Origin of the sequence: Nonomuraea antri (assembly GCF_013283785.1) — a bacterium.
GTDB lineage: Bacteria > Actinomycetota > Actinomycetes > Streptosporangiales > Streptosporangiaceae > Nonomuraea > Nonomuraea antri.
In genome coordinates, this window is sequence record NZ_JABCPZ010000028.1 from 1 (window position 1) to 57671 (window position 57671).

A 57671-nucleotide genomic window follows, 5' to 3' on the forward strand; every position below is an offset into this window, starting at 1 on the left:
GGTGGGCGGGCAGGCGGAGCTCGTCCAGCGGATGGCCGACGCCGCGTTCGCCGAGATCGAGCTGCCGGAGCCGCCGCCTGGCTGGCGTTCGCACCTGCGCCAGGCAGCGGTGCTGCAGTGGCGGGCCTATCACCGCCATCCCTGGCTGGCCCGGCTGGTCTCGGTCACCCGTCCGGTCGTGTCGCCCGGCATGGTCAGGTACGCCGTGTGGACGATGCGCGCGCTCGACGGCCTGCCCATCGACGCCGACACCCGCATCCACGTGTACGCCGCGGTGGTCAACCACGTCCGGGGCACGGCGATGAACATCGAGGGGGAGATCGCCGCCGAGCAGGACACCGGCAAGACCAGCGGGCAGTGGCTGAGGTCGCGCCTGCCGGTGGACGGGCCGCTGGTGACGCGGGTGACGGATCCGGCCGTGCGCCTCGATCTGGAGTCGTTGTTCGCCTTCGGGCTCGAACGCCTCCTGGACGGCCTGACCCCGCTCCTGTCGCCCCGCCGCCAGGCCGGGGCCGCGAACCCCGAGCCGACGGCCTGACTCACATGTGGGTGCGGGCCGACCACAGCTCGGGGAAGACCACCCGCTGCATGCTGCGTTCCAGCCAGGCCAGGCCGTTGGAGCCGCCGCTGCCCGGCTTGGCGCCCATCGCCCGGCGTACCGCCGCGACGTGCTGCTGACGCCAGTCGCCGAACAGCTCGCTCACCTCGGTCAGCGCCTCGCCGAGCAGCCGCAGCAGGTTGCCCGGGCCGCTGTCGCGGTACGCCTCGACCCAGGCCCGCTCCACCGCCGGGTGCGGCGCGTGCTCGACGGCGACGTCGCGGTCCAGCAGCTCGCCGGGGATGTCCAGGCCGTGCCTGGCCAGCAGGGCGATGGCGTCGTCCCAGAGGCTCGGCGACTCGAAGGTGCGCAGCAGGTCGCGGTGGATCGTCCGCTGCCGTTTGAAGGGGCGCAGCAGGGCCGGGTTCTTCAGTCCGAGCAGGAACTCCACGTGCCGGTACATCGCCGACTGCAGCCCGGACGCCTCGCCGAGCGCGTCGCGGAAGCGGTTGAAGTCGGCCGGCGTCATCCAGCGCAGCCCGCGCCAGCTCGCGTTCAGCCCCTCCAGGTGCAGCGCGGTGCGGCGCAGCGGGGCCAGCGCGGCCCACACGTCGTCGGCGCGCAGCGCCTCCTGCGCGTGCCGCAGCTCGAAGGCGATGAGCTTGAAGTACAGCTCCATCACCTGGGTGATCATCAGGAACGACATCTCGCCCGCGTCGCGGCTCAGCGGCCGCTGCAGCCCGTGCAGCACGTCCGTGCGCACGTAGGCGTCGTAGGGCGTGCGGGTCTCGAAGTCCAGCGTCGGGAGGCCGCCCGTGGTCATGGCCCGCTCGGCCCGCTCCTCCGCCGTGCTCGGCCGCACTTCGCACAACTGTGTGACGTCCACGTGTCCATCCCTTCTCCTCGCCGCACCTCCATGATGGCTGCGCGGGACGCGAGGGAGGAATGCCGAACGAACGGCGAAACCGGGATATCGGCGTATTTTAGAGGCGAAATCCCGGCTAGGACTTAACGCACGAAAGGCCGCCAAGGTGGACGAGACGGACTGGGAACTGCTACGCGAACTCCAGGACAACGCCCGGCTCTCGCTCAAGGAGCTGTCACGCCGGATCCACCTGTCCCCGCCCGCCGTGGCCGAACGGGTACGCAAGCTGGAGGAGTCGGGCGTGATCACCGGCTACCACGCACAGGTCGACCCGATGCGGGCCGGCTGGCCGGTCGCCGCCTTCATCCGCATGTCCTGCTACGGCCCGCGCTGCGTGCTGCGCGACCCCGAGGTGGCCACCTGGCCCGAGATCCGCGAGATCCACCGGGTCACCGGCGAGGTGTGCAGCATTCTCAGGATCGTGGCGGTGTCCATGGTGGCCTTCGAGGACCTGATCGACCGGCTGGCCGGCTACGGGGCGCCGTCGAGCACGATGATCCTGTCGACCCCGCTGGCCGATCACCCGCTCACCGCTCCGTAGCCGGTCACGTGAAGGACGTCAGGCGCGCGACTCCAGCGCCGATTTGAGCGCGCCCAGGAACAGGGTGGCGTCCCTGCCGTTGATCAGCCGGTGGTCGTAGGCCAGCCCGATGTAGGCCCGCGTGCCGTCGTGCGGCGCGGTCACCGCGAGCGCGCACGCCGTGCCGGGGAACACCAGCGGCACGGCCAGCACCACGTCGCCCTCGGTGTGCAGGGTGATGACGAAGTTGGCCCCGGCCAGCTCCCGCGAGGTGAACTCGCCCTCGGCCGCCGACAGCCGGTGGCGCATGAGCGTGCTCGCGATGTCCTTGAGCGTGCGGGCGCCCGCGTCGTGCAGCACCGGGACGAACAGGCCCGCGCCCAGGTCCAGGGTGACGCCGAGGTCCGGGGTGGGGGCGAGCACGGCGTGGTCGCCGTCGATGGCGGCGAAGAACAGCGGGAAGTCGCCGTGCAGGCCCGCCACCGCCTCGACGAACACCTCGGCCAGCCCCACCGGACGCCGGATCAGCGCGGTCTGCTCCTCCGCGTAACGCAGCGCGGGCCCGAGGTCCATGTGGACGACGGTGTAGGCGGCCGGGATGGTCTGGCGCGACAGCTCGACCGCCCGGGCCACGCCGCGCTGGACCTTGGACAGCGGCTGCCTGTTCGTCCCGCTGACCAGGCGTTCGACGTCGGAGCGGCGTACGACGGGCACGCCGAGCGCCTTGACCCGATCGAGGGGGATGCCCAGCTCGTCGATGAGCGCCTGCGCCGGCGCGGTGATCAGGGGGCCGGCCCCGACCCCCGAGGCGGGGCCGGCGTCCAGGTCGGGACCGGCACTCGAGTCGATGCCGGTGCCCGAGGCGGGAGCGGCACCCGATCCGGTACCGGTTCCCGTGGCGGGAGCGGGCTCCTGTGCGGCTGATCCCGGCGCGGTCACGGTGGCGATGACCTGGTCGGGTTTGCACCAGTCGCCGGCCGCGACCGCGTACCGCAGCACGCCGGTGGCGTCCGCGGGCAGTTCCTCGGTCGCCTTCGACGTCTCCACCAGCACCACGGCATCGTCCTCGTGCACCTGCGCCCCGTCCGGGACCAGCCATTCCACCAGCAGGTACTCGGCGTCGTTGTTGTTCAGCTTGGGCACGCGCAGCTCAGCCACGGAGGGTCTCCCTGATCACCCGATGAATCGTGGTCTCGTTCACCAGCACCTCACGCTCCAGGTGCCCGGCCGTGGGGATGACGGACGGCTCGGAGTGGATCAGCGTCACCGGCCGGGCCAGCCGCTCCCAGTGGTTCTGGTGCAGCCGGTGCGCGACCTCCGCGCCCCAGGTCCCGCCCGCCGTGCTCTCCTCCGCCACGAAGACGTGCGGCGGCACCTCGCCACCGGACACCCCGAGGAACGGGTCGTCGAACGGGTACAGCCGGGACGGCACCAGCAGCGTGCAGACGATCTCCTCCTCCAGCAGGAGCGAGCGCATCGCCGCCAGCACCCGGTGCGCCATCCCGCCCGGCGCGATCACCACGCAGTCGGGACGCGCGTCCAGCGACACCCGCGCCACGCCGCCGGTCACCTCCACCGTGAACGGCTCGGGCACCGCGTACATGGGCCTGGTGTACAGGACCTTGTCCTCGAACAGCACGGACGGCTCCGCGCGGGCGAAGATCTCCATCAGCACTTCGGTGTTGTCGTGGAACGGCGACACCTCGTGCACCGACAGCCCGGGCACGCCCACGAAGTGCTTCTGCAGGCTCTGGCTGTGCGTGGGCCCGTAGCCGCGCCCGCCGCCGGTGGGGCAGCGCACCAGCACCGGCATCGGCACCGGCGTGCCGTACATGGTGCCGGACTTGGCGATGAAGTTCACCAGCGGGTCGAAGGCCAGCGTGACGAAGTCGGCGAACATGATCTCCACGATCGCCCGGTCGCCGGACAGCGCCAGCCCGGCCGCGATGCCGGTGATGGCGTTCTCGCTGATCGGCGTGGACAGGACGCGGTCGGGGAAGCGGGTGGACAGCCCCCGGGTGATCTTGAACGCGCCGCCGTAGGGGTCGGTCACGTCCTCGCCCAGCAGGTACAGCCGGGGGTCCGCGGCGAACAGGGAGTGCAGGGCCGCGTTCAGGTTCTCCGCGACTCTCATGCCGGTTCCCTGGCGATCACCTCGGCGGCCACGGACTCCACCAGCGCCCTGGCCCTGACCTGCAGCCGGTCGAACCTGGCCGGGTCGGCCGCGCGGCACCGCTCGGCCCAGTCCCGCTCGCGGGCCAGGCGCAGCGCCGCCTCCGAGCGGGTGTCGTCGCCCTTGCTGTGCGGGCCGAGCCGCCTGGTCATGAACTCCACCACCAGCGGCGAGCCGCCGCGCACCCCGGCGACCGGGCCGTCGAGCAGGTCGCGGATCTCGGGCACGTCGTCGCCGTCCACGAGGACGTGCCCGATCCCGAACGCCGCCGCCCGCCCGGCGATGCTGCCCGCCAGGTGCGCGGTCGTGGGCGTGGACTGGGCGATGCCGTTGTTCTCCACGACCACGAGCAGCGGCAGCCGCCACAGCGCGGCGATGTTCAGCGCCTCGTACACCGCGCCTTCGCCGAAGGTGCCGTCACCGATGTACACGCAGGCCAGGCGGCCGGGTTCGGCGCGCTTGAGATGCAGCGCGACCCCGGCGGCGACCGGCAGGCTCTCGCCCTGGACCCCGGTGGACAGGTAGCGGTCCCTGCGGATGTGCTGGCTGCCGCCCACGCCGCCGCACACCGCGCCGCGCCTGCCCATGATCTCGGCGAGCAGCCCGTCGAGGTCGTGGAAGCGGGCCAGGTAGTGTCCGTGGCCGCGATGGTTGCTGAAGACGTGGTCGGCCGGGTCGAGCAGCCCCTCGATCGCCACCGGCACGTACTCCTGGCCCAGGCAGGTGTGCGTGGTGCCGTGCAGCAGGCCCTTGCCGTACAGGTCGAGGAGGGTGTGCTCGAAGGCGCGGATGGTGAGCATCCAGAGCAGGTCCTCTTCGCCGAGTCTGGCGCCCGGACGTTCGAGCAGCTCGGTCATCGCCTGATCACCCCGAGCACGCCGGCGATGGTGGGGTTGTCGAAGAAGTCGTCCAGGTCGATCTCCACGCCCAGGCGCTTGCGCATGCGGGCGATGATCTGGGTGATGGTCAGCGAGTGTCCGCCCAGGTCGAAGATGTCGTCGTGGGCCTCGATCGGCGCCAGTTGCAGGACCTCTTCCCAGATGGCGCGGATGTCGGCGAGCAGCGGGTCGTCGTCCGCGGCGACGTCCTGAGCCGGGGCGGCGACGTCCGCGTTCGCCGTCTCGGCCGGTGCGTCGAGCGCGCGGGTCAGCTCGCCCAGCGGCCGGTCGGGCGCGGCGGCGACGGCGGCCAGCAGGGCGGTCAGGTCCTGGGCGAAACGCGCCGGATCGGGCAGCTCGTCGCCGTGACGCAGGCTGGCCCGCAGCCCACCGGGGCCGTCGAGGAGCTGGAGCTGCAGCGCGCCGCGCACCGCGTGGTTGAACGCCAGCAGGTCGGCGTCCGGGCTCTCCTCGCCGCCGCGCCGGTAGCTGATCGACACCGGCGCGAGCGCGGCGTGCGGCCTGATCCCGGGGACGGCGCGCGCCAGCGGCACCTCGCGGTGCGCGTACAACCGCCTGAGCTCGGTACGCAGCCGCGCGGCGAACCCGCTGAACGGCTCGCCCGGGTCGGGCGTGGAGAAGACGGGCAGCTCGTTGACGAACGCCCCCACCCGCCCGTTCTCCTCGGGCGTGCGGGTCGACAGGTCGAGCGCGGTGACCGCCTCGGCGTTGCCGTAGCCGCGCAGCAGCGCGTGCACCGCGGCGATCAGCACCTCGAACGTGGTGAGCCCGGGCAGCTCGGGCGCCCGCAGCCCGAACTCGTGCACCCGGCCGGCGCCCGCCCGGCGCGAGCGCAGCGTGCCGCCGGGCACGACGGTGCCGCCGGGCTCGTGCCAGCGGGCCGCCCAGAACCGCCTGGCCTCCTCGGCCGCCAGGCTCACGCGTTCGCGCTGGGCGGCGGCGTGGTCCAGCGGCGGCAGCGGCTCCAGCGGCCGCCCGTCGAGCACCGCGGCCAGGTCGGCGAGCAGCACGTCCTTGGAGTGGCCGTCGAAGACCAGGTGGTGTGCCACGATCAGCAGGGTGCGGCCGTCGAACGCGAACCGGATCAGCGGGCCACGCTCCAGGTCGAAGGGCCGCACGGTCTCCTCGCGCACCCAGTCGCCGTCGCCCGTCACCGGTTCCAGCTCGGGGCTGCGGCCGGCGGGCACCAGGTGGAGCACGCCCTCGCGGTCCTGGAGCGCGCGGGACAGCAGCGGGTGCCGCTCGACGACGGTGGCCACCGCCTTGGCCAGGTCGTCACCGGCGGGCGCCGGGTCGAAACGGATCACGATCGGCATGTGGTACGCCGAGCCGCTGCCCAGTTGCTCGTTGATCCAAATCCCGTGTTGTGTGTAGGAGACCTCGGTCATGAGACAGCCTCTCGCAGTGCGCTTTTGTCGACCTTGCCGCCGAGATTGCGGGGCAGGGCGTCGAGGGTGACGAGCCTGACGGGAAGTTCGTAGGGCGCCAGCCGGTCCTTCAGGAACATCCGCAGTTCCTCGTGCGCGACCGGGCCCACGACCGCCACGTTGACCGCGGTGCCGAGCGTCGGGTGCGGCATGCCGAAGGCGGCGGCCTCCACCACGCCCGGGCAGGCGTAGACGGCTTCCTCCACCCGCAGCGTGGACACCTTGTGCGCACCGGACTTCAGCACGTCGCTCTCCCTGTCGACCAGGTAGAGGTAGCCCTCGTCGTCCAGGCGGCCGAGGTCGCCCATGCGCACCCAGCCGTCGCGGAAGACCTGCCGGGTGGCGTCCGGGTCGCCGTAGTAGGCGCGGGTGGCGGCCGGTGAGCGCATCCACACCTCGCCGCTCTCGCCTGGCGGCAGCGGGCGGCCGTCCGCGGTCGCGATCCTGACCGCGCCGCCCGAGGCGGGACGGCCGACGCTGGTGGGCCGGTCGGGGTCGTAGAGCATGACGGTCTGGGCCGGCGCGGCCTCGGTGGAGGTGTAGTAGTTGGCGATGGTCGCGTTCGGGAAGACATCCGACAGGTCGGCGGCGATCCTGGCGGGCAGCGGCGCGGCGGCCGAGCCGAGCAGCAGCACGCTGGACAGGTCGTGGCGTTCGTGGACCCGCGCGGCGAGCAGCTCGACGGCCATCGCGGGCACCAGGAAGACCGTGCCCGCCCGGTAGCGCTCGATGAGCGCGGCGAAGCGCGCCGGGGTGAAGCGCGGCGGCGCGACCAGCGCCGGCCTGGCGTCCAGCGCGTTGATCAGCATGACCTGCCCGGCGTTGGTGCCGATCGGGAAGGCGTGGGCCAGGTGCCGCGAGTGTGCGAACGGCCGCCGCTTGCCGCCGCAGCCGTGGGCCAGGTTGGCGTGCGTGGCCGCGACGCCCTTGGGCCGGCCGGTGGTGCCCGAGGTGTAGAGGATCTGGGCGAGTTCGGCGGGCGCGCACGCCGGATCATGGGAGGTATCGCCGTCCAGGTCGCTCAGGGCGGCCGTCGGGACCGGGACCTCGGGGGCGGTGGCGCCGTCGGCGTGGATCACCGCGACCGCGCCGCAGTGCTCCAGCTTGCCGCGCAGGTCAGCGGCGGGGAGCCCGTCGGACAGCGGGACGGCCACCGCGCCGGCGGCCAGCACGCCGCAGAACGCCGCGGCGTATCCGGGCCAGTCGCCGGTGCCGAACACCAGGCCGACCCGGTCTCCCCGGCCGATGCCCTGGTCGGCCAGCGCGTTCGCCACCCTGTTCGACTCCGAGAGCCAGCGGGAGAACGTCAGCGGCTCGCCTCCTGGCGCCTCGATCGCGACCTCGGACGGCTCGATCGCGGCCCGGGCGGCGAGGAGGTGCGGGAGGGTTGATCGCACGATCGGAGCCCCCAAATAGATCCGATGTATTTACAGAAGTCGTCAACCCTTTGTCAGGGTCTAACAGTAAAGATTGTTAACTGTTTCCGACTTGCGCAAGTCTTACATGATCACCAGGGTCTCGCAACCCCTGCCGTACCGGCACTTGCGTCCCATGACAAGGAGATGTAAGACTGTCGGCCCACCCTAATTGAAAAGATTCTTTCCAGTAAGGTTCTCGTTTCCCTTTTGGGCGAGTTAGCCGGTTGATGCCCATTTTCCGGGCGATACATCCAATGTCTTGTGTCCTGGAGGTATGCCATGACCGAGCAGGCCAGGCACCGGCTCGCCGAGCTGGTCGCCATCGCCTCCGATGGCGCGGTGACGGCCGACGAGGTATTGGGCGCGAACGTGCCGCTGTCCGCTCTGGGGGTGACCTCCATCGCCCAGATGCGACTCATCGACGCGGTGGAGATCGAGTACGACGTGCTGATCGACCTCACCGGGGATGACGCGGCCCTGCTGGACGACCTGGACAAGCTCGCCGAGTACGTCACCCGATGACTGCTGAGCACGCGGTCGCGGGCCGTACCCGCGCTCTGTCGTCCGGGCAGGAGCGGCTGTGGTTCCTGAACCAGCTCGACCCGGGCAACTCCTCGTACAACATGTTCGTCACCGAGCGCCTGCGCGGGCCGCTCGACGCCGACGCGCTCGAAAGCGCGCTCATCGCGGTCGCGGCCAGGCACGAGGTGCTGCGCACCCGCTACACCAACGAGGACGGCACGCCCGCCGCGATCGTCGACCCGCGCCCGCGCGTCACCCTCACCAGGATCGACGTGGCCGGCGCCGACCCGGAGGAACATGCCGCCCGCCTGGTGACCGAGTGGACCGGGCGGCCGTTCGACCTGGTGGAGGACCAGCCGCTGCGGGCCTGCCTGATCAAGCTCGGCCCGCGCGACCACGTGCTCGTCGTGGTGCTGCACCACATCGCCGCCGACGGCTGGTCGCTGGGCATCCTGCTGCGCGAGCTCACGCACCACTACAACGGCCGCGCCGACTCCACCCCGCTCGCCCTCCAGTACGCCGACTACGCGCGCGGGCAGCGCGAGGAGGACGTCCCGCCGCCCGCCGACCTGGTCAGCGGGCTCAGGGGCGCGCCGGCCCTGGAACTGCCCACCGACCGGCCGCGCCCGCTGGTCAGGACCACGGCCGGCGACCGCGTGGTCACCACGCTCTCCCCCGAGCTCAGCGAACGCGTCGGCCTGCTGGCCAGGCGGGAACGTTGCACGCTGTTCATGACCCTGCTGGCCGCCTTCCAGGCCCAGCTGTCGCACTACACCGGCCAGCAGGACGTCTGCGTCGGCACCCCGGTCTCCACCAGGACCACCGAGGACCTGGAACCACTGATCGGGTTCTTTCTCAACACGCTGGTCGTGCGGACCGACCTGTCGGGCGACCCCACGTTCCGCGAGCTCATGCAGCGGGTGCGGGCCACCGCGATGAAGTCGTTCATGGCCGCGGACGTGCCCTTCGACCGGCTGGTCGAGGCCCTCGACCTGCGCCGCGACCTGAGCCGCACGCCGCTGTTCCAGGCCGAGTTCGTGATGGGCACGCAGACGGCCGGCGCGCTCGCGCTCGACGGCGTGACCGCCGAGCCCTACGACCCCGGCACCGCGTGCGCCAAGTTCGACCTGGCGCTGGAGGCCGTGCCCGGCGCCGGCGGGCTGCGGCTCATCCTCGTCTACAGCAGCGACCTGTTCGACCGCGCCACCGCCGAGCGCTTCTGCGGCCACTTCGCCAACGTGCTGCGCCAGGTGGCCGGCGACCCCGACGTCCGGCTCTCCGAGCTGGAGCTCCTCGGCCCCGGAGAGCACGCCCTGCTGGAGTCGTGGAGCCGGGCCGAGCCGGTGCCGCCCCTGGCGCACACGCTGCACGAGATGGTGGCCGAGACCGCCGCCGCGCGCCCGTCGGAACCCGCCGTGGTCCAGGGCGATCGCACGCTCACCTACGCCGAGCTCGACGGCCGGGCCAACCGGCTGGCCGCGCGGCTCAAGGACGCCGGCGTGAACCGGCAGGACCGGGTGGCCATCTGCCTGGAGCAGTCTCCCGACCTGGCCGTGGCCGTGCTCGGCGTGCTCAAGGCGGGCGCAGCCTACGTGCCCGTCGATCCCGAGCAGCCCGCGGACCGGCTGGCGTACCTGCTGGCCGACTCTGGCGCGGTGGCGCTGGTGTCGGACTCGCGCATCGGCGGCTTCCAGGGCCCGCTCATCGGCGTCCCGCAGGAGAGCGCCGGGCCGATCGGCCCGCTGGCCGGGCTGAACGACCTGGCGTACGTGATCTACACCTCCGGGTCGACCGGCCGGCCCAAGGGCGTGGCCGTCCAGCACCGGCAGGTGCTCAACTACCTGTCCGACGTGCGCGAACGCTTCCGGGTCGTGGACGGCGCCAGGTTCGGGCTGCTGCAGTCGCTGTCGTTCGACTTCGGGATCACGGTCTTCTACCTGGCCCTCATGACCGGCGGCACGCTGGAGCTGTACCCGTCGCGGATCTCCGGGGCCGAGTTCGCCGACCACGGGCTGGACTATCTCAAGATGACCCCGTCCCACTTCGGCGCGCTGGCCGCCGAGGTCGGACCGGAGCGGCTGCTGCCCCGCCGTACGATGATCTTCGGCGGCGAGGGGTCGAGCTGGCAGCAGACCAGGGAACTGGCCGCGCTGGGCCGGTGCGAGGTCGTCAACCACTACGGGCCGACCGAGACCACGGTCGGCGTCACCACCTACACCGTCGGCCCGGACGACGAGATCCGCGGCCCGGTCACGCCGATCGGCCGCCCGCTCGGCCACGCCCGCGTGTACGTGCTCGACGCCGCCCTGCGCCCGGTGCCCATCGGCGTGCCCGGCGAGCTGTGCGTGGGCGGCGACCGGCTGGCCCGCGAATACCTCGGCCGGCCGGACCTGACGGCGGAGAAGTTCGTCACCGTCCGAGGCGAACGTCTCTACCGCACCGGCGACCTGGCCCGCTGGCTGCCCACCGGCGACCTGGAGTTCCTCGGCCGCCGCGACCTGCAGGTGAAGATCCGCGGTTACCGGGTGGAGCTGGGCGAGATCGACGAGGCGCTGCGCAAGCTGCCCGGCGTGGCGCACGCGGTGGCCGACGCCCGTGGCGAACCGGGCGCGCTGGAGCTGGTCGCCTACCTGGTGGCCGAGGGCGGGCCGATCCCGGTCGGCGAGCTGCGCCGCGAGCTGGGGACCGCGCTGCCCGAGTACATGGTGCCGACCCGGTACGTCTGGCTGGACCGGCTGCCGCTGAAGTCGCACGGCAAGGTCGACCGGGCCGCGCTGCCCGAGCCGGAGGCCGCGCGGCCGGAACAGGGCGTGGCCTACGAGCCGCCGTCCGGTCCGGTGGAGGAGGTGATCGCGGCGGCCGTGGCCGAGGTGCTCGGGCTGCCGCGGGTCGGCGCGCTCGACGACTTCTTCGACCTGGGCGGGCACTCACTGCTGGCCACCCGCGTCATCGCCAGGCTGCGCCGCGACCTGCCCGAGGAGTGCGCGCCGGTCAGCGTGATGGACCTGTTCCAGCACCCCACCCCGCGCGCGCTGGCCGCCGTCGCCGGTGACCCGAGGGCGGAGCGCGGGCTTTTGTACCTGCTCACGCCGCCCGGGCACGCCACGCGCACGCTCGTCTGCGTCCCGTACGGCGGCGGCAGCGCGGTGGTCTACCAGCCGCTGGCCGACGCGCTGCCGGACGGCACGGCGCTGTACTCGGTCGCCGTGCCCGGACACGACCTGGGCCTGGCCGAGGAGCCGCGGCCGCTGGCGCAGGTGGCGGCCGAATGCGCGGCCGAGATCATGGAGAAGGTGGGCGGGCCGCTCTCGCTGTACGGGCACTGCGGCGTCGGCGGCGCGCTGACCGTGGCGATCGCCCGGCTGCTCGAAGCGGCCGGCCGCGAGGTCGAGACCGTGTACCTGGGCGGGATCTTCCCGTTCGCCAAGCCGACGCGCGGCCTGCTCGGCCTGTGGGCCAGGCTCACCGGCAGCGACAGGTGGCGCAGCGACCGCGGCCAGCTCAACTGGCTCACCTCGATGGGCGCCGACCTGGGCGACCTGGACGAGGAGCAGCGGGCGTTCATCGTGCGCAACATGCGGCACGACGCGCGGCAGGCCGAGGAGTATTTCACCGGGCTGCTGGAGTCGGGGGCCGCGCCGCTGCGCGCGCCGATCGTGTCGATCGTCGGCGAGCAGGACCCGACCACGGAGTACTACGAGGAACGCTACCGCGAGTGGCACTTCATGACCGGCCGCACGGCGCTGGCCGTGATCAAGGAGGCCGGCCACTACTTCCTGAAATATCGGGCGGACGAGCTGGCCGCGATCCTGTCACGCGACCCGCTCACCCCCGGCGACAGCGGCCCCGGCTGGCACGTCGAGGCCGCCACCGACCAGGCCGCACGGCCCGCCGCGGAACCCGCGGCGGGGACCGAGCCGAGCGTGCGCAGGTTCCTGGCCGTGGCGCTCGGCCAGATGGTGACGATCACCGGCGCCACCATCACCGAGTTCGCCATCCCCATCTGGATCTACCTCAGCACCGGCAAGCTGGCCCAGATGGCGCTGATGACCGTGCTGGCCGTGATCCCGGGCGTGCTGGCCGCGCCGCTGGTCGGCGCGATCGTCGACCGGTCGAGCAAGCGCGCGGTGATGCTCGCCGCCAGCCTGGCCGGGCTGGCCATCCAGTCGACGATGGCGATCCTGCTGTTCACCGGCGGGCTCGACACGTGGACCCTGTACCCGCTGCTCACGCTGCTGTCGGTGGCGCTGGCCTTCCAGCGGGTGGCGTACTCGGCGGCGATCCCGCAACTCGTGCCCAAGCGCTACCTCGGGCACGCCAACGGCGTGGCGCAGATGACCGCGGGCGTGGCCCAGTTCGTCGCGCCGCTGGTGGCGGTCGGGCTGATGTCGATGATCGGCCTGGGCGGCATCCTGATCGCCGACATGATCGGGTACCTGGTGGCCGCGACCGTGCTGGTGCTGGTGCCCTTCCCGGCCACGCTCGCCCACCGGCGCAGGGAGACGGTCGCCGCCGAGATCAAGGCGGGCTTCCGGCTGTCGATCGGCAACCGGGACTTCCGGGCGATGGTGACGTTCTTCGCGCTGCTGGCGGTCGTGCTCTCCCCCGTCTTCATGCTCTACTCGCCGCTCGTGCTGTCCTTCGCCGGGCTGTCCGAGGTGGGCGTGGTGGCGCTGTGCGGCGGCGCGGGCGCGGCGGCCGGCGGCCTGTGGATGAGCCTGTGGGGCGGCCCGCGGCGCAAGCGCATGATCGGCATGCTGCTGCTCACCCTGGTGATCGCGGTGTCCTGCGTGATCGTCGGGCTGACCAGGTCGCTGGTGCTGATCGGCATCGGCGCGTTCGGCGTGTCGCTCGGGCTGGCCCTGGTCAACGGCGTGTACGCGACCATCGTCCAGGTGAAGGTGCCGCAGCGTTACCACGGCCGGGTGTTCGCGCTGAACCAGATGGTGGCCTGGTCCACGATCCCGCTCGGCGTGGGCGTGCTGACGCCGCTCGCGGAACGTGCGCTCGAGCCGCTCATGCTGCCCGGCGGCGCGCTGGCGGACACGGTCGGCGTGGTGCTCGGCACCGGGCCGGGCCGCGGCGTCGCGCTGATCTACGTGATCTTCGGGCTGTTCATCGCGCTGCTGGTCGCCGGGGCGCTGCGGACCAGGGTGTTGTCCCGGTTCGACGACGACGTTCCCGACGCGACCCCCGACGACCTCGTCGGGGTGGCCAGGCTCAAGGAGGGCAGTTGACCGTTTTCGCGGAGTTCCGCGCCGCCGACGCCGGTACCGGCCCGCTGACCTGGGGGCAGCGGGCCATCTGGCAGACCATCGAGCGGACCGCGCCGGACGACCACTACTTCAACTTCGGCAACGTCCTGCCGGTGCCCAAGGGCGCCGGGGCGATGCGTCCCGGCCGGGTGATGGAGCTGGTGGCCGCGCTGGTGGAGCGGCACGCGTCGCTGCGTACCCGGCTGGGCCTGGGCACGGGCGAGCCGTGGCAGCGGCTGGAGCAGAACGGCCGGCTGGCGGCCACGGTCGTGGCGGCGGCGCCTGGCCAGGGCGCGGCGGTGGCCGAGCGGCTGCGCGACGAGCTGGCGGCGACCGTCTTCGACTACGAGAAGGAGTGGCCGCTCCGGGTCGGCCTGGTCACCGGGGACGACCCTGCCTCTGGTGCGGTCACGCACGTCGTGCTGGTCTTCTGCCATCTGGCCGCCGACGGCCACGGCGCCGAGATCGCCCTGCGCGACCTGCGCATGTCGCTCCTGCGCGGCGCCCTCACCGGACCGCCCGCGCCCAGGCCGCTGGAGCTGGCCGAATGGCAGCGCGGCACCGAGGGCCGGACGGTCGCCGCGAACGCGGCCGCCTACTGGAACGCCTGCGCCAGGACGGAGATGTTCGCCGACCGCGCGAACGAGCCGGACGGGCCGCCGATCTGGCGGGCCGAGCTCGCCTCCACCGCCGTCGACCTCGCGGTCAGGACCCTGGCCGCGCGCCACGCCACCGGGACGTCGTCCGTGCTGCTGGCCGCCGTGGCCACGATGACCGGCCGGTTCACCGGGCGCGGCGAATGCGTCCTGCTGCCCATCGTGAACAACCGGTTCAGGGCCGACACGGCCAGGATCGTCAGCACGCTGTCGCAGGAAGGGCTGTTCAGGCTCGACGTGGCCGGGCCCTTCGAGCAGGTGCTGCGCGCGTCCGGGGCGGCCGCGCTGCGTTCCTACCGCTCCGCCTACCACGACCCTGCCGACCGCGTCGCCGGCGACTGGGTGCAGCCGTGGTGCTGCTACAACGACATGCGCTTCGCCGATCCCGGGCCGTCGGCGCACGAGGCGCGGCAGGTGCGCGACGCGCTCGCGGACACCCGGCTGACCTGGCCGCTCTCGCAGGACAAGCTGAACTGCCGGTTCTGCCTGCACGTGTCGGCGGCCGAGCCCGGGCTGCGGATCTCGCTGACCGCAGACACCGCCTACCTGGCGCGGCAGGACATGGAACGTTACCTGCTCGAACTGGAGGCCCTGCTCGTGGACGCGGCGTGCCAGGCATGAACGTCACCGCCTACGCCCACGCCACCTCGTGCCCGCAGGGCGACCCGCTGCGCTTCACCGTCTCCGGCGGCCCGGCCGAGGTCGAGGTGATCGACGCCACCGACGGCAGGACGGTCTTCCAGGGGACGGCCGAAGGCCCCGAGTGGGTGCTCGACGTCCCCGCCGACTGGCCGAGCTCGCTCTACCGGGCCAGGTTCGGGGCGGAACGTCCCTGGCCGCCCAAGTCGTTCCCGGGCGCCGGTCCCGGGCCGGACAACGAGGTCTACTTCGTCGTACGCGAGGTGGAGCCGCGGGCCCCGATCCTGGTCAGCGTGCCGTTCACGACCTGGCAGGCGTACAACAGGGCGGGCGAGCGCGACCAGAGCGTCTACTGGACGGAATCTCCCGACCGGGCCTCCCGTGTCACCTTCGACCGTCCAGGCGGCGGCCCGCCTCCCGAGCGCTGGGAGGAAGGGCTGACGCGCTGGCTGCGGCCGGCCGGCTACGACGTGGCCTACTGCTCCAACCTGGACCTGCACGACGGGCTCGGCCTGCTCACCCGGCACCGGCTGCTGGTGGTCAACGGCCACGACGAGTACTGGTCGGCCGGGATGCGCGACGCCGTCGAGGAGTTCGTGCGGCGCGGCGGGAACGTGGCCTTCTTCTCCGGCAACACCGCCTGGTGGCAGATCCGGCTGGAGGACGGCGGCCGCACCATGGTCTGCTACCGCGACTCCCTGTCCGACCCGGTCGCCGACCCGAACCTGACGACCGTGGAATGGGTCGCGGCGGGACGCCCGGAGAATTCCCTGACCGGCACCAGCTTCCGGGCCGGGGCGGGCGCCTGGGGCGAGCACATGCCCAAGATGTTGCGCGAGTCGTACACGGTCAGGTTCGCCGGGCACTGGGTCTTCGAGGGGACCGGGCTGACCGACGGCGACAAGTTCGGCCAGGGCTGCCTGGGCTACGAGACGGACGCGGCCGAGTTCCGTGAGGTGCTCGGCGTACCCAGGGTGACCTGCGGGGACGGCACGCCGCCCGAGTTCGTGGTGCTGGCCACCGCGGACCTGAGGCACTGGAGCGCCTACGGCCAGGGCGGCTTCGCCACCATGGGCGTCTTCCCCAGCGGCCAGGGCACGGTGTTCACCGCCGCCACCGTGAACTGGGGCGACACGCTGCACGACCCGGTCGTGGAACGTGTCACGCGCAACGTGCTTGACCGGCTGTCGGCTCCCCCGCGTCCGGTGTGGGAGGTCATCGGGCCGGTCGCGGACGTGCGGGCGCTGGCCGTGATGGGCCGCACCCTGTACGCGGTGGACTCCGGCGGGCGGCTGCTGCACCGCGAACTGTGCGGCCAGAACCTGACCTGGCAACCCGCCACTGACCCCGTGCCCAGTGGGCACGGCGGACCTGGGGGGAACGCCGGGGAGGTGTGCGGGCTTGCCGTGCCGCGTGAGGCCGCGAACGGCGTGCCCGTGGCGCTGCACGGCGTGACCTCCGACGGCCGGCTGTGCCGCTTCGACCGGGGAACCTGGCGTGAGGCGGGCGAGGCGCCCGAAGGCGCGGTCGGGCTGGCCGTGGCCGACTGCACGTTCTACGTGGCCACCGGCTCGGGCGAGCTGTGGCGGCAGGTGTTCGGCGCGTCCGGCTGGGAACGCGCCGGCGACAGCGCCGGTGCGGTGAGCCTGACCGCGATGAACGGCCGCCTGTTCGCCCTCGACGCGGCCGGCCGCGTGCACACCCGCCTCCCGACGACGGACTGGACGGACCTGGCCGACTTGACGGATCACGACCAGGCCCCCGGCACCGTGCTCACGGCCGGTGCCGGCCTGCTCCTCACCGCCGGGCCCGGCGAACCCCTGCGCTGGTACCGACCGCGAGCGCGGTGAGGCGGCCGGCCGTTCGCCGCCCCGCGAACGGCCGGCGTACCCGACAATGGGGGTGATGTCCGCCCATCCCCGCGCCCGGGCCACCGCCTCCCTTCTCGGCTTGGCACTCGGCGACGCCTTCGGTTCCCAGTTCTTCGTCCCGGCCAACCGCCCCAGCCTGTCCGCCCGTCTGCTCCCGCCCGGCCCATGGCAGTGGACGGACGACACCGAGATGGCCTGCTCCGTCCATCGCGTCCTGACCGAGCACGGCGTCATCGACCAGGACGCGCTGGCCACCGGCTTCGCCGTCCGCCACGACTTCGACCGCGGCTACGGCCCGGCGACCAACCGCATGCTCCGCCTGGTCCGCGAGGGCGGCGACTGGCGGGCGCTGGCCGACGAACTGTTCGACGGCCAGGGCTCGTGGGGCAACGGCGCCGCGATGCGCGTGGCGCCGCTCGGCGCCTGGTTCGCCGGTGACCTTCCCCAGGCCGTCCGGCAGGCCGCGCTGTCGGCGCGGGTCACCCACACGCATCCGGAGGCGGTGGCCGGCGCGATCGCCGTCGCCGTGGCCACGGCGCTGACGGTCGCGGAACCCGGGCTGCCCGCCGGGCACTTCCTCGACCGGGTGGCGGAACGCGTGCCCGCCGGGCTCGTCCACGACGGGCTCGCCGAGGCGCGGCAGCTCCTCACCATCGGCGACCCCGTGCTCGCCGCCCGGATGCTCGGGAACGGGCGGCAGGTCAGCGCGCACGACACGGTCCCGTTCACCCTCTGGGTGGCCGCCCGCCACCGCCACGACGTCGAAGCGGCCCTGTGGACCGCCGCGGCGGCCGGCGGGGACGTGGACACCACGTGCGCCATCGTCGGCGGGATCGTCGCGGCGGGCGAGCACGTCTCCCTGCCGCGGGAGTGGACCCGGCGGTGCGAGCCCCTGCCGGGCTGGGCGGGCATCCCGAACCTGCCTTCCGACGGCGGCTAGGGTGCGCCGGGCTCAGGCCCGCCGCCTTGCCGCGGACGATCGTCATGACGCGGATGATGTGTCGCCGGCGTCGCTTGACTTCATGTTGACATGAACTTGCAGACTTGCCTCCACGTCAAGCGATCACCCCTGATCGGAGGCACGAGATGTCGTACGCGAACCACACCAGGACCATCACCGAGACCCCGTCCAAGGGCGGCGGCAGCGTGCCGCTCGCCACGGCCGGCCTGCTGATCGGCATGCTGCTGTCGGTCCTGGACCAGACGGTGGTGGCCATCGCCCTGCCCGACATCGCCGCCGACCTGGGCGGCATGGACGCGATCGGCTGGATCGTCACCACCTACCTCCTGGCCTCGACCGCGACGGGCACGCTCTACGGCCGCGTCAGCGACAGGTTCGGCCGGCGGCCGGTGTTCCTCGTCGCGGTGGCCGCCTTCGTCGTGGGCTCGGCGCTGTCCGGACTGGCCCAGAGCATGCCCCAGCTGATCGCCGCCAGGACCTTCCAGGGTCTCGGCGCGGGCGCGCTGTTCGTCCTGCCCACGATCACGCTGTCCGAGCTGTACCCGCAACGGCTGCGCAGCAGGGTCCAGGGGTTCACCGGCGGCGTGTTCGCGCTGGCCAGCGTGGGCGGCCCGCTGGCCGGCGGCGCGATCACCGACGCCTGGGGCTGGCGCTGGATCTTCTACGTCAACCTGCCGCTCGGCCTGCTCGCCATGGCGCTCACCGCCTACGCGCTGCGGCTGCCCAAGCCCAAAGCGACCGGCCCGGACGGCCTGGGCGGCGCTGGGAACGGCAGGGTCGATCTGGCCGGGGCCGTGCTGCTGGCGGGCGCGACGGTGAGCCTGCTGCTGGTCGCGGAGTGGGGAGGCCGCACCCACGCCTGGACGTCCGGGGTCGTGCTGGCCCTGGCCGGCGCCACGGTGACGCTGGCAGCCCTGTTCGTGTGGCGCGAGCGGCGCGCGGCCAGTCCGCTGCTGCCCCTGCGGCTGTTCGCCGATCCCGCCCTGCGCGTCGTGCTGCCCGCCACCGCGCTGCTCGGCGCGCTGCTCGGCGGATCGCTCGTCTACCTGCCCACCTATCTCCAGACCGCGTTCGGGATGGGCGCCACCCAGGCGGGCCTGGCGCTCAACCCGTACGTGGTGACGTTCATCGCCGTCTCCTCGCTCGCCGGGGCCAGGATCGGCGCGAGCGGCCGGTTCAAGCCGTACCTGCTGGCCGGATCGGCGATCGCGGCGCTGGGGTTCGTGCTGCTGAGCCTGCTCACCCCGGACACCCCCTATGCCGTGCTGGCCGTGGAGCTGGCGGTGCTGGGCGCCGGGTTCGGGCTGCTGATGCAGAACCTGGTGGTCGTCGCGCAGAACGCGGCCGCCCCCGCGGACCTGGGCGCCGTCACCTCCGCCGCGGTGTCCGTGCGCGGGCTGGGCCTCGCGCTCGGCGTGGCGGTGTTCGGCACCCTGCTCACCCGCGAGCTCCAGGGGCGCCCTCCCGGCCCGGCGTCGATCGCCGCCGCGATCCCGGAGGTCCTGTTCTGGGGCGCGCCGGCGGCCGTCGTCCTGACCGCGCTGCTCACCCTGCTGCCGCGCGCTCGGCGGTGACGTCGGCGACGAAGGCCGCCAGCTGCGCGGCGCACTCGGCCGCGTGGGTCTCCAGCAGGAGATGCCCGGCGTCGTAGACGTGCATCTCCAGCCGGTCCAGCTCCCTGGCGTAACCCATGATCTCCGCCAGGTCGAAGAACGGGTCGTGCCGCCCCCAGAGCAGCAGGCACGGCGGCTGGTGTGTCAGGTGGTAGTCGGTCAGCTCGCCGAACCTGGCGACGTGGGCGGCGTAGTCGGTGAAGAGCCGGAACTGGGCTTCGAGATTGCCCGGCCGCGACATCCGCGCCCAGTCCAGGTGCCAGGGCTCGGGCGGCTGCAGCAGGCGTACGCGCTCGGGCAGCCCGCCCAGGTACTGCTCGCGGGTGCCTTCGAAGTTCAGCCACTCGGGCAGCCTGGCCCGGTTGGCCTCGGACGGATCGGCCCAGTAGGCGCGGGCGGTGTCCCACTGGCCGCCCAGGCCGTCCTCGTGGGCGTTGCCGTTCTGCACGATGATCCCGAGTACCCGCTCGGGACGCCGGGTGGCGAGGTGGTAGCCGACAGGGGCCCCGAAATCGTGCAGGTAGACGAAGAACTCCTCGACGCCGAGCCGCTTGAGGAACGCCTCGACGGTGTCGGCCAGGTTGGCGAAGGTGTAGTCGTACTCGTCGACGCCGGGCGCGGCGGAGAACCCGAAGCCGGGCAGGTCCGGGGCGATGACCCGGCTCACCCGGGCCAGCGGCGCGAGCACGTCCCTGAAGGAGTGCGAGGAGCTGGGGAAGCCGTGCAGCAGCAGCACGCAGGGTTTGTCCGGCGTGCCGGCCTCACGGTAGAAGACGTCGAGCCCGTCCACGTCGAGACTGCGGTGGCGCGGCTTGTCGGTCACCTGCATCTGCCCGGCCTCCCTGCCTGGGTTCGGTCCTGCCATCACGGCTCCTGCCCGCCGACGCGGACGACTCACGGGCGGAAACCCGGTTGGTGCCGCACGTCCGGTTCCGCCACGCTTGACCGATGGCGTACGGGGAGAGAGGCAGGCCCAGGCTCCCGGTCGTGGCGCTGAGCGACCGGCGGGCCCTGGAGCGCTGGCGGCCGGCCGACGAGGAGACGGTGGCCAGGGCGCGGCGGCTGAAGGATCAGGCGCTGCTCGACCTCGGCATGACGCACAGCACGATCGCGTCCTGGATCTACAGCAAGTGCTCGCACCAGATCCCGACCACGGCCGTGGACACCGCGGCCGTGCTCGCCTCCGGCGACGGCACCTGCCTGCTCCTCTACAACCCGGACTTCTTCGTCGCGCTGGGGTTGGAAGGCGTGCGCTTCGTGCTCTTCCACGAGGCCCGCCACCTGGTGCAGCGGCATCTCTTCGCCGATCCGGACCTGCGCGACGACCCGGTGTTCACGCTGGCCTGCGAGGTGACGATCAACCACGTCGCCATGGTGCGGCTGGGCCAGGCGGGGTTGCCGGAGATCGACGGCGAGCCGGTCGGCGTCGATCCCCGCGAGATCTACCGCGCCTACCTGGCCGACCTCACCGCGCAGGGCCTCGACCCGCTCGGATATGACCGGTTCCTGGCCACGGACATGAACGTCTATCGGGAGCTGCGCCGTATGCGGAACCCGCCGGTGCCGCCGCCGCTCTGCGTGCACCTGCTGCTGGAGGGCGCCGGGCTCGATCAGGAGACCGTGGACAGGATCGGCTCCGACGTGCTGCGCAGCGTGCTGATCTCGGCCAGGCGCGGCGGCGCGCTCGCGCACGGGGAACTGCTCGACCTGCTCGACCGCACCCGCGACGCCGGGGAGCGGGTGGCCAGGCTGTGGGGCGATCTCGGCGCGGACCGGCTGCGCGGCCACACGGTCGCCACCCGCCGGGTGGACTGGTGGCAGCAGTGGCTGGTGGACGTGCTGGCCTCGAAACTCCGTCCGGGCGAGCGGCTGGTCTACCCGAAGAAGCGCGGCGCGCTGCTGGCCGCGCTCGGGCACGACCCGATACTGGCCAGGCGCGGCCCGGAGCGGGTGAAGCGGCTGGTGATCGCCCTCGACACGTCCGGGTCGATGCCGGACCGGGTGGTGCGCTGGCTGACCGAGCTGGTCGGGCGGATCGACGGGGTCGAGGCGCACTGGCTGAGCTTCGACGGCGCGATCATGCCGTTCCGTCCCGGCGAGCGCGTCCATGGCGGTGGCGGCACGAACTTCGCCCTGGTACGCGACTACGTGGAAGGCCGGCACCCGGTGGCCGGCGAACGGTTCGACGAACACCCGGACGCGGTGATCGTGCTCACCGACGGCCACGCCCCGCCGATCGTCCCGGCCGAGCCGGACAAGTGGATCTGGCTGATCACCCCGGACGGCGACGACTGGCCGGAGCGGCAGCGTCCGCCGATGGCCTGCCACCGCGTCCGCCCGGTGGCGGCCGATGAGCCCAGCCCCTACGGTGTCTGATCGTGAAAGCGAAAGCCACCGTCACCTCCGTCAGGGCCAGGGACATGCGGGCGTGCGCCGCCGGACTGCTGCGCTTCGCCGCCCCCGACGAGGTCGACGCCCTGCTCGGCGATCCGCTCGCCCGCGGCGCCTCCGTCAGCTACGGCCTGCTCAACCGGGCCGTGGCCGAGTCCCTGCTGCGCCGGCCAGGCGCCAGGCGCCTGCCGCTGGCGGCGGAGCTGCTTCATCCGGCGTCGTCCCTGCTCGGCCTCTTGCTGGAGCTGGACGATCCCCGGGTCAACGGAGAGTTGTTCCTGTCCGGCGAGATGCCGCGCAACCTGCGCAGGCAGCTCGCGCACCAGACCTCCCGCCGCGACGGCGTCACCCCGCTGCCCCTGCCCGGACATGTGCTGGACCAGGCCGCGGGCACGCAGCGGCACCTGAACCTGCTGCTGCACGCGGCCGACCCCGGCACGGCCGGCCCGGCGCTCAGGCGGCTCGGCAGGGGCGCCGATCCGCACGGCGCGATCCGGGCCTGCCGCACCCTGCTGGACGCCGGGCACACCGCCGAGCTCGCCGAACTGGTGGAGCTGCGGCTGCTGCCGGAGGCCCGCTGGGGTCCCGGCGGGTCGGAGCCGAGCGTGAGCGCGTACGCGCGGGCGGCCCTGACCGGTTCTGCGGGCGCGGCGCGGCTGCGCGAGGTGAGCGAGCGCGTGCGGCGGGCCGGTCGGCTGCGCTCGGTCGCCGAGCTGGCCGACGCCGACGCCTGCGCGCCGTCCGGCGAAGGACGGCTGGTCCGCTCGGTCGTGCACCGCAGGCACCCGGCGATCTTCCCGGTGGACTGGGCGGCGCTGCTGGACGGCGAGCCGGAGCGGCGCCGCCGCGAGGGTCCGCTGCCCTACCGCGCGGCCCGGCTGCTGGCCCAGCGCGTCGATGCGCCCGAGGAACTGCTGCTTCTGGCCATCGCCGATCATCCGGAGCTCGCGCCGCTGGCGCCCAGCCCGTCGCCCGCGCTGCTCGCCCTGGTCCGCGACCACCTGCCGGTCGTCGGCGCGGCGGCGCTGGTGAAGGTCGCCGGGAACGGCCAGGTCGCGGGCACGATCACGGTCGAGCGGATCGCCGCCGTCCTGCCGCCCGAGGCGCTCGACCGGTACGCGGAGTCGCTGTGGCTGCCCGGCCTGCGCGGCACGGCGGCGCTACGCGTGCTGCTCGGCAGGGACGGCGACGTGCCGCTGCGCCCGTTCGTCACCGACGAGACCGGCTTCGGCACGCGTCGCCGGCTGCGGATTCCCGGCGAGCGGGCCCACTGGGACGCGGAGGCGATTTACGGCCCGCACGTGGCGGACGAGCTGCGGCGGCTCGGCGAGCTCAGCGCCGACGAGGTGCTGTCCATGGTCACGCCCGACGCCGTCCTCGCGCCCCGGCCGGACGCGATGCCCGACCTCAGGGTGCTGCGGCGGCTGGCCGAGCTGGTCCACGTGCACCTCGGGGGGCGGCCCGAGGCGTGGATGGTGGCGCTGCGGCTGCTCCAGGAGGGCTTCGTCGGCACCCTGCCCGAGCTGCTGGCCACGGCGGGCGCGGTGGCGGCCTGACCTGTCGCCGGGGAACGGCCCGGTCACCACGGGACGACGCGGTAGTCCTTGAGCAGGCAGCCGTACGCCGGGTCGCCGGCCTCGCCCCGCACGATCGGGTCGTACACGCGGGCGGCGGCGTCCACCGCGTCCAGCGGGGTCCGGAACCCGGCCGCCGCCCTGCGCCGCTGGTCGGGCTCCGGCTGCTGGTCGGAGAACCAGCCCGGGTCCACGCTGGTCACGAACACCCCGGCGGCGGCCAGCTCGGCGGCGCTGGTGAGCGTCAGCATGTTGAGCGCGGCCTTGGCCATGTTGGTGTGCGGGTGCTCGGGCCCCTTGTACGTCCGGTCGAACTGGCCTTCGGCGGCCGAGACGTTCACCACGTACCTGCGGGGGTGCGGCGAGCGTTCGAGCAGCGGGCGCAGCCTGCCGATCAGCAGGAACGGCGCGGTCACGTTGATGAGCTGCACCTCGATCAGCTCCACCGGGTCGATCTCGTGCACCAGCCGGGTCCAGGAGTTGTCCGGCGAGTGGTCGGGCAGCAGGCCGGAGACGTCCACGGTCCCCCCGGGCAGTTCAAGCGGCACGTGGCCCGCGGGCAGCTCGGCCCGCTGCTCGCCGGCGAGCAGCGCCTCGTAGGCGGCGGCGGGCGGGCGCACGGTCTGGGCGGCCAGGTTGACCAGGATGTCCAGCGGCTCGCCTGCCGTCACCTGCTCGTCGCACCACCGCACCAGCGAGGGGATGTCACGCAGGTCCATGCCGGTGACGGTGAGCCGGTCGGCCCACCGGGCGGAGTCGGGGACGGCGGCGAAGCGGCGGCGCGCGTCCTGCGGGAACCGGGTGAGCGCGGTCACGGCGGCGCCGTCGCGCAGCAGCTTGAGCACCAGCTCGAACCCGGCCTTGACCCGGCCGCCGGTGACGATGGCCCGCCGGCCGGTGAGGTCGGTGCGGGCCGCGCGCCTGGTGTCGTTCTCGGCGGCGCACACCGGGCAGAGCCGGTCGTTGCGCGCGCCGGACCTGCGGAAGTGGGCCTTGCACACGTAACACCTGCTGAGCCGGTCGAGGCCGGCCAACGCCGCGGGCGGCGGCGCGAGCGGCAGGACGGCGGCCGGCTCGGCGACCGGGCCCGGCGCCGTCGCGGTGATCAGAGCCGCCACGTCCTCGGTGACGCGCCGCCGCCGCTTCCTGTCCCGCTCGTTCTGGCGCGTCCGCTTGGTGAACGCGCTGACCGCGTGCTGGACCCGGACGAGATCGGGATCGTCGCCGGACGCCTCGGCCAGTTCGGACAGCACCCGCAGGCACGTCCGCAGATCATCCTCACGCACAAATCAGATGATATTGGCGGGTCGGTCCCGCTCTACTGGGATACATGGGAGGAACACGGGTGACGTCGACGCTGACCGACTTCATCGACGCGATGATCGATCTGGGCATCACCGGCCAGATCTTCGGCGCGCACGGCATCGGCAAGACCTCGACGTTCTTCTCGCACCTGCGCGGCAGGTACCGGCTGGTGTACGTGCCGGCCGCCAACCTGACCCCCGACGACCTGCTCGTCAACGCCCCGGTACGGCAGGACGGCGAGCTCGTCCTGCGCCAGCTCATCATGCGGCAGCTCAAGCCGGGGCGTCCGTTCGTCCTGCTCATCGACGACTCGCTGCAGGCCGGTGACACCATCCAGGCGCAGCTCATGCAGATCGCCTGCTCGTGGACGCTGGGCGAGCACGACCTGCGCGCGCTCGGCTGCGCGGGCGTGTTCCTCACCGACAACGAGTCACTCGCCGAGACCGCCGCGCGCCGCTCGGACCTGGCGATCCTGGACCGGATGGCGACCGTGCGGATCACCGCGGCCGACACGGGGTGGCGGCGGGCGCTGGCACGCAAGTTCGGCGACGTGGACCTGTCCGGGTCTTCCGCGAGTGGGCCGCGCTGCCGGCCGAGCTGCGTCACCTGTTCTCGCCGCGCACGCTGGAGCACGTGCTCGACTGCGCGCTGGCCGGGCTGCCGCCGCACTGGGGGTTGCCGCTGGTCGACGGCCGGCGGCTGCGCCTGACCGTACCCGACGAGGACGGCACGCCCGGCCGGGACGAGGCGCCGGCGCTGCTGGAGCGGATCGTCGCGGAGCTGCGCCGCGCGGGCGCCGACGTGCCCGCGCCCGGGCACCTGCCCGACGCGGTGCGCCGGGTGGTCCGCGAGGCGCTGCGGCGGCGCTGGGCGGTGCTGGTCCAGGGCCCGCCGGGCTGCGGCAAGACCGAGGTGGTCAAGGAGGTGGTGCGGGAGGAGCTGGGCCGCGACCCGCTCTACTTCTCGCTGCCGGTGACGAACGTCGAGGATCTGTGCGTGCCGCTGCCCACCGCCGACGGCACGCTCGACAACCTGCTGGCCGGCGTCTTCACCGGCCAGGAGCCGAAGGCGATCGTCTGGGACGAGTACAACCGGCCCAAGGACCGTTCGACCTTCGCCAGGCTGATGGAGATCACCCAGGAGTGGTCGCTGGCCGGGCGGCGCATCGAGGGGCTGCAGGCCCAGGTCGCGCTGCAGAATCCGCCGTACCATCTGGGCCGCAAGCTGCTGGTCTCGCGTAACACGATCGCGCAGGCGTCCCGTTTCACGGTCTCGCTGGACATCGGCCCGGACGACATCCCGGCCAACGAATGGCTGATCGGCCGGTACGGCGCGGTGGCGGAGACCGTCCTGGAGTGGTGGAAGAACGACATCGACGACGAAGGGCGCGCCTGGATCACCAAGCGCACGCTGGAGCGGCTGATCAGGCTGCACGGGCGCGGGCTGCCGCTGGAGATGGCCAAGATCTACCTGGGCGACGGCGAGTACGCGCCGGTGCCGCTCACCGACCTGGAGGCCAGGCTCGCCTCCCGCCAGGTGACCGGGCTCCGCGAGCTGGCCGACGACCTGGACGGCTGGGCCGAACGGCTGCGCCTGGCCGCCGACGAGGGCCCGGAGGGCACGGACGCCAGCGACGTGGTGCACCGGGTGCTGGCCAACGCCGAGCTCCCGCAGCTCCGCGCCCACCGCGGCACGGCCGCGCGGCTGGCCCCGCTGCTGCCGCCCAAGCTCAAGGCCACCTACCTGGTGGGCGTCGACGGCGAACGCCAGCGCTTCTGGATCGAGATCTTCACCGCGGGCCGATGACACCATCATGACGCCATGTCCGCCACCAACTCCATTGTCATGACGCCATAGTGATGTCATGATGGCGTCATGGACCTTGCGCCGTATGTCGATCACCTTCGCCGCGAGCTCGCCGTCACCGCGGGCGCGGGTGGTGAGGAAGCTCGCGCGCTGGCGGAGCGGCTTGCCGCGACGCTCGAGTCGGCCGCCCGGCTCGCGCTGCTCGAAGCCCTGTCCGCCGCCGCGGACGAGATCACCCAGGACCTCGCGCCCGGGTCGGTCGAGGTGCGGCTGCGCGGCCGCGACCCGGCCTTCGTCGTGACGCCACCGCCGAGCACCCGCTCGTTCGCGACGGAAGCGGCGGAAGGCGCGGCCGAGCGGCCGCCGGCTCCCCCGCCACCGCCGGTGCCCGACGCCGACGAAGGGGGCACGTCGCGGATCTCGCTGCGGGTCCCCGAGCACCTGAAGCCGCGCATCGACGAGGCCGCCGCCAGGGACGGGCTGTCGGTCAACGCCTGGCTGGTCCGCGCCGTCTCGGCCGCGCTCGACCCCGGTGACGCCGGCCGCCGTGCCGGCCGGCGTCCCGCCCCGCAGACCGGCAACCGCTACAGCGGCTGGGTGCGGTGATGACCATGGCCACCCACGACGAGGGGACCGCAGTGCCGACCTTCGACACCCCGGAACCGATCCTGGCCCACATCGACCTGGCGGCCGACACCGTCCGCGTCAGCGCGGGCGAGCGTGCCGACACCGTCGTCGAGATCCGGCCCGGCGACCGGCACAACGAGGCCGACGTACGCGCCGCCGAGCAGACCTACGTCGAGTACGCCGCCGGCCGGCTCGTGGTGCGCGCCGGCAAGGAGCGCACCGGCGCGGGCTCCGGGTGGGGCCTCTCGCTCGGCAGGCTCGTCGAGTCGCCGGCGGACTGGGCACGCTCGCTGCTGCACGGCCCCGGCTCGGTCGAGGTGTCGATCCACCTGCCGGCCGGCTCGCGTATCGACGCCAAGTCTGTCGGGACCGTCGTGTGCCGGGGCCCGCTCGACGACGTCGAGGTCACCACCTCCTACGGCGACATCCGGGTCGAGCAGGCCGAGCGGCTGCGGGTGAAGAGCACGTACGGCGACATCTCGGTCGGCCGCGTCCACGGCCACGCCGACGTCACGAACAACCACGGCGGCATCCAGGTCGACGAGATCGGCGGCACCGCCCACGTCAAGACCTCCCACGGCGACGTCCGGCTCGGCCGGGTGGCCGGCGAGCTGCGGCTGAGCAGCGCGCACGGCGACATCACGGTCGACCAGGCGCTGTCCGGCGTGGCCGCCAAGACCGCGCACGCCGGTCTGCGCATCGGCGAGGCGGTGTCCGGCTCGATCGTCATGGAGACCTCCGGCGGCGGCCTGGATCTCGGCATCCGGCCGGGCACCGCCGCCTGGCTCGACGTGAGCTCCACGTACGGCACCGTGCACGTCTCACTCGACCCCGGCGCCGCGCCCGACGAGACGGACCAGGTCGTCGAGGTGCGGGCGCACACCGATCACGGCGTCATCACCGTCCACCGTTCCTGACACCCCCGAGGAGATCTCATGCCTGACGCGATCAAGGCCGAGGGCCTGGTCAAGAAGTACGGCGGCGTGGCCGCGCTCGACGGGATGAGCCTGACCGTCCCCGAGGGGACGGTGTTCGGGCTGCTCGGCCCGAACGGCGCGGGCAAGACCACCACCGTCCGGATCCTGACCACGCTCCTGAAGCCGGACGCCGGCCACGCCACGGTCGCCGGGCTCGACGTGGTGCGCGACGCCGACCGGCTGCGCGCCCGCATCGGCGCCTCCGGCCAGTACGCGGCCGTGGACGACCACCTCACCGGCGCCGAGAACCTGGAGATGGTCGGCCGTCTCTACCACCTGGGCACCAGGCCCAGCCGGCAGCGCGCCCGCGAGCTGCTGGAGCGCTTCGACCTGACCGACGCCGCCGACCGTCCGGTGCAGGGCTACTCCGGCGGCATGCGGCGGCGGCTCGACCTGGCCGGCGCGCTGGTCGCCAACCCGCCCGTGCTGTTCCTGGACGAGCCCACCACCGGGCTCGACCCCCGGGCCAGGATCGGCCTGTGGGAGGTGATCGCCGAGCTCGTCGCCGAGGGCACCACGGTACTGCTCACCACGCAGTACCTGGAGGAGGCCGACCGGCTCGCCAACCGCATCGCGGTCGTCGACCACGGCCGGGTGATCGCGCTCGGCACCGCCGACGAGCTGAAGGACCAGGTCGGCGGCGACAGGATCGAGCTGTCGCTGACCGACGCGGCGCAGCTGGGCACCGCCGCCAGGGCGCTGGCCCCGCTGGCGCTCGGCGACCTGCGGATCGACTCCGCCGCGCTGCAGGTGACGATCCCGGTGGCGGGCGGCGTGGCCACGCTCACCAAGGCGCTCGGCCACCTGGCCGCCGAGCGGATCACCGTACGCGACGCCGGTCTGCGCCGGCCCACCCTGGACGACGTGTTCCTGAGCCTCACGGGACACCAGGCCGACGAGACGACCGAGGAGACCGTCCGATGAACGCGCTCAACCTTGCCGTCGCCGACGGCATCACCATCGCCAAGCGCAACGCGCTGAAGATCCGCAGGGCCCCCGACCTGCTGGGCGGCGTGATCATGCTGCCGACCGTGTTCGTGCTGCTGTTCACCTTCGTCTTTGGCAGCATGGTCGACCTGCCCGGCATCTCGTACGGCGAATACCTGCTGCCCGGCATCTTCGTCATGACGATCGTGACGAGCGGGCAGATCACCGGCTACACGCTGACGCTGGACCTGCAGAAGGGCATCTTCGACCGGTTCCGCACGCTGCCGATGTCGCCGTCGGCGGTGCTCACCGGGCAGACCGTCAGCGACGTGATCATGAACGTGACCAGCATCGTCACGATGGCGCTGGTCGGGCTGCTGGTCGGCTGGCGGATCAACGGCTCGCCGATGGAGGCCGTGCTCGGGTTCCTGATGCTGATCCTGTTCTCGTACGCGTTCTCCTGGGTGACGGCCACGGTCGCGCTGGCCCTGCGCACCCCCGAGGTGTTCAACAACGTCGCGACCATCCTGTCGTTCCCGCTGGTCTTCCTGTCCAACGCCTTCGTCGACAGCGCCAGGCTGCCCGGGCCGCTGAGGCTGATCGCCGAGTGGAACCCGGTCTCCACGCTGGTCCAGGGCGCGCGCGAGCTGTTCGGCAACACCAGCCCGGCCATCCCCCGGCCCACCGCCTGGCCGCTGCAGCACGCGGTTCCGGTGTCGCTGCTGTGGTCGGTGGTGCTCCTGGTCGTGTTCGTGCCGCTGGCCACGCGTCTGTACAAGAGAGCCGTCAGCCGGTGAACGCCTCCTTCGGCCCCGATCGGGAGCGGGCGGTGGAGCTGGTCCAGCAGGCGTACGCGGACGGCCGGCTCGGCCCGGACGAGCTGGAGCGGCGGCTCGAACTGGCGCTCACCGCCACGACCTCGCAGGAACTGCGGCCGATCGTGGCCGACCTGCCCGACGACGTGGTCACGATCACGAACACCGGCGGGCGCATCGTCCGCGAGGGCGACTGGCAGGTCCCGCGCCGGCTGCGCGTCGAGTCCGTGTACGGCCGGGTGCGGCTCGACCTGTCCAGTGCGTACGTCCCGCACAGTTGGATCGACATCGAGCTCCGGCTCGCCTACGGCGGCGCGACGATCATCCTGCCGCCCGGCGCGAGCGCGAACGTCGACGGGGTGCACCTGCAGTGGGGCCGGATGACCTGCAAGGTGCCCGGCCGGCCGTGTCCTGGCGCGCTGCACGTCCGCCTGACCGGCGAGCTCCCCTACGGCCGCCTGACCGTCCGCACCGGGCGCGGGTGAGACGCGCGCCCGCGAGTCAGAACAGCGAGGGCGTCAGCATCCACAGCAGCTCGGCGTCCTCGCCGGCCGGGTTGCGCCAGCTCTTCCGCTCCCTGCCGCTGAACGTCAGCGAGTCGCCGGCCCGCAGGTGGTATCGCCGGCCGTCGAGGGTGATCTCGAACTCGCCGTTGAGCACGTGGATGAACTGGGCGTCGGAGATGGTCCGGTAGGCGGGCTCGGCGTCGTCCTCGCTGTTGCCGCTGGGCGCGACGGTCGAGTGGATGACCTGGATCCGCCGGTTCGAGCGCGGCGTGAGCAGCAGGTCCCGCACTCCGCTGCCCCCGAAGTGGAGCGCGGGCCGTTCACCGGCGGGGACGAGCCCGAACTGGTCCTCGTCGAACAGCTCGCCGACCCGGATGCCGAGGACCTCGCAGATCCTGAGCAGGGACGCGACCGACACGTTGGCCTGGTCTCGCTCCACCTGCGACAGGAAGCCCTTGGTCAGCCCGGTCGCCTTGGCGAGCTGTTCGATCGTCAGCCGGCGCTCCTGCCTGACCCGCCGCAGCCGGGGGCCGATCGCGGGCTGGGCGCCGGGGCTCGCCTCGGTCATCGAGCGCTCCTTGTTTTCTCTTGCCAAACTTAAGTATGGTCTCAGCACACTTGCTGTCCACATGGAGACGACCAATGCTCTCGCGACCCGACGTCCCGCCGGTCCGGCTCGAGCCCTGGTCCGCGGCCGACCTCGACCTGCTCAGGCGTCTCAACGCCCCGGAGATGATGGAACACCTCGGCGGGCCGGAGAGCGAGGAGCAGGTCCAGCGCCGCCACCAGCGCTACCTGACCCCGGGGCCGGCCGGCTCCGGCGGCATGTTCCGGGTGGTCACGCCCGCCGACGGACGCGCGGTCGGCAGCATCGGCTACTGGGAACGCGACTGGCGCGGCGAGACGGTCTACGAGACCGGCTGGAGCATCCTGCCGGGGTTCGCCGGTCGCGGACTGGCCACCGCGGCCGGGGCCGCCGTGATCGTCCTGGCCCGCGCCGAACGCCGGCACCGCCACCTGCACGCCTACCCCTCGGTCGACCACCCCGCGTCGAACGCGATCTGCCGCAAGCTCGGCTTCGACGACCTGGGCGCGTGCGACTTCGAGTATCCCCCGGGCAGGCCCATGCGCTGCACCGACTGGCGCCTCACCCTCTGAACTCACCGCAGCTCGTCGACGGCGTCCCGGTAGGCGGCGGCGGCGCGGGTGAAGTAGTTGAACAGGACGGCCGCCTGCTCCGGGGTGTAGCCGGCGATGATCTCCGCGATCTTCTCGCGGGCCGGGGCGAGCGCCTGGTCCAGTCCGGACGGGCTGGCGACGGGCTCCACGACGACCTTGCGCCGGTCGCTGGGATCGGCGCCGCGGCGGACGTATCCGGCCTGCTCCAGGCGGTCGATGAGCCGGGTGGTGGGCCCGGTGGTCAGGCCCGTCCTGCGGCCGAGCTCGCCCGGGGTCAGCGCGCCCTCCAAGTTCAGGACGTTCAGTGCGTACAGGTCGGTCGCCCCCAGACCCACGGCCTTGGCACTGGCGTGGCCGTGCAGCATCACGGCGCTCAGGTACTGCCGGTAGACCACTCCGGCCTTCTCCGGTGTTGACATGCCGCGCCCCTCTCCCTAACCTCTTCCCCAAGGAAGAGAAATCCTTCAGGCATTAACTTCCTGAGAGAAGCTACCACGAGAGGACCTCATCATGACCGACCGTACCGACCGTGCCGCCGACACCGCCGCCATCACCGCCGTGCTGGACCGTCTTGCCGCCGCCTGGGATGGCGGCGACGGCGCCGCCTACGGCGCGCTGTTCACCGAGGACGCCACCTACATCACCTACGTCGGCACCCTCTACACCGGCGCGCGGGAGATCGGCGAGGCTCACCAGGCGCTGTTCGACAGCTTCCTCAAGGGCACCAAGCTGGCCAGCCGGACCCTCGGCATCCGCTTCACCGGCCCCGACACCGCCCTGGTCATCACCCGCGGCGACACGTACAAGGGCAGGCCGGGCAAGCTCCACAAGATCCAGACCTTCGCCATGGTCCGCGTGGCCGGGGGCTGGCGGATCGCCGCCTTCCACAACACCAAGCACCAGGCCGTCATGGAGGCCGTCTCGTTCAAGTTCCAGCCCGCCACCAGGCCCGCCGCCCGCGACTGACCGTCCGCGAACGGCGTCGAGCGGATGGGGGGTTCTGGACGCTAGGCGCTCGGACTGGGCTCGGGCGAGGGGGCGGCGCCGGGCTCGGCTCGCCCGTCCTCCTCGGGCGCGCGCAGGTTCCTGACGCCGGGCGCGAGCAGCGCGGCGAGCGACACCACGACGAAGACGACGCCGGCGCCGACCAGGGCGGGCCGCGGACCGGCCAGGACGGCGATCGGGCCGGCCAGCAGCAGCCCGACCGGGCCGAGCACGAGCGAGCCGAGCGAATCGTAGGAGCTCACCCGCGACAGCGACTCGGCCGGGATCTCCCGCTGCATGGTGGTGGCCCACAGGACGCCGATGACGTCGAAGCAGACGCCGCCCACCGCCGCGCCGAGCACCACCGTCCACAGCGGGGCGGCGAACCCGAGCAGCAGGTACGGCAGCGCCGTCGGCACGGTGAGCAGCGTCGCGACGAGCACCGGCCGCCGGGGCCTGATGCGCAGGGTGACGACCACGCCGCCGATGAGCCCGACCGCCTCCCCGGCCAGGACCGCCGCCCAGGCGGCCGCGCCGCCGAGCGACTGCTTGGCGACCAGCGGGCCGAGCACGCCGTGCGCGGCCTCGAAGGCCATGCCGATGACCGAGAACTGGACGACCACCACCCACAACCACTGCCGCGAGGCGAACTCGCGCCAGCCGGAGCGCAGGTCGGCCAGCACGGAGTGCCGCGCCCCGGCCGGACGCCCCGCGGCGGGCGACAGGCGCAGCAGCAGGACCAGGCAGCCGGCGAGAGTGAACATGGCCCCGCTCACCGCCAGCGCCACGCCACCGCCGAGCAGCATCACCGCGGCCCCGCTCAGCACGAGACCGGCGACGCGGGAGATGTTGGTGCCGAGCCCCAGCAGGGCGTTGGCGGTCTGCAGCCGCTCGGCCGGCACGACGTCGGGCACGATCCCGGCCAGCGCGGGGAAGAGCACGGCCCCGGCGATGCCGCTCAGCGCGCTCGCCGTCATCAGGGCGGGCAGCGGGGTCCAGCCGGTGAGCAGCATCGCGGCCAGCGCGAAGTAGGCGACGGCGTTGAGCGCCTCACCGGCCGTCATCACCCGGTTCCTCGGCAGGCGGTCCGCGATGACGCCGCCGACCAGCATGAACGCCACCAGCGGCAGCGAGGCGGCGGCCAGCACCAGCGACAGGGTGGTGGCCGTGGCCCCCGGCAGGTCCAGCACGCCGAAGGCGAGTGCCACCGGCGCGAACGCGGTGCCGAGCACCGAGATCGTCCGGGCCGACAGCAGCAGCGCGAACCGCCGGTCGCGGAGCATGCCGAGATCGCGAACGAGGCCGCGCTTCCCGGGGACGTCCGGGCGGTCTCCGGCCTCAGTCATCGTCGTGGGCGATGTGCAGGAGCTGGCGCCACAGCAGCACCACGAACACCGCGGAGCCGGCGAAGGCGAACCAGAAGGGCGCCGCGACGCCGAAGCGGGTGGCCAGGACGCCGCCGATCAGCGAGCCGACCACCAGCCCCGCGTAGACGCACAGGGTGTTGACGCTGCCCACCCGCCCCTGGAGTTCAGCCGGGACCGCGCGCTGGCGGACGGTGACCGAGGTGGTGCCCCAGATGAAGGCGTGCGCGCCGAAGATCAGGAAGATGCCGCCGGCGACCCACGGCGAACGGGTCAGGGCCAGGCCGAGGTGGGTGAGCGTCTCGATGACGAGCCCGATCCGCATCAGGGCGCCGAGGCTCATCCGGCGGGTGATGGCGCCGTACAGGCCGGTGCCGATCAGGCCGCCGATGCCGATGACGGTGGTCATCAGGCCGAAGCCCAGCGCGTCGAGGCCGAGCTGCTCCTGGACGTACAGGACGAGCACCGACCAGGCCGCGCCGTACGTGAAGTTGAAGATCAGGATGGTGAGCGCCAGCGTGCGGACCGCCGCGTGCCTGATGGTCCAGCTGAACCCGGCGACGAGTTCCCGCACCGTGTCGGGCCGGGGGTCGCCGTCCTGGCGGCCGTGCGGCGGCAGGGTGATCCGGGAGACCAGGACGATCGCCGCCAGCACCAGCAGCAGTTGCCCCGCGAACGGCCAGGTCAGGCCCAGGCCGAACAGGGCAGCGCCGAGCGGCGGCCCGACGAGCTGGTTGAGCGTGATGAAGCCGGTGCCCAGGCGGGCGTTGGCGACGACGAGGTCGTCCTTGGCGACCATCATGGGGGTCAGCGTGGACGTCGCGTTGTCAGCGAACACCTCGGCGATGGCCCGCAGGGTGAGCGCCACCAGCGCCGTCGCCACCGTCACCGTGCCGGTGACCGTGAGCGCGACCAGCGCCGCCAGCACCAGGGCCCGCGCCGCGTTCGCGACGAGGACGATCCTGCGCCGGTCGTGGCGGTCCGACAGCACGCCCGCGTACAGGCTGAACAGCAGCGGCGGCGCCCAGCTCACCAGGGCCGACAGCGAGATCAGCAGCGGGTCGCGGGTCAGCGTCGCGATCAGCAGGGGGCCCGCGGCGGCCGCGACCCCGTCGCCGAGATTCGTCAGCCAGCTCGAGGCCAGCAACCATCGGAATCCCGCGCCCAGCCGGGCGGGCAGGACCCGCTCCACCATTCCGATCACGAGCGCAAAACCATACGTTTCCGCGCTCGTCACGGCAATTCGTTTTTCACCCTCGCGGTGGCTCCGTCAACCGCCCGGCGTGCGTCTGGCGCGGGCCTGGCGGCGGCGGGCGGCGCGTTGTTCGGCGTCCGAGTGCGGTTTGTCTCCCCCGTTCAGGTGCTCGGCGAGCGCGGCGATGGTCGGGTGGGCGTACAGCGTGCTGAGCGGCAGCCGCCGGCCCAGGGACTCCTCCAGACTCCGCTGGACCTGGGTCATCAGCAGCGAGTGCCCGCCGACGTCGAAGAAGTTCTGCTCTCTGCTCACCTCGGGCACCCCCAGCGCGGCGCACCAGGCGGCGGCGATGACCCCGGCCACGTCGCCTGCGTCGGCGGGCGTCGGCGGCGCGGCGGTGTCGGGGGCGGCCGGCTCCGGGAGCGCGGACGTGTCCACCTTGCCGGTCGGGGTCAGCGGGAAGGCCGGCAGCTTGACGATCACGGCGGGCAGCATGAAGTCCGGCAGCACGTCGGCCAGCGCCTTGCGCAGCGTGCCGGGCTCGGCCAGGTCGCCGAGCACGTACGCGAGGATCCGCTTGTCCCCCGGAACCCCGGCCACCCCGGCCGCCGCGGCCGGGATCTCCCTCGCCACCACCGCGGCCCTGGTGACCTGCGGCAGCGCGGACAGCGCCGCCTCGACCTCGCCCAGCTCCACCCGGTGACCGCGGATCTTCACCTGCCGGTCGGCCCGCCCGAGGTAGCGGATGCGGCCGTCGGGCAGGAGGCGTCCCAGGTCGCCGGTGCGGTAGTGGCGGCAACCGTCGGGATCGACGCCGAAGCGCGAGTCGTCGCTCTCCCCGGCCCGCCAGTAGGCGGCGAGATGGGCGCTGCGCACCACGATCTCCCCCTCACCGGCCTCGGCGGCCGCCCGGTGGGGACGTAGTTCCACCTCGGTCCCGTCCAGCGGCAGGCCGATGGGGACGACGCCGGCGCCGACGCCCCGTCCCGCGCGGATGTCCTCGACCGTCAGATGGTTCTGGACGGCGAAGGAGATCTCGGTGGCCCCGTACCCGTTGACGAACACCGACGTGGCGGGGAAGTGCCTGACGAACCTGTCCAGGTCGTGCCGGACCACCTCCTCACCGCCCAGCACGACCGCCCTGACGCTGTCCAGCCGGGCCCCGGACGGCAGCGAGTCCAGCAGATGCCGGTAGACGGTCGGCGTGGAGTGGTAGATGGTCACCCCGCGCCCGGCCAGCGTCTCGCCCAGCCACGCCAGCCCGTGTTCACGCAGGTCGACCGGGACCGAGGCGGCCCCGTTGAGCAGCGCGGAGAAGCCGTCCGTCATGGCCATGTCGAAACTGAACGACGACAGCACGCTGACCCGGTCGGACGGCCCGATGCGCAGGTTCGCGGTGTGCGTGCGGACCTGGAACAACGCGTTGCGGTGGGTCTGCACCACGCCTTTGGGCCGCCCGGTGGAGCCGGAGGTGAACAGGATGTAGGCGGGGGCGTCGGGGTCGGAAGGGCCGCTCACCTCGGCGGGGCCGGGCGGCAGCGCGCTGACGTCGATCACCGGCACGCCGGGGGCCAGCCGCCCGGCCGTGGCCGCGTGCTCCGGCGTCACCAGGACGGCGTCGGGCTCCGCGAGCTCGGCCATCCGGGCGAGCCTGGCCGGCGGGTAACGCGGATCGAGCGGGACGTAGAGCGCCCCGGCGGCCAGCGCGCCGAGAATGGCCGCCTGCGTGCCTGGCCCGTGGTCCAGCAGGACGGCCACCCTGGCCCGGCCGCGCACGGCGCCCGCGATGTCCCGCACCCGCCGCGCCAGCTCGGCGTAGGTGACGTTCTCGTCGTGGTCGCCGGCGATCGCCAGGCGGCCGGCGTGCTCGGCCGCCACTTCCCAGAACCGCTCGTGGATCGTCCGCGCCGACCAGGGACGGTGGTCGGGGTCTCCGCGATGCGCCGCGGCGAACTGGCCTTCGGTCATTTCGTGCTCCCGCCGGCCGCCAGCCGCCGCTCGCGCAGCTGGATGCCGATCAGATCGTCGGGCAGGGCGTCCGGCAGGTCGAGGTCGAGTCTGGCGAGCCTGCGGGTCCGCAGCCCGACCACGGCGGCGAGCGCCAGACCGAGCCCGCACACCAGGTAGGCGAAGGCCAGGCCGCGGCCAGGCCCGGTGCCGATGACCGCGCCCACGCTGGAGGCCAGCGCGCCGTGCTCGGTGAAGAGCGGTTCGAGCACGGATCCCGCGAGCGGGGTCAGCACGCCGAAGCCCAGCGGGAAGGCCGCCCAGGAGATGGCCTGGTTGATGGCGATGACCCGGCCGTGGAAGCGCTGCGGCACCTTCACCTGGATGATCGTCATGTAGATGCCCTGGCTGAGCGCGAGCCCGAAGCCCATGCCGAGCATGCCGAACGCGATCAGCGGCACGCTGGGCCGCAGCCCGGTGACGAAGCAGCAGGCGGCCACGAGCAGGGTGAAGGTCATCAGCCTGGCCATCTTGCGCTGCCGCGGCCCGCCCCACGCCGACATGAGCAGGCCGCCGAGCACCGCGCCGAGCCCTTCGGCGAAGGCGACCGTGCCCACGTCGGCGGTGCTGCCGAAGCCGAGCACCAGCGGCGAGGCCAGGAAGAGCGGGGCGGCGAGCAGCAGGTTCAGCACCGAGAAGTAGATCAGCATGGCCCGGAAGCCCTTGGTGCCCCAGGTATAGCGCAGCCCTTCGGCCATCTCGGTGAGCAGCGGTTCCCTGCGGCGGCGGCCCATCAGGGCCGGGAACCTGACGGCGAGCAGCACCGCGATCGACAGCGTGTAGCTGACGATGTCGATGACCAGGATGCCGCCCAGCCCGATCAGGGCCAGGATCCCGGCCGCGATCAGCGGCATGAGCAGCATGGCCGTGCCGTTGACCAGTTGCGCGACGCCGTTGGCGTGCCCGAGGTAGCGCTTGGGCGCGAGCTGCGGGATGGCCGCGGTGTAGGCGACGCGCTGGAAGACCGAGGCGACGCCGAGCAATCCGACCAGCCCGAGTATGGGGCCGATCTCGGTGCTGCCGCTCCACACCAGCACGGCCATCGCGATCTCGCAGCCGACCGAGGCCGCGCTGGACAGCAGCAGGATGCGCCGCCTGTCGTGCCGGTCGGCCAGCGCGCCGGCCAGCGGCATGGCGATCAGCCCCGGCGCGTACGCGAACACGCCGAACAGCCCGAACCACAGCAGCGACCCGGTCTGCAGATAGATCCACACCGGGACCGCCCACTGGGTGAGCGCCGAGCCGAGCATGGAGATGAGCTGGCCGCCGGTGACGGCCAGGAACCGGCCCATGCCGGGGGCGGCGCCGGCGCCTGACACGCCGGTGTGCGCGACGCCCTCCAGCCACCAGCTCGCGTCGTCGCCGCGGGCCTGCCTGGTGAGCGTGCTCCCCTCGTCCTTGGCGATCTCGACGTGGGTGCCGCTGAGGATGCGGGCCAGCTCGCCCGCGCGGTGCTTGACGAAGAAGTGCCCGGCCTCCTCCAGCACGACCAGCGCGGTGGTGCCGGTCAGGAAGGACCACTCCCTGAAGCGTTCCTGGTGGTAGTCGGTGAGCGGGTCGCGCTCGCCGACCACCGAGATGATCGGCGCCCGCAGCGGTGTCGCGCCCTCTTCGAGCAGCTTGGTGAAGTACGTGCCGGCGTTACGGGTGTCGTGGCGCATGTTGGCCACGATCCTGTCGGCCTGGGCCGGGTCGAGCTCGTCCATGTCGACGCCCATCGACTTCAGCCAGTTGGCGTGCGCCCGGTTGCTCGTCTTGCTGTCCAGCCAGGTCAGGAACCTGCTGAACCGGCCGGGCGGCTGCGCGGAGGGGAAGACGCCGCCGGTGTAGACGGCCCTGACCTCCCGGCCCGCCGCCTCCAGGCGCCTGGCCAGCTCGATGACGAGCGCGCCGCCGACGCCGCAGTGGCCGTACAGCACGATCGGGCCCTCGACGACGCTCAGCACCTCGTCCGTGCAGCGTTCGGCCAGCTCGTCGAACGGCAGCGCCTCCTCGTCGAGCCCCACGTCGTGGCCGGGGATGGCCAGCGAGTACAGCGAGTGGCCGTAGGGCAGCGACTCGGCCAGCGGCAGGTAGACGACCGCGCTGCCGCCGCCGTACGGCACGCACACGTACGAGACCTGCCGCTCGCCCGGCGGCAGCGGCCTGGTCAGCTCGTGCACCAGCCGGGCGGTGCGCTCTTCGCCGGGTTCCTCGGTGATCAGCGCGGCGAGCTGCCTGATCGTCGGCGACTGGAACAGGTCCATGACGCTGACCTGCCGCCCGGTCGTGGCGGTGATCTTGCGGAGCTTGGCCACGACCTGGGTGGCCAGCAGCGAGTGGCCGCCGAGCTCGAAGAAGTCGTCGTCCACGCCGAGCCCGTCGATGCCGAGCACCTCGGTCCAGATGGCGGCGATGTCGCGTTCGATCTCGGTGCGGGGCGCGACGAGCTCGGCCGACAGCAGCCGCTGCCCCTCGGGGACGGGCAGCGACTTGCGGTCCAGCTTGCCGTTGGTGGTCTGCGGGAACCGCTCCATGGTGACGAACGCGGAGGGCACCATGTGGTCGGGCAGCCGCTTGCGCAGCGTGGCGCGCAGCTCGGCCAGGTCCGGCTCCTCGGTGACGGCCAGGTAGCCGACCAGCCGCTTGTCGCCGGGCACGTCCTCGCGCACCAGCACGACGGCGTCACGCACGCCGGGCTGGTCGCGCAGCGCCGACTCGATCTCGCCCAGCTCGATGCGCAGGCCGCGCAGCTTGATCTGCCCGTCGGTCCTGCCGAGGAATTCCAGCGTGCCGTCCGGGCGCCAGCGGGCCAGGTCGCCGGTGCGGTACAGCCGGCTGCCCGGCGCGCCGTACGGGTCGGGCACGAACTGGCGGGCGGTCAGCGACGGCCTTCTGTGGTAGCCGCGGGCCACCTGCACGCCGCCGACGCACAGCTCGCCCGGCACCCCGGCCGGCTGCGGGCGCAGGTCGGCGTCCAGGACGTAGAGCGTGACGTTCTGGATCCCGCCGCCCAGCGGCGCGATGCTCTCGCCGGCCAGCCGCTCGGCGGTGACGGGCCACCAGGTGACGTCCATGGTGGTCTCGGTGGGACCGTAGATGTTGACCAGCCGGCAATCGGGCAGCGTGCGGGAGAACCTGGCGCCCACGTGCCCGGGCAGCGCCTCGCCGCCGCTGGTCACCACGCGCAGCGACGTGCAGCTCGACACGTCCTCCTCCAGGAAGACGGCCAGCATCGACGGGACGAAGTTGGTGACGGTGACCCGCTCGGCGTTGATCAGGTCGCGCAGGTAGGCGGCGTCCTTGTGGCCGCCTGGCCTGGCCAGCACCATGCGGGCGCCGTTCTGCAGCGGCCACAGGAACTCGCGCATCGACACGTCGGCGCTCATCACGGTCTTCTGCAGCATGGTGTCGCCGGGGCCGAGCCCGTGCCTGCGCTGCATGTCGTCGATGTGGTTGACGGCGCTGCGGTGCTGGGTGGGCACGCCCTTCGGCCGGCCGGTCGAGCCCGAGGTGTAGATCATGTACGCGATGTTGTCCGGGGTGACGCCGCTGACCGGGTCGCCGTCGGGCTCGTCCGCCCACAGCGTCTCGTCGTCGAGCAGCAGCACCTCGGTCTCCGGCAGCAGCTCGGCGAGGTGCCGCTGGGCCAGCAGGACGGGCGCCTGCGCGTCCTCGACCAGGAACGCCAGCCGGTCCACCGGGTACTCGGGGTCGAGCGGCACGTACGCGCCGCCCGACTTCATCACCCCGATGATCGCGGCGACCAGCTCGAACGAGCGCTCGGCGCAGACCCCGACCAGCGTCTCCGGGCCGACGCCGCGCCGGCGCAGCCCGTGCGCGATGCGGTTGGCCCTGGCGTTCAGCTCGGCGTAGCTGATCGTGCGGCCCTCGAAGGTGAGCGCGGGCGCGTCGGGGGTGCGCGCCACCTGCTCCTCGATCAGCCCGTGCAGCGTGGCCTGGTCGGGGTACGGCGCGGCCGTGTCGTTGAGCCCGTCGATCAGCCATTCGCGCTCGCCGTCGCGCAGCAGCTCCAGCTCGGAGATCCGGCTGCCGGGCCGGGCGACGGCGTCGGCCAGCAGCGCGACGTACCGCTCGGCCAGGGTCCGCGCGCCGGCGTGGTCGTACAGGTCGGTGCTGTACTCCAGGCGGCACTCGCCGGAGGTGAGGTCGAACGACAGGTCGCGGCGCGAGGTGCCGTTGCCGTAGGCGGCGCCGGTCTGCGGCAGGTAGTTGAGGCTGACCTGGAACAGCGGGTGCACGCCAGGCTCGCGGCGCGGCGCGACCGCCTCGACCACCTTGTGGAAGGGAATCTCCTGGTGCTCCCACGCCTCCAGCACCACGTCACGTTCGCGCAGCGCCAGCTCGTCGAACGTGGGGTCGCCGGACAGGTCGCTGCGCAGCACCACGTTGTTGACGAACATGCCGATCAGCGGCACCAGCTCGGGCCGGTCGCGGCCGGCCACCAGCGCGCCGACCACCAGGTCCTGCTGGCCGCTGAGCCGGTTCATCAGCGCGGTCAGCGCGGCGAGCAGCACCATGAGCGTGCTGGCCCGGTGCCGCCTGGCCAGCGCGTCGACCGCCGCCAGCAGTTCCGTGCCGAGGGTGAAGGTGACCTCGCCGCCGCGGAAGCTCGGCACCGTCGGCCGCGGCCGGTCCGTGGGCAGCGCGTGCACGGGCGGCAGGTCGGCCAGCCGCTCCCGCCAGTACGCCAGCTCGGACTCCAGTGCCTCGCCGGAGAGCGCGTCGCGCTGCCAGGCGGCGAAGTCGGCGTACTGGATGGGCAGTTCGGGCAGTTCGGCCGGCCGGTCCTCGACGGCGGCGGCGCACAGCTCGTGCAGCTCGTCGGCCAGGTTCCGCTGGGAGGAGGCGTCGACGATGGTGTGGTGCGCGACCAGCGCCAGCCACCACTCCTCCGGCGCCAGCTTGACCATGGTGGCCCGCCACAGCGGGGCCTGGTCGAGCGGCAGGTCGAGCTCGCCGTAGGCGGTGAGCAGGTCGGCCAGGCGCTGCTGCCGTTCCTGCTCGGGCAGGCCGGACAGGTCGACCAGCTCGGGTTCGACCGGCACTTCGTCGTGGACGACCTGCATCAGGTTGCCGTCGACGGTGGTGAAGTGGCTGCGTAAGGTCTCGTGCCTGCGTACGACCTCGGCGAAGGACCCGGCCAGCGTGGCGGCGTCGAGCGGGAGCCGCAGCGGGATGCGGTCCACCACGTTGTAGACCGGCAGGTCGCCCGCGAGCTGGGCGGCCAGCCAGACGCGTTCCTGGGCGAAGGAGGCCGAGGTCACCCAGTGGCCGGTGTCGAGCTCGGTCATCTCGCCGTCCTGAGGCTGCGCGGGCGCATGTCGGTCCACACCTCGTCGATGTGGGCCAGGCAGGACTCGCGCGAACCGCGGAAGCCCGTCGCGTGCCAGCCTGCGGGCAGCGGGCCGCCCGCCGCCCAGATCGAGTACTGCTCCTCGTCGTTGACGACGACCAGCCAGTCCTGCTGGGACATCTGCCTACCTCCTGGACAGTCGCGGAATGGCGGCGGGGGCCGGCTCGGGGGCCGCGGTGAGCTGTTCGGCCCTGGCGGCCATCTGCGCCACGGTGGGCGCCTCGAACAGCGTGCGCATCGGCAGCTTCACCCCGAGCGTCGCCCGCACCTGGGCGATGAGCTGGACGGCGACCAGCGAGTTGCCGCCCAGATCGAAGAAGTCGTCGTCGGCGCCGATGTGCGGCACGCCGAGCACCTCGCTCCAGATCCTGGCGAGCGTGAGCGCGAGCTCGCCCTCCGGTGCCTGGTAGGGGGTGTCGGTGTCGCGCTCGGCGGGTTCGGTGACGGCCGTCTCGACCGGACGCCGCTCCCGCTCGGCCACCTCGGCCAGCGCGGTCGCGCTGATCACCACCTGGGGCCCGAGCTCGGCGGCGAGCGCCCGGTGGAAGGCCTCCACGCCCTCGGCCGGGCCGATGCCGGAGCCGGTGGGCGCCGGGGCCGGGCCGTTCAGCGCCAGCGTGCCCGGGTTCACGCGGCGCAGCGTGAACTCCTCGATCTCGGCCAGCACGGCGCCCGATTCGTCCATCAGGGTGAGGTCCACGGCCACGATCTCCGCGCCGGAGCTGCGGTGGCGCAGGTGGCTGAGGAAGCGCGCGGGCAGCGGCGCCCTGACGACCAGGCGGCCGTAGCTCAGCGGCAGGTAGGAGCCGTCGGCCCGGGCGCGGCTGAACGAGGTGGCCACGTCGAGCGTGGCCGGGTGCAGCACCCACTCGCCGTCGCCGGGCGCGTCTGCGGCGGTCACCAGCGCCAGCTCCTCGCCTTCGCCGAGCCAGGTCTGCTCGGGCTCGCGCCAGAGCGGGCCGAAGGTGACCGCGCTGGCCCTGGCCTCGCCGGCGGGCCCGGCCGGCCGCATGCGCGCGCGCAGCGTTCCTGGATCGGCCTTCGCGGCCGGTTCCCCGCGCACCCAGGCGGCGCTGCCCGCGGTACGCGTCCTGCCGTCGGCGGCCAGCTCGAAGCGGCCGTCGTCGCCGATCGTGACGACCACCTCGGCGTAGGAGCCGTCGCGCACCGCCAGCGGCTCGGTGAACACCACGTCGCTCAGCTCGACCGCGTACCCCTCGCCCGGCGCGGGGACGCAGGCGGCGAAGGCCGCCCTGGCGCACTCGATCTGGGCGGTGGCGGGCAGGACCGAGGTGTGGCCGATCCGGTGCTCGTCGAGCACCCAGTGGGTCTCTGGCGAGATCAGTCCCCTGGCCAGACGGCCGCTCCTGACGCGCAGCAGCGGGTGGTCCAGCGGCTCGGCGTCCGCCTCGGTCCGCGCCACCGGGCCCGCGAGCGCCTCGGCGGCCATGCCGACCTCGCGCCAGGCGCCCCAGTTGATCGAGAACACCCGGGGCCCGCGGGCCGACCTGGCGTAGGCGTCGAGGAAGGCGTTCGCCGCGCAGTAGTCGACCTGGCCGAAACCGCCGGTCAGCGCGGTGACCGAGGAGCACAGTGCGACGAAGTCGAGCTCCCTGCCCGCCAGCGCCTGCCAGAGCGCGAGCGTGCCGGCCAGCTTGGGCGCGAGCACGGCCCGCGCCTGGTCCAGGTCCTTCACCTCGGCCATGCCGCCGCCAGGCAGACCGGCCGCGTGCACGACGCCGTCCAGCCCGCCGTACGCGGCGTCCGCCTCGGCCAGGACGGCACGCATCCGCTCGGGGTCGGTGACGTCCGCGGCCACCACCAGGACCTGGCCGCCGGCCGCCTCAATCCGGCGGATCGCGGCGACCGCGCGGGCGGTGCGCAGATCGGCCGGCCGGTCCCACTCGGCACGCGGCGGCAGCCCGCTCCTGCCCACCAGCACCAGCCGGGCGCGGAAGCGGGTGCCGAACTCCTCGGCGAGCGTGATGCCGATGCCGCCCATGCCGCCGGTGATCAGGTAGCGCCCGCCTTCGCGCAGCCCGTCGGCCCGCCCCACCCGCGCCGCGACCGGCTCCACGCGGCGCTGCCAGCGGCGGCCCGCGCGCAGCGCGACCACCTCCTCCTGGGCGGGACGGCGCAGCTCGGCGAGCACGTCGGACTCGGCGGTGGCCGGCCCGAGATCGAGATGGCCCACGGTCAGACCGGCGATCTCCAGCGGCGCCACCCGGACGATGCCCGCCACGGTGGCGTGCTCCGGCCTGGTCAGGTCGCCGCCGAGCACGTCCTCGGTGCCCTCGGTGAGCACGTCGATCCGCACGCCCTCGGCGACCTGGGCCGCCGCCAGCGACTGGACCAGCAGCAGCAGGCTGAACAGCCCGTGCTCCTGCGCCAGCTCCGCGGACTCGACCACCGACTCGACCACGGTGCCCGCGGGTTCGCCGGCCAGCGGCCAGGCGTGCACCACCCGCGACAGCCCGCCGCCACCGGGTGCGGTCAGGGCGGCCACCAGGGCGTCGTAGTCGTCCCGCGCGCCGGGGCGCAGCGTGTAGCCGCCGCCGGCGGGCGCGAACCTCTCGCCCGGGCGGACCTCGACCACCTCGGTCCCGGCCGCGCGCAGCGCCGCGCACAGGCGCTCGCCGCGCTCGCCGGTCACGAACGCCACGCACCTGCCCAGGTCCTCGGCGTCCGGTGGGGCGGGCACCTGGTGCCAGACCGGCACCTCGAACCAGTCGTCGATCGTCCGCACCGGGGCCACGGCCGCGGCCGTCGGCATGCCCGCGCCCGGCTCTACGAAGTGGCGGCGGCGCTCGTACGGGTATCCGGGCAGCGACACCCGCCGGCCCTCGCCGCCGAGCTCCACGGGCACGCCGGCCACCCACAGCCGGGCGGCGGAGGCGTACAGGGTGGCGACGTCGCCGGACTTCTCCGACTGCCCCGGCAGGCTGGACACCGGCGCGGGCGCGCCCGCCGCGACGGCCTCGCGCAGCTGCATCCTGGCCAGGCTCGACAGCTGCTTGCCCGGGCCGCACTCCAGCAGCGCCCACGTGCCCTCGGCCAGCAGGGTCGCCACGCAGTCGCCGAACAGCACCGGCTCGCGCAGGTGCCTGGCCCAGTAGGCGGGGTCGACGGCCTGCTCGGCGGTGATCCAGGTGCCGGTCACGTTCGACAGGAACGCCGTCTGCGGCGCGCGCCGGGGCACGGCGGCGACCAGGGCGGTGAACTCGCCCAGGATCGGCTCCATCATCGCCGAGTGGAAGGCGTGCGAGGTGCGCAGCGGCGTGCTGCGTACCTTGTCGGCGCGCAGCCGCTCGGCGAACGCCTCGACCGCCTCGGCGGGGCCGGCGACCACGCAGGTCCCCGGGCCGTTGACGGTGGCGATGGACAGGCTCTCCGGCAGCATGGCGGCGACGTCGGCCGCCTCACGCTGGACGGCCAGCATCGAGCCGGGCGGCATCGTCTCCATCAGCCGGCCCCGGGCGGCCACCAGCCGCAGCGCGTCGGGCAGCGAGAAGACGCCGGCCAGGGTGGCGGCGACGTACTCGCCGATGGAGTGGCCGATCATGGCAGAAGGGCGCACGCCCCACTCCTGCCAGAGCGTGGCCAGCGCGTACTCGACGGTGAACAGCGCGGGCTGGGTGAGCCCGGTCCTGCGCAGCGGCTCGTCGTCGTCGCCGAACATCAGCGGCCTGAGGTCCTGGCCCAGCTCGGGCAGCAGCAGTTCGGCGCAGCGGTCGACCGCCGCGGCGAAGACCGGCTCGGCGGCGTACAGTTCGGCGGCCATCCCTGCGTACTGCGCGCCCTGGCCGGAGAAGAGGAAGGCCACGGACGGCGCCGGGTCGGCGGCGGCGCCCACGTGACACAGCTTGCGGTCGTTGAGCGCGTGCCCGTCCTCGGCCAGGACGGCAAGGCGGTGCTGGTAGGTCCTGCGGCCCGAGCGCAGCGTGAAGGCCACGTCGGCGAGCGCCGGCGCGGACTCGCGCGTCAGGTGCTCGGCCAGCGCCGCCCGCATCGTCTCCAGCGCCTCGGGGCTGCGCGCGGACAGCTGCAGCAGCTCGGGACGCGGCCGGCGCGGCGCGGAGTCCGCGGGCGGCGCCTCCTGCAGCACCACGTGCGCGTTCGTGCCGCCGATGCCGAACGAGCTGACCGCGGCCCGCTTGCGCCCCTCCCACTTGGTCAGGCTGGAGACGACGTAGAACGGGCTGGAGTCGAAGTCGATGGCCGGGTTGGGGCGCTCGTAGTTGATGCTGGGCGGGATCAGCCCATGCTCCATCGACAGCACGGTCTTGATCATGCCGACCACGCCCGACGCCTGGCTGAGGTGACCCAGGTTCGACTTCACCGAGCCGACGCCGCACCAGCCGGTCTCGTCCTGGTCGCGGCCGTAGACGGCGGTCAGCGCGGACAGCTCGATGGGGTCGCCGAGCGAGGTCCCGGTGCCGTGCGCCTCGACGTAGCCGATCGTGCGCGGGTCGACGTCGGCCATGCCGAGCGCCTGGGCGATCACCTCGGCCTGGCCCTGCACGCTCGGCGCGGAGAAGCCGATCTTGCTGGTGCCGTCGTTGTTGATCGCGTTGCCCAGGATGACGGCCCTGATGTGGTCGCCGTCGGCGATGGCGTCGTCGAGCCGCTTCAGCGTCACGACGCCCACGCCGCTGCCCCACATGGTGCCGTCGGCGTCGGCGTCGAAGGGCCGGACGTGGCCGGTGGGCGAGGTGTAGCCGTCCATGCCCACGTAGCCCTGGTGGTGCGGCAGCTCCACGCAGACGCCGCCGGCCAGCGCCATGTCGCACTCGCCGCCGCGCAGCGCCTCGCACGCCAGGTGGACGGCGACCAGCGAGGTCGAGCAGGCCGTGGCGATCGAGAGGCTGGGCCCGCGCAGGTTCAGCCGGTAGGAGACGGTGGTGGCGATGTAGTCCGGGTTGTTGCCCACGGACAGGCCGAGATCGCCGGCGCCGCTGGCCACCTTGGGGTTGGTGCGCAGGTTCAGCCACTGGTACTGGCTGGGGCCCGCGCCGCCGTACACGCCGATCTCGCCGTCGTAGCGTTCCGGGTCGTAGCCGGCGTCGGTGAGCGCGGCGTGCGCCTGTTCGAGGAAGAGCCGCTGCTGCGGGTCGGCCAGCTCGGCCTCGCGGGCGGTCATGCCGAAGAAGGCGGCGTCGAAGTCCTCCATGCCGGGCAGCACGTGCCTGGCGGGCACGAAGGAGGGGTGGTCGAGCTCCACCTCGCTCGCGCCCTGGGCGAGCTGCTCCTCGCGGGTGAAGACGGTCACCGACTCGACCCCGTCGACCAGGTTGCGCCAGAACTGCGACAGGTCGCCGGCGCCCGGCACCCTGGCGCTCATGCCGATGATCGCGATGGGCTCCACGGCGAACTCAGTCACTGTCGCCCTCTCTTCCTGCGTTGGTCTGTTCGCTGACGTCGGGCCTCGGCCCGCTGGTCGGCCCGGTTGAGAGTCGGACGTCCCGTGTCGCCGTCGAGGTGGCCGGCGAGCGCGCGCACGGTGGTGTGCTGGAACAGCTCCACCACCGGCAGCCGCCGCCCGGTCAGCTCGGCCAGCCTGTCCTGCACGATGACGAGGGTCAGCGAGGTGCCGCCCACGTCGAAGAAGTTGTCGGTGGCGCCCACGGCGTCCCGGCCGAGCACCTCGCGCCAGACGCCCGCGACCAGGTGCTCGGTGGCGGTGGCGGGGCTCGCGCCGCCGGTGGTGGCGGCGACGGGCCTGATGGGCGCGGGGGCCTGGCTCACCCCCGCCGCCAGGGCGGGCAGCGCGGCCATCGGGTGTTCGGCGACCGGCCGCTCAGGTGCCTTGGCCGCCTCCCCGATCAGCGTCGTGTAGGCGGCGAGCAGCGCCTCGATGCGCTCGGCGGCGAACAGGTCCGGGTTGTAGACGCAGTCGATGGCGTAGCCGCCGTCGCGCTCGGCCACGTAGAGGGTGAGGTCGAACGGCGAGCCCGCCAGCCCTGGCTCGACCCGTTCCGCGGTGACGCCGGGCAGGTCCAGGTGCGGCTCGGGGAAGTTGTAGACGTTGAACAGCACCTGCACCAGCGGCGCCCGGCTCGGGTCGCGCGGCAGGGCGAGCGCCTCCACCATGCGTTCGAGCGTCGCGCCCGGGTGGGCCAGCACGGCCAGGAACTCCTCCGCGCACTCACGCACCCTGGCGGCGAAGCTCTGCCCGCGCTCCATGCGCAGGCGCAGCGGCACCACCTCGACGAAGAAGCCGACCAGGTCGTGGAAGGCGTCGTGCCGCCGGTCGGCGGCCGGGGTGCCGATCACCAGGTCGTCCCGGCCGGTCACCCGGCGCAGGACCTCCCCGAACGCGGCCAGCAGCACGGTCGGCGCGGTCGTGCCGAGCGTGGCGGCCAGCGCGCGGACCGCGGCCGAGACCTCGGCGGGCAGCGCGGTGCCGGTCATGGCCCCGGTGTAGGTCTGCACCGGGGGTCGCGGCCGGTCGGCGGGCAGGTCGAGCGTCGCGGGCACGCCGGTCAGGTGCTCCTGCCACCAGGCGAGATCGGCGCTCCCCCGCCTGGCGTCCCGGCCGGCCCGCCACACGACGTAGTCGGCGAAGCCGGCGTCCGGGTGGCCGAGCGCGGGGTCGCGGTAGGCGCGGGCCAGGTCGTCCAGGAAGGGCCGCTGGGACCAGCCGTCGAACACGGCGTGGTGGAAGGTCAGGGCCAGCACGTGGTCCGTGTCCGCCAGCCGGATCAGCCTGGCCTGCCACAGCGGGCCGCGCGCAAGGTCGAACCGGTGTGCCGCCTCGGCCGCCAGCACCTGACGCAGCCGCTCCTCGCGCCCGCCGTCTTGACTCAGGCCGTCGCGGCTCAGGTCGTCGCGGCTCAGGTCGGTTTGGCTCAGGTCGTCGATCGGCAGCGGCACCGGGCCCGGCGGGTCCACCTCCACGTACGGCACGCCGCGCGCGTCGGGCACCCGCCAGCGCAGCACGTCGTGCCTGGCCGCGACCGCGGCGAGCGCCGCGCGCAGCGCCTCGACGTCGAGCGGGCCGCGCAGCCGCTCGGCCAGCGCGATGTTGTAGGCCGCGCTGTCCGGGGCGAGCCTGTCGACGAACCACAGCCGGTGCTGGGCCGCCGAGAGCGCGGGCGGGCTGCCGTGCGGCAGCGGCTCGGCCCCCGGCGCCGACCGCTCGATCGCGGCGACGATCCCGGCCACGGTACGCCCGGCGAACACGTCCTCGGCGGCCAGCGGCCGGTCGAGCTCCGACCTGATCGCCGACACCAGGCGCATCGCGCTGATCGAGTGGCCGCCCGAGGCGAAGAAGTCGTCGTCCATGCCGACCTTGTCCACCGGCACGCCGAGCACCCCGGCCCACACCGCCGCCACCTGGCGTTCGAGCGTGCTCTCCGGGGCCGGTCCCGCGCTCGCCGGCCGGTCGGGCAGTAGCGCTCGCAGCGCCCGGCCGTCGACCTTGCCCGAGGGCAGCAGCGGCAGGCTCGGGAGCATGACCACCTGGTCCGGGATCATCGCCGCGGGCAACCGCTGGGCGCAGTGGGCGAGCAGGTCGTCCGCCGCGACGTCGCCCGGGGCGAGCGGATCGTCCGCCGCGCCCGGGGCGCAGAAGGCCACCAGGCGGGTGCCGTCGCGGCCCTCGACGGCCTCGACCACGGCGTGCCCGACCTGGTGATGGGCCCGCAGCACGGTCTCCACCTCGCCGATCTCGACGCGCTGGCCTCTGATCTTGACCTGGCGGTCGGTCCTGCCCAGGAACGTCAGCTCGCCGTCCTCGTCCCGGACGACCAGGTCGCCGGTCCGGTACAGCCGGCCGCCCGGCTCTCCCCACGGGTCGGGCAGGAACCGCTCGGCGGTCAGCCCGGGCGCGCCCAGGTATCCCCTCGCCAGGCCGAACCCGCCGATCAGCAGCTCGCCGGGGACGCCGGCGGCGACGGGCCGCAGCTCGTCGTCCACCACGTACGCCCGGTGACCCGCCAGCGCGCGGCCGATCGGCAGCGGCCGCTCCCAGCGTCCCGACGCCTCGAACGCGGTCACGCAGACCGTCGCCTCGGTCGGCCCGTAGCAGTTGAGGAACCTGCGCCCGGCCGCCGACCAGCGCTCGACCTGCTCGGGTCCCGGCGCCTCAGCGCCGGTGATCACGGTGCGCCAGGCGGGCAGAGCGGCCGGGTCGAGCAGCGGCAGCAGCGCGACGGGCAGGCAGCCCCAGGTGACCTCGTGCTCGGCGGCGAACCGTTGCAGCCTGGCCGGGTCGGCCCGGTCCGCCTCGCCGGCCAGTTGCACGCAACCACCGGCCGCCAGCGGCACGAACAGGTCCAGGACGGAGACGTCGAACCCGAGCGCGGCGAAGCCGAACGACCTGGTGTCCTCGTCCGCGCCGGTGAACGCGCCGAAGGCGAGCGCGTAGGACAGCAGGCTGTGATGGCTGACCATCACGCCCTTGGGCCGGCCGGTGGATCCCGAGGTGTACAGGACGTAGGCCAGGTTCTCCGGCTGTGCCGGGCATTCCGTCTCTCCGGCCTGGTGCCCAATCTGGTCGACGAGGACCGGGTCGGTGAACAGGGCGGCCGTGTCCTCGTCCGCCACCACGACGTCGATGCCGGCGTCTCGGATGATCTCGGCCCGGCGCGCGGCCGGCCCGTCCGGGTCGAGCGGCACGTACGCGCCGCCGGACAGCAGCACCCCGAGCACCCCGGTGACTAGGGACGGCGTGCGGCGCAGGCACACCCCCACCCGGTGCTCCGGCCGGACGCCGCGTGCCCGCAGCTCGGCGGCCAGCGCGCGGGCGCCACCGGCCAGGGCCGCGTAGCTCAGGGTCCGTCCCCACTGCCGCACGGCCGGCGCGGCGGGACGGCGTCCTGCCTGCTCCAGGATCAGGCCGGGCAGGGTACGCGCCAGGTTCATGAGGTCCCCCAGGCCGGTATCGGGTCGGTCGCGTGCAGGCGCAGCTCGGTGAAGTAGCGGTGGCCAGCCGCGTCGGCCAGCCACGCCTGATCGGGTCCCGGCAGCAGTTCGGTCACCACGAGGCGCGCGGACTCGTCGCCGGCCCGGCGCAACATCGCGCACAGCAGCGCGGCGTACAGCGGGCTGCTCAGGTCCACGTACGTCGGTTTGATCTCGGTGCTCAGCTTGACGAACACCCGCTCCGGCAGCCCCGTCGCCCGCCGCCAGGCGCGGACCGCGAGATAGCCCGCGCGCTCGCCCCTGACTGCGGCCAGGCCGGTCGCGCCGACGGTGGTCCGCCAGGTCCGCCTGGCCACCACCATGCGGTCGATGGTCAGGCGGGGCGTGTGCCCGTGGGTGGCCGCGCCGGTCAGCTTGAAGCCGTCGACCGCGTGCATCGACACCAGCGAGGCGAACATCTCCAGCAGCGGCCAGCGGCGCCCGTCGGCGGCCCTGGCCACCAGCTCGCCCTCCTCCTCCGTGACCAGCACGGACGTCACGGGCAGCAGCCGGTCCGGGTCGGCGCCGGGCGCGGCGGTCCAGCCGAGCTGCCGGTCCGTGGGGCCGTCCAGGCTGTGCGAGACCCGGCCGGTGTAACGCGGCCAGTCCAGCGGGTAGAGCGGCCTGACCCGGTGCGGCCCGAGGTCGGCGGCCATGGCCGCGCGCAGCGACTCGGGATCGGGGTGCGCGCCGGTGAACACCGCGCAGTCGAAGGTGGGCCAGGCGGCGTGCATCTCGCCGAGCACGACCAGGTAGTCGCCGCGTTCGACGGCCTCCGCGCTTTCCGCGCAGATCTGCAGGTCCGGGCTGTGCAGCCGGCCGGAGGACCAGCCTGGCGCGGTGGCGGGGAACGCCTCGGCGACCGCGTCCGCCAGTTCCACGGCGGTGAATCGCAGCTCGGCGGGGCCGTCGGCGGGCTGCTCGCCGTCCAGGCCGAACAGGGTGGCCCAGCGCTCGGCGAACTCGCGCGCGACCGCGTCCACCGGGCGCGGGCCGGTGCCGAACAGCAGGCCCTGGGCCAGGAACCACAGGTCGGACAGGCGTACCTGGTTCCCGTCCGCGACCTGGTCGCCTTCCGCGCCCTGGTTCCCTGCGATGCCCCGGTTCCCGTCCCCGTGCTGGTCCCCCTCGGCGCGCAGTTCCTCGTACAGCTCGCGCAGTGCGTCCTCGTAGGCGCGGGCCAGCGCGGCGGTGAGCCAGCGGGCCGCGCGCAGCAGCAGCGCCAGCGGCTCCGCCATGTCGTCGAGCAGCGCGGCGCCGAATCGCACGTCCACCTCGCGGACGGTGTCCTCGTAGACCAGGCCGCGCCCGGCGTAGGTCTGCCCAGGCCGGCGCTTGGCGGGGATCCCGGTGATCGACTCGAACTCGTCGTCGAGCGCGTCGAGCGCGGTCTTGAGCGCGTCCGGGTCGCCGGCGGCCGCGGCGACCGCGTCCCTGGCCGCGCAGAGCCGGTCGAGTCCGGCGAACGCCGCGTCCAGGTCGGCCGACGGGTGCTCGGCCGCGACGCGACGCAGCAGGAGCCGCAGCTGCTCCTCGGTGTCCGGCTCCTGGGCCGGCCCGTCGCCCCAGGACAGCAGCTCGCGCTCGGCCAGCCGGTCGAGCAGCAGGAGCGCGTCCGCCTCGGTGCGCACGCCCGCCTGGCCCGCCACGTCGGCGGCGACGGCCACGGCCGAGCGCCGCCCGTCGCACAGCGCCAGCACGGCGGCCTCGGCGGCCGACAGCACCACCGGCGGCTGCGCGGGACGCAGCAGCCTGCGCCCGTCCAAGGTCAGATGGGGTCGGAGCGCGACGGGCAGCAGCCGCTTGAACGCGGGATCCTCGGCGAGCCTGGCGGCGTAGGCGCGGACCGCCCAGTCCTCGAACCGGACCCGCCGCTCGCGCACCAGGCCGGGCCCGGGCGTGACGGCGGCGGCCGGGGCGTCCGGTTCGATCCTGGTCCAGGTGACGGGGCCGAAGAAGCCGATCGTCTCGTTCTTGGCGCAGTAGCGCTGCCAGTACTTGACCATCATCAGCTCGCGGGCGCGCCTGTCGCTGTTGCGTGACTGGCCGGGGCCGCCGCGGACGAGCGAGTCCAGCGTGAGCAGCGCGTTGCGGTTCTGCCAGGTGACGGCCTCGCGCAGCAGCGGGTCCGCGGCCAGCGCGCTGGCGTGCGCCGCGCCGTCGGCCAGCGCCTGGTCGAAGACCTTGTCGAAGTGCTCGGCGTCGGTGTGTCCGGCGTCCAGGTGCCCAGCGTCTGGGTGCCCGGTCAGCAGTTCGTCGGCGGCGGCGGCGCACTCGGGGGCGGAGAAGAGGTCGAGACCTTCGGCGGGGAAGCCGGTGCTGCGCAGGATGGCGTCGCGCCACACCGACCAGCCGGTGTCGCCGAGCGGGATCAGGTGCCCGGTGGCGGCCGCCAGGAGGTCGGCGCGCACCGCGTCGAGGATGCGGTCCTTGCTGTCGTGCAGGAAGAAGTGCCCGCCCGGCTCGACGTGCAGGTCGAAGGCGGCCGACGTGTGCGCCGCCCAGTGCCGCATCGCCTCGGCGGGCACCGCGGCGTCCGTTTCGCCGGCGAACGCCGTGATGGGCACGGGGAGCGGTTCGCCCGGGTGGTAGCGGTAGGCGTCCAGCCAGCCGAAGTCGGCCCGCAGCGCGGGCAGGACCAGCGCCAGCAGCTCCGGCTCCGCCAGCAGCTCTTCCGGCATGCCGCCGAGCTCCGACAGCCGCGCGAGCAGCGTGTCGTCGGACACGGCCGACAGGCCGGCCAGCGGGTCGGCCTGTCCTGGCGGACGGCAGCCGCCGAGGTAGAGCCCGACCGGCAGCGGCGCGCCGCGCCTGCGCAGCTCGCGCACCAGCTCGAAGCCGACCCGCCCGCCCATGGAATGGCCGTAGATCGCGTAGGGCCGGTCGGCGAGCGCGGCGACGGCGTCGGCCAGTTCGCCGAGCTCGAAGGCGGCGCTCTCCATGATCCGGCTCTCCCTGCCGGGCAGCACCGCGGCGAGCACTTCGACGTCCGGGCCGGCCGCGGCCGACCAGCCGCGGAAGGCGGCCGCGCCCGCCCCCGCGTACGGCAGGCACAACAACCGCACCCGGGCGCCTGGACGCCGATGGGGCGTGCTGAACCAGTTGGTCATGACCGGGCCTCGATCCAGTGACGCCGACGTTGGAAGGGGTAGGCGGGCAGCGACACGTGGCGTGCGCCCGATGGCTCCAGCCAGTCGACGTCGGCTCCCGACATCCATTCGGCCGCCAGGCCCCGCAGCGCGTCAAGCCCCACGCTGGCGGAAGCGATCGACGTGGTGTGGGCCGATTCCGCGTCGGCAGCGGTGATCGGGGCCGTCGGGTTCGAGTCCGCGCCGGCGCGGAGCAGCGCCGCCGCCTCCTTCGTCTCGCGGCAGATCACCGCCGCGCGGCAGGCGAACGCCCGCCGTCCGGCCAGCGTGCGTGCCACGTCGTCCAGCCGCAGCTCGGGCGCGGACTCCAGGTGGCCGGCCAGCGCGGCCAGCGCCTCGCGCAGCGCCCGCGGCGTGCGCGCCGACACGGGCAGCACCTGCCACCCGCCGCCGGACGGCTCGCGCGGGTCCTCCTCCGGCGCGCTCTCCACGATCACGTGCGCGTTGGTGCCGCCCAGCCCGAACGAGCTGACCCCGGCCAGCCGCGGCCCCTCGGGGAACGGGTGGTTCGCGACCGGCACGAAAAACGGCGACCTGGCGAAGTCGATCTCCGGGTTCGGCGTCTCGAAGTGCAGGTTCCCCGGCACCACGCCGTCGCGTACCGCGAGCACGGCCTTGATCAGGCTGACCGCGCCGGCCGCCGCGTCCAGGTTGCCGAGGTTGGTCTTGACCGAGCCGAGCGCGCACGAGCCGGGCGCCAGGCCGGGGCCGAACGCGTGCGTGAGAGCGGCCACCTCGATCGCGTCGCCGGCCGCGGTGCCGCTGCCGTGCGCCTCGACGTAGCCGATCGACCCGGCCGGCACGCCGGCGGCGGCCAGCGCCTCCGCCACCACCGCGGCCTGGCCGTCGAGCCCGGGCGCGGCGAAACCGGCCCTGGCTGAGCCGTCGTTGCCGACCGCCCAGCCGCGCAGGACGGCCAGCACCTGGTCGCCGTCCCGCTGGGCGTCCTCCAGCCGCTTCAGCGCGAGCACCGCCACGCCGCTGCCGAACGCCGCGCCCTGCCCGGCGGCGTCGAAGGCCCGGCAGCGACCGTCGGGCGAGACGAGCCCGTTCGCGGTGTGCAGGAAGCGCGGCTCGATGACGCTCACCCCGCCCGCCAGCGCCAGGTCGCACCGGTAGTCGATGAGGTTCTGCGCCGCCGTGCAGATCGCGACCAGCGAGCTGGAGCAGGCGGTCTGCACCGCCATGGCCGGCCCGGTCAGGCCGAGCCGGTAGGCCACCTGGGCGGGCAGGTAGTCGGCGGCCGAGCCGGGCAGGAGCAGCGACTCCCAGTCGTCGGTCGCGGACGGGTCGCCGAACTGCCTGAACAGGAAGTAGCGGTTGATCGACGAGCCCGCGAACACCCCGACCACGCCGTCGTAGCGGGCGGGGTCGTGCCCCGAGTCCTCCAGCGCCACCCACGCCTGCTCCAGGAAGAGCCGCTGCTGCGGATCCAGCTGCGCGGCCTCGGACTCGGGGACGCCGAAGAACTCGGCGTCGAAGTCGGCCACGCCCGCCAACCGGCCGCCCGCGGGCACGTGCGCCGGGTCGTCGATCAGCCGCTCGCCGATCCCGAGCTCGCGCAGCTCGTCGCGGCTGTAGTCGTGCACCGAGTGGACGCCGGCCAGCAGGTTGCGCCACAGGGTCGCCACGTCGGGCGCGCCGGGGAAGCGCCCGGCCAGCCCGACGACGGCGATCGCGTCGCCGTCCATCAGCCGAGAACCGCCGCGACGACGTCCTCGACGGTGGCGACGCGGGTGACGGCGTCCGGCTCCAGCGGCCGGTAGTCGGCGGCCGAGTAGCAGCCGGAGCCGTGGACCACGATGTCGCGGTCCTGCTCGACCAGGCCCCTGTCGACCGCGTTCAGCACGCCGGTCATGGCCATCACCAGCGACCATTCGCGCAGCGTCCGCAGGTCGGCGGGGAGCGCGCAGTCCGTCGCGGCCAGCATCTCGCGCAGGCGCGGGTAGCGGGCCACGCACTCGGCCAGCGACACCACGATGCCGTCGCCGCCGAAGCGGGCGATCAGCTCGTTCATGGCGGGCGAGGTGGCGGGCCTGTGGGTGTAGAAGGTGGGGTCGAGCACCTCGTCCGGGTCGTAGGTGACCTGGGGGAAGCGCGGGTCGTCCGACTGCTCGTAGATGCCCTGACCGTCGGCGCGGTAGGCGGGCAGGTTGGCCCGGTCGAAGTCGCCGTGGCGCAGGTTGAGCACCATGTCGGGGGTGCCGAGGTGCTGCACGAGCAGGCTGGCCGGGCGGGTGGAGACGTCGGCGAGCCCGTCCTCCTCCAGCACCGCGCGCCCGCGGTGGTAGCCGAGCAGGCCGAACGCGCTGGACACCGCGTGCGCGTGCAGGCGCGGCCGCCCATCCGGAGCCGCCGGGGCGACCTGGTGCTCGAAGAACGCCCTGGCGGTGTCGGCGACCAGGTAGTTGCCGAGTTCGAGCGAGTACCACAGGTTGTCGCCCATGGCCGCGAAGTCGCCGGTGTACTTGTCGGCGAAGCCCTTGCCGAGCGGCTTGACGTCCTCGGGCTGCGCCCCGGTGTAGAGCAGGACCGGGTTCCGCTCACGCAGGGCGGGGTCGGTGGACAGGCGGCTGGAACGCAGCTTGGCCAGGCACGACTCGGGGGCCAACACGATCACCCGTAACTGGTCGGGCTCGACCAGCCCGGCCTCGATCGCCCGCAGCACGGCGTCGCGCAGTGCGGTGCCCTTGTTGGCCGAGGTGGGCGAGAAGATCGTGATCGACTCGCCGTACCTGCGGATGTACTCCACCGCCCTGGCCACGATGAGCAGGGAGGCGAAGGTCTTGGTGGTCCCGGTGCCCGGGTTGCCGGTCAGGTCGAGCAGGGACAGGCGGTGGCCGCCGTACGTCCCGAGGCCCTGCCAGCTCGCGGTGGCGACGGACAGGTAGTCACGGACGTCCGCGTCGAGCTCGGGCAGCAGGAAGCCCGGGGAGAAGGCGGAGCCGCCCTTGACGGGGGCCGGGTCGTCGACGCACGCGGCGATCGCGCGGGGCAGCCGGTCGTAGAAGTCGACCAGCAGGTTCGCGGAGCCGGCGGGCGGCGCCGCTTCGGGCAGGACGGAGTTCGGCATCGTGGACGGACCTCGTTCGGCGTCAGAGAGATGGGGGACGGTCGCGCAATCGGGCCCTGAGCTGATGCAGCCGGCCTGTCACGTGGTGGAGTTCGGTGATGGGGAAGTCCGCGGG

General features: G+C 73.4%; 40 protein-coding genes (1 of these 40 running past the window's edge). 19 read left to right on the forward strand and 21 right to left on the reverse strand.

Features of this window, described 5'->3' with window-relative positions:
- Positions 1-538 (forward strand): TetR/AcrR family transcriptional regulator C-terminal domain-containing protein (locus HII36_RS12105; protein ID WP_173523225.1); only part of this gene is annotated, 538 nt, incomplete at its 5' end.
- Between the two features lies 1 nt (position 539).
- Here the strand turns inward: HII36_RS12105 and HII36_RS12110 are convergent.
- Complete coding sequence (locus HII36_RS12110) at positions 540-1424, reverse strand: tryptophan 2,3-dioxygenase (RefSeq protein WP_328807682.1); 885 nt, start codon at positions 1422-1424, stop codon at positions 540-542.
- 145 nt (positions 1425-1569) lie between these two features.
- On the opposite strand from HII36_RS12110, the gene HII36_RS12115 reads away from it, so the two are divergent.
- A complete protein-coding gene (locus tag HII36_RS12115) occupies positions 1570-2004 on the forward strand; it encodes an Lrp/AsnC family transcriptional regulator (RefSeq protein WP_173523226.1) in 435 nt (144 codons plus the stop codon).
- Positions 2005-2022: 18 nt separating this feature from the next.
- Here HII36_RS12115 and HII36_RS12120 read toward each other — a convergent pair whose 3' ends face one another.
- Genes HII36_RS12120 through HII36_RS12140 form a run of 5 tightly spaced genes read right to left on the reverse strand, consistent with a single transcriptional unit; the run spans position 2023 to position 7879 of the window.
- Positions 2023-3141 carry a 2-oxo acid dehydrogenase subunit E2 gene (locus HII36_RS12120; protein WP_173523227.1) on the reverse strand — a complete coding sequence of 373 codons (1119 nt, stop codon included), beginning with the start codon at positions 3139-3141 and terminating at the stop codon, positions 2023-2025.
- The gene (locus tag HII36_RS12125; RefSeq protein WP_173523228.1) at positions 3134-4117 is read right to left on the reverse strand and encodes an alpha-ketoacid dehydrogenase subunit beta; all 984 of its coding nucleotides are present in this window, start codon (positions 4115-4117) and stop codon (positions 3134-3136) included. The genes HII36_RS12120 and HII36_RS12125 overlap by 8 nt, the downstream gene beginning before the upstream one ends.
- Entirely contained in the window at positions 4114-5013 is a 900-nt protein-coding gene (locus HII36_RS12130; RefSeq protein WP_173523229.1) for a thiamine pyrophosphate-dependent dehydrogenase E1 component subunit alpha, read from the reverse strand. Before HII36_RS12130 ends, HII36_RS12125 begins: the two co-directional genes overlap by 4 nt.
- Positions 5010-6443, reverse strand: a complete 1434-nt coding sequence (locus tag HII36_RS12135) for a condensation domain-containing protein (protein WP_173523230.1) — start codon at positions 6441-6443, stop codon at positions 5010-5012. Before HII36_RS12135 ends, HII36_RS12130 begins: the two co-directional genes overlap by 4 nt.
- On the reverse strand, positions 6440-7879 hold the full coding sequence (locus tag HII36_RS12140; RefSeq protein ID WP_328807683.1) for a class I adenylate-forming enzyme family protein: 1440 nt from the start codon (positions 7877-7879) through the stop codon (positions 6440-6442). The genes HII36_RS12135 and HII36_RS12140 overlap by 4 nt, the downstream gene beginning before the upstream one ends.
- A 300-nt stretch (positions 7880-8179) precedes the next feature.
- Here HII36_RS12140 and HII36_RS12145 point away from each other — a divergent pair, with 300 nt between their 5' ends.
- The 6 genes from HII36_RS12145 (at position 8180) to HII36_RS12170 (ending at position 19378) form a co-directional block, all read left to right on the forward strand.
- Entirely contained in the window at positions 8180-8422 is a 243-nt protein-coding gene (locus HII36_RS12145; protein WP_173523231.1) for a phosphopantetheine-binding protein, read from the forward strand.
- Positions 8419-13659, forward strand: coding sequence for a non-ribosomal peptide synthetase/MFS transporter (locus HII36_RS12150; RefSeq protein ID WP_173523232.1), 5241 nt, complete (start codon positions 8419-8421; stop codon positions 13657-13659). Before HII36_RS12145 ends, HII36_RS12150 begins: the two co-directional genes overlap by 4 nt.
- Positions 13656-14954: a condensation domain-containing protein gene (locus HII36_RS12155; protein WP_173523233.1), complete on the forward strand. Its 1299-nt coding sequence runs from the start codon at positions 13656-13658 to the stop codon at positions 14952-14954. Before HII36_RS12150 ends, HII36_RS12155 begins: the two co-directional genes overlap by 4 nt.
- On the forward strand, positions 14951-16822 hold the full coding sequence (locus HII36_RS12160; protein WP_173523268.1) for a N,N-dimethylformamidase beta subunit family domain-containing protein: 1872 nt from the start codon (positions 14951-14953) through the stop codon (positions 16820-16822). The genes HII36_RS12155 and HII36_RS12160 overlap by 4 nt, the downstream gene beginning before the upstream one ends.
- Before the next feature lie 46 nt (positions 16823-16868).
- Positions 16869-17783 (forward strand): ADP-ribosylglycohydrolase family protein, encoded by a 915-nt coding sequence (locus HII36_RS12165; RefSeq protein ID WP_407940781.1) that lies wholly within the window; start codon positions 16869-16871, stop codon positions 17781-17783.
- 146 nt (positions 17784-17929) lie between these two features.
- On the forward strand, positions 17930-19378 hold the full coding sequence (locus tag HII36_RS12170) for an MDR family MFS transporter (protein WP_173523235.1): 1449 nt from the start codon (positions 17930-17932) through the stop codon (positions 19376-19378).
- Here HII36_RS12170 and HII36_RS12175 read toward each other — a convergent pair.
- On the reverse strand, positions 19350-20282 hold the full coding sequence (locus HII36_RS12175; protein ID WP_217369429.1) for an alpha/beta fold hydrolase: 933 nt from the start codon (positions 20280-20282) through the stop codon (positions 19350-19352). The two genes, HII36_RS12170 and HII36_RS12175, sit on opposite strands and share 29 nt — an antisense overlap.
- Positions 20283-20365: 83 nt before the next feature.
- Here HII36_RS12175 and HII36_RS12180 point away from each other — a divergent pair, with 83 nt between their 5' ends.
- Together HII36_RS12180 and HII36_RS12185 are read left to right on the forward strand one after the other, a co-directional pair.
- The gene (locus tag HII36_RS12180) at positions 20366-21793 is read left to right on the forward strand and encodes a vWA domain-containing protein (RefSeq protein WP_173523236.1); all 1428 of its coding nucleotides are present in this window, start codon (positions 20366-20368) and stop codon (positions 21791-21793) included.
- Between the two features lie 2 nt (positions 21794-21795).
- Complete coding sequence (locus HII36_RS12185; RefSeq protein ID WP_173523237.1) at positions 21796-23364, forward strand: hypothetical protein; 1569 nt, start codon at positions 21796-21798, stop codon at positions 23362-23364.
- Between the two features lie 23 nt (positions 23365-23387).
- Here the strand turns inward: HII36_RS12185 and HII36_RS12190 are convergent, their stop codons facing one another.
- Positions 23388-24668 (reverse strand): short-chain dehydrogenase, encoded by a 1281-nt coding sequence (locus HII36_RS12190; protein ID WP_173523238.1) that lies wholly within the window; start codon positions 24666-24668, stop codon positions 23388-23390.
- A gap of 59 nt (positions 24669-24727) precedes the next feature.
- Here HII36_RS12190 and HII36_RS55660 point away from each other — a divergent pair, with 59 nt between their 5' ends.
- From HII36_RS55660 to HII36_RS12220, 7 genes are all read left to right on the forward strand, one after another.
- Positions 24728-25396: a hypothetical protein gene (locus HII36_RS55660; RefSeq protein WP_217369430.1), complete on the forward strand. Its 669-nt coding sequence runs from the start codon at positions 24728-24730 to the stop codon at positions 25394-25396.
- The gene (locus HII36_RS12195) at positions 25321-26493 is read left to right on the forward strand and encodes an AAA family ATPase (protein WP_217369431.1); all 1173 of its coding nucleotides are present in this window, start codon (positions 25321-25323) and stop codon (positions 26491-26493) included. The genes HII36_RS55660 and HII36_RS12195 overlap by 76 nt, the downstream gene beginning before the upstream one ends.
- A 69-nt stretch (positions 26494-26562) precedes the next feature.
- On the forward strand, positions 26563-27099 hold the full coding sequence (locus tag HII36_RS12200) for a hypothetical protein (protein WP_173523239.1): 537 nt from the start codon (positions 26563-26565) through the stop codon (positions 27097-27099).
- Positions 27099-28037, forward strand: coding sequence for a DUF4097 family beta strand repeat-containing protein (locus HII36_RS12205; RefSeq protein WP_236003415.1), 939 nt, complete (start codon positions 27099-27101; stop codon positions 28035-28037). Before HII36_RS12200 ends, HII36_RS12205 begins: the two co-directional genes overlap by 1 nt.
- 18 nt (positions 28038-28055) lie before the next feature.
- On the forward strand, positions 28056-29021 hold the full coding sequence (locus tag HII36_RS12210) for an ATP-binding cassette domain-containing protein (protein WP_173523240.1): 966 nt from the start codon (positions 28056-28058) through the stop codon (positions 29019-29021).
- A complete protein-coding gene (locus HII36_RS12215; RefSeq protein WP_173523241.1) occupies positions 29018-29821 on the forward strand; it encodes an ABC transporter permease in 804 nt (267 codons plus the stop codon). Before HII36_RS12210 ends, HII36_RS12215 begins: the two co-directional genes overlap by 4 nt.
- On the forward strand, positions 29818-30324 hold the full coding sequence (locus HII36_RS12220; RefSeq protein WP_173523242.1) for a DUF1707 SHOCT-like domain-containing protein: 507 nt from the start codon (positions 29818-29820) through the stop codon (positions 30322-30324). The genes HII36_RS12215 and HII36_RS12220 overlap by 4 nt, the downstream gene beginning before the upstream one ends.
- A gap of 16 nt (positions 30325-30340) precedes the next feature.
- On the opposite strand, the gene HII36_RS12225 is transcribed toward HII36_RS12220, so the two are convergent.
- Positions 30341-30913 carry a helix-turn-helix domain-containing protein gene (locus HII36_RS12225; RefSeq protein WP_173523243.1) on the reverse strand — a complete coding sequence of 191 codons (573 nt, stop codon included), beginning with the start codon at positions 30911-30913 and terminating at the stop codon, positions 30341-30343.
- Between the two features lie 74 nt (positions 30914-30987).
- On the opposite strand from HII36_RS12225, the gene HII36_RS12230 reads away from it, so the two are divergent.
- Entirely contained in the window at positions 30988-31503 is a 516-nt protein-coding gene (locus tag HII36_RS12230) for a GNAT family N-acetyltransferase (RefSeq protein WP_173523244.1), read from the forward strand.
- Between the two features lie 2 nt (positions 31504-31505).
- Here HII36_RS12230 and HII36_RS12235 read toward each other — a convergent pair whose 3' ends face one another.
- A complete protein-coding gene (locus tag HII36_RS12235; protein ID WP_173523245.1) occupies positions 31506-31943 on the reverse strand; it encodes a MarR family winged helix-turn-helix transcriptional regulator in 438 nt (145 codons plus the stop codon).
- A 91-nt stretch (positions 31944-32034) separates the two neighbouring features.
- Between HII36_RS12235 and HII36_RS12240 the strand changes: the two genes are divergently transcribed.
- Positions 32035-32490 carry an SgcJ/EcaC family oxidoreductase gene (locus HII36_RS12240; protein ID WP_173523246.1) on the forward strand — a complete coding sequence of 152 codons (456 nt, stop codon included), beginning with the start codon at positions 32035-32037 and terminating at the stop codon, positions 32488-32490.
- A gap of 41 nt (positions 32491-32531) precedes the next feature.
- Here the strand turns inward: HII36_RS12240 and HII36_RS12245 are convergent, their stop codons facing one another.
- The 11 genes from HII36_RS12245 to HII36_RS12295 form a co-directional block, all read right to left on the reverse strand.
- Entirely contained in the window at positions 32532-33854 is a 1323-nt protein-coding gene (locus tag HII36_RS12245; RefSeq protein ID WP_173523247.1) for an MFS transporter, read from the reverse strand.
- Positions 33847-35067, reverse strand: coding sequence for an MFS transporter (locus tag HII36_RS12250; protein WP_236003420.1), 1221 nt, complete (start codon positions 35065-35067; stop codon positions 33847-33849). Before HII36_RS12250 ends, HII36_RS12245 begins: the two co-directional genes overlap by 8 nt.
- Before the next feature lie 75 nt (positions 35068-35142).
- Positions 35143-37035, reverse strand: coding sequence for a non-ribosomal peptide synthetase (locus HII36_RS12255; protein WP_173523249.1), 1893 nt, complete (start codon positions 37033-37035; stop codon positions 35143-35145).
- Complete coding sequence (locus HII36_RS12260) at positions 37032-42368, reverse strand: non-ribosomal peptide synthetase (protein ID WP_173523250.1); 5337 nt, start codon at positions 42366-42368, stop codon at positions 37032-37034. Before HII36_RS12260 ends, HII36_RS12255 begins: the two co-directional genes overlap by 4 nt.
- On the reverse strand, positions 42365-42550 hold the full coding sequence (locus HII36_RS12265) for an MbtH family protein (RefSeq protein WP_173523251.1): 186 nt from the start codon (positions 42548-42550) through the stop codon (positions 42365-42367). The genes HII36_RS12260 and HII36_RS12265 overlap by 4 nt, the downstream gene beginning before the upstream one ends.
- Before the next feature lie 4 nt (positions 42551-42554).
- Positions 42555-47810 carry a type I polyketide synthase gene (locus tag HII36_RS12270; RefSeq protein ID WP_328807684.1) on the reverse strand — a complete coding sequence of 1752 codons (5256 nt, stop codon included), beginning with the start codon at positions 47808-47810 and terminating at the stop codon, positions 42555-42557.
- Complete coding sequence (locus HII36_RS12275; RefSeq protein WP_173523252.1) at positions 47807-51295, reverse strand: non-ribosomal peptide synthetase; 3489 nt, start codon at positions 51293-51295, stop codon at positions 47807-47809. The genes HII36_RS12270 and HII36_RS12275 overlap by 4 nt, the downstream gene beginning before the upstream one ends.
- Positions 51292-54444 (reverse strand): thioesterase domain-containing protein, encoded by a 3153-nt coding sequence (locus tag HII36_RS12280; RefSeq protein WP_173523253.1) that lies wholly within the window; start codon positions 54442-54444, stop codon positions 51292-51294. Before HII36_RS12280 ends, HII36_RS12275 begins: the two co-directional genes overlap by 4 nt.
- Positions 54441-56174: a beta-ketoacyl synthase N-terminal-like domain-containing protein gene (locus HII36_RS12285; RefSeq protein ID WP_173523254.1), complete on the reverse strand. Its 1734-nt coding sequence runs from the start codon at positions 56172-56174 to the stop codon at positions 54441-54443. Before HII36_RS12285 ends, HII36_RS12280 begins: the two co-directional genes overlap by 4 nt.
- Positions 56174-57556, reverse strand: a complete 1383-nt coding sequence (locus HII36_RS56510; RefSeq protein ID WP_173523255.1) for a DUF6002 family protein — start codon at positions 57554-57556, stop codon at positions 56174-56176. The genes HII36_RS12285 and HII36_RS56510 overlap by 1 nt, the downstream gene beginning before the upstream one ends.
- Positions 57557-57578: 22 nt before the next feature.
- Positions 57579-57671, reverse strand: the 3' portion of a protein-coding gene (locus HII36_RS12295) for a potassium transporter TrkA (protein WP_173523256.1). Its footprint extends 1089 nt past the window's final position; only the last 93 of its 1182 coding nucleotides appear in the window; the start codon falls outside the window, past its right edge; the stop codon is at positions 57579-57581.

What these genes read in the sequence shown, in the direction of transcription:
- HII36_RS12205 (WP_236003415.1), top strand. Translation starts at nt 27,099, where the DNA reads ATGACCATGGCCACCCACGACGAGGGGACCGCAGTGCCGACCTTCGAC.
- HII36_RS12135 (WP_173523230.1), bottom strand. Translation starts at nt 6,443, where the DNA reads ATGACCGAGGTCTCCTACACACAACACGGGATTTGGATCAACGAGCAA.
- HII36_RS12250 (WP_236003420.1), bottom strand. Translation starts at nt 35,067, where the DNA reads ATGGTGGAGCGGGTCCTGCCCGCCCGGCTGGGCGCGGGATTCCGATGG.
- HII36_RS12145 (WP_173523231.1), top strand. Translation starts at nt 8,180, where the DNA reads ATGACCGAGCAGGCCAGGCACCGGCTCGCCGAGCTGGTCGCCATCGCC.
- HII36_RS12180 (WP_173523236.1), top strand. Translation starts at nt 20,366, where the DNA reads ATGGCGTACGGGGAGAGAGGCAGGCCCAGGCTCCCGGTCGTGGCGCTG.
- HII36_RS12175 (WP_217369429.1), bottom strand. Translation starts at nt 20,282, where the DNA reads ATGGCAGGACCGAACCCAGGCAGGGAGGCCGGGCAGATGCAGGTGACC.
- HII36_RS12150 (WP_173523232.1), top strand. Translation starts at nt 8,419, where the DNA reads ATGACTGCTGAGCACGCGGTCGCGGGCCGTACCCGCGCTCTGTCGTCC.
- HII36_RS12210 (WP_173523240.1), top strand. Translation starts at nt 28,056, where the DNA reads ATGCCTGACGCGATCAAGGCCGAGGGCCTGGTCAAGAAGTACGGCGGC.
- HII36_RS12275 (WP_173523252.1), bottom strand. Translation starts at nt 51,295, where the DNA reads ATGAACCTGGCGCGTACCCTGCCCGGCCTGATCCTGGAGCAGGCAGGA.
- HII36_RS12225 (WP_173523243.1), bottom strand. Translation starts at nt 30,913, where the DNA reads ATGACCGAGGCGAGCCCCGGCGCCCAGCCCGCGATCGGCCCCCGGCTG.
- HII36_RS12170 (WP_173523235.1), top strand. Translation starts at nt 17,930, where the DNA reads ATGTCGTACGCGAACCACACCAGGACCATCACCGAGACCCCGTCCAAG.
- HII36_RS12245 (WP_173523247.1), bottom strand. Translation starts at nt 33,854, where the DNA reads ATGACTGAGGCCGGAGACCGCCCGGACGTCCCCGGGAAGCGCGGCCTC.
- HII36_RS12200 (WP_173523239.1), top strand. Translation starts at nt 26,563, where the DNA reads ATGGACCTTGCGCCGTATGTCGATCACCTTCGCCGCGAGCTCGCCGTC.
- HII36_RS12240 (WP_173523246.1), top strand. Translation starts at nt 32,035, where the DNA reads ATGACCGACCGTACCGACCGTGCCGCCGACACCGCCGCCATCACCGCC.
- HII36_RS12125 (WP_173523228.1), bottom strand. Translation starts at nt 4,117, where the DNA reads ATGAGAGTCGCGGAGAACCTGAACGCGGCCCTGCACTCCCTGTTCGCC.
- HII36_RS12265 (WP_173523251.1), bottom strand. Translation starts at nt 42,550, where the DNA reads ATGTCCCAGCAGGACTGGCTGGTCGTCGTCAACGACGAGGAGCAGTAC.
- HII36_RS12285 (WP_173523254.1), bottom strand. Translation starts at nt 56,174, where the DNA reads ATGGACGGCGACGCGATCGCCGTCGTCGGGCTGGCCGGGCGCTTCCCC.
- HII36_RS12255 (WP_173523249.1), bottom strand. Translation starts at nt 37,035, where the DNA reads ATGACCGAAGGCCAGTTCGCCGCGGCGCATCGCGGAGACCCCGACCAC.
- HII36_RS12165 (WP_407940781.1), top strand. Translation starts at nt 16,869, where the DNA reads ATGGGGGTGATGTCCGCCCATCCCCGCGCCCGGGCCACCGCCTCCCTT.
- HII36_RS56510 (WP_173523255.1), bottom strand. Translation starts at nt 57,556, where the DNA reads ATGCCGAACTCCGTCCTGCCCGAAGCGGCGCCGCCCGCCGGCTCCGCG.
- HII36_RS12130 (WP_173523229.1), bottom strand. Translation starts at nt 5,013, where the DNA reads ATGACCGAGCTGCTCGAACGTCCGGGCGCCAGACTCGGCGAAGAGGAC.
- HII36_RS12215 (WP_173523241.1), top strand. Translation starts at nt 29,018, where the DNA reads ATGAACGCGCTCAACCTTGCCGTCGCCGACGGCATCACCATCGCCAAG.
- HII36_RS12230 (WP_173523244.1), top strand. Translation starts at nt 30,988, where the DNA reads ATGCTCTCGCGACCCGACGTCCCGCCGGTCCGGCTCGAGCCCTGGTCC.
- HII36_RS12260 (WP_173523250.1), bottom strand. Translation starts at nt 42,368, where the DNA reads ATGACCGAGCTCGACACCGGCCACTGGGTGACCTCGGCCTCCTTCGCC.
- HII36_RS12280 (WP_173523253.1), bottom strand. Translation starts at nt 54,444, where the DNA reads ATGACCAACTGGTTCAGCACGCCCCATCGGCGTCCAGGCGCCCGGGTG.
- HII36_RS12235 (WP_173523245.1), bottom strand. Translation starts at nt 31,943, where the DNA reads ATGTCAACACCGGAGAAGGCCGGAGTGGTCTACCGGCAGTACCTGAGC.
- HII36_RS12160 (WP_173523268.1), top strand. Translation starts at nt 14,951, where the DNA reads ATGAACGTCACCGCCTACGCCCACGCCACCTCGTGCCCGCAGGGCGAC.